The 57671-nt window shown below is 54.2% G+C and carries 50 protein-coding genes, 1 rRNA gene and 1 pseudogene (1 of these 52 only partly in view); 13 read left to right on the top strand and 39 right to left on the bottom strand.

The annotated features are described in order from the left end of the window. Window positions 1-341: the 3' portion of an LTA synthase family protein gene (locus tag HMPREF1207_RS21555; protein ID WP_009677247.1), read on the top strand. 1759 nt of this gene lie to the left of the window's left edge; the window shows 341 of its 2100 coding nt (coding positions 1760-2100); its start codon lies off the left edge, out of view; its stop codon occupies window positions 339-341. 84 nt (window positions 342-425) lie between these two features. Here the strand turns inward: HMPREF1207_RS21555 and HMPREF1207_RS21550 are convergent, their stop codons facing one another. The 4 genes from HMPREF1207_RS21550 to HMPREF1207_RS21535 all read right to left on the bottom strand — a co-directional run bounded on the left by HMPREF1207_RS21550 (window position 426) and on the right by HMPREF1207_RS21535 (window position 3800). Then, entirely contained in the window at window positions 426-1268 is an 843-nt protein-coding gene (locus tag HMPREF1207_RS21550) for an SMP-30/gluconolactonase/LRE family protein (protein ID WP_009677260.1), read from the bottom strand. 102 nt (window positions 1269-1370) lie between these two features. Continuing rightward, window positions 1371-2582: an ROK family transcriptional regulator gene (locus tag HMPREF1207_RS21545; RefSeq protein WP_009677231.1), complete on the bottom strand. Its 1212-nt coding sequence runs from the start codon at window positions 2580-2582 to the stop codon at window positions 1371-1373. Beyond that, window positions 2575-3111 carry a chromate transporter gene (locus HMPREF1207_RS21540; protein WP_009677271.1) on the bottom strand — a complete coding sequence of 179 codons (537 nt, stop codon included), beginning with the start codon at window positions 3109-3111 and terminating at the stop codon, window positions 2575-2577. The genes HMPREF1207_RS21545 and HMPREF1207_RS21540 overlap by 8 nt, the downstream gene beginning before the upstream one ends. 14 nt (window positions 3112-3125) lie before the next feature. Then, entirely contained in the window at window positions 3126-3800 is a 675-nt protein-coding gene (locus HMPREF1207_RS21535; RefSeq protein ID WP_016423975.1) for a chromate transporter, read from the bottom strand. Between the two features lie 381 nt (window positions 3801-4181). Between HMPREF1207_RS21535 and HMPREF1207_RS21530 the strand changes: the two genes are divergently transcribed. Beyond that, window positions 4182-5186: a phosphatidylinositol-specific phospholipase C/glycerophosphodiester phosphodiesterase family protein gene (locus HMPREF1207_RS21530; protein WP_009677241.1), complete on the top strand. Its 1005-nt coding sequence runs from the start codon at window positions 4182-4184 to the stop codon at window positions 5184-5186. Between the two features lie 202 nt (window positions 5187-5388). On the opposite strand, the gene HMPREF1207_RS21525 is transcribed toward HMPREF1207_RS21530, so the two are convergent. The 14 genes from HMPREF1207_RS21525 to HMPREF1207_RS21460 all read right to left on the bottom strand — a co-directional run bounded on the left by HMPREF1207_RS21525 (window position 5389) and on the right by HMPREF1207_RS21460 (window position 18157). Continuing rightward, window positions 5389-5622, bottom strand: coding sequence for a CsbD family protein (locus tag HMPREF1207_RS21525; RefSeq protein WP_009677221.1), 234 nt, complete (start codon window positions 5620-5622; stop codon window positions 5389-5391). A 292-nt stretch (window positions 5623-5914) separates the two neighbouring features. Next, on the bottom strand, window positions 5915-6568 hold the full coding sequence (locus HMPREF1207_RS21520) for an HD domain-containing protein (protein ID WP_009677261.1): 654 nt from the start codon (window positions 6566-6568) through the stop codon (window positions 5915-5917). Window positions 6569-6890: 322 nt separating this feature from the next. Then, window positions 6891-7610, bottom strand: a complete 720-nt coding sequence (locus HMPREF1207_RS21515) for a KDGP aldolase (RefSeq protein ID WP_009677236.1) — start codon at window positions 7608-7610, stop codon at window positions 6891-6893. A 44-nt stretch (window positions 7611-7654) separates the two neighbouring features. Next, complete coding sequence (locus HMPREF1207_RS21510; protein WP_009677262.1) at window positions 7655-8755, bottom strand: DgaE family pyridoxal phosphate-dependent ammonia lyase; 1101 nt, start codon at window positions 8753-8755, stop codon at window positions 7655-7657. Window positions 8756-8833: 78 nt separating this feature from the next. Then, window positions 8834-9484, bottom strand: coding sequence for a DUF4310 family protein (locus HMPREF1207_RS21505; RefSeq protein WP_009677263.1), 651 nt, complete (start codon window positions 9482-9484; stop codon window positions 8834-8836). 1 nt (window position 9485) lies between these two features. Next, window positions 9486-10271: a DUF4311 domain-containing protein gene (locus HMPREF1207_RS21500; protein ID WP_009677250.1), complete on the bottom strand. Its 786-nt coding sequence runs from the start codon at window positions 10269-10271 to the stop codon at window positions 9486-9488. Window positions 10272-10348: 77 nt separating this feature from the next. Next, window positions 10349-10687, bottom strand: a complete 339-nt coding sequence (locus HMPREF1207_RS21495; RefSeq protein ID WP_009677254.1) for a DUF4312 family protein — start codon at window positions 10685-10687, stop codon at window positions 10349-10351. A 3-nt stretch (window positions 10688-10690) separates the two neighbouring features. Next, a complete protein-coding gene (locus HMPREF1207_RS21490; RefSeq protein ID WP_009677219.1) occupies window positions 10691-11053 on the bottom strand; it encodes a glycine-rich SFCGS family protein in 363 nt (120 codons plus the stop codon). 13 nt (window positions 11054-11066) lie between these two features. Further along, window positions 11067-11432 carry a PRD domain-containing protein gene (locus HMPREF1207_RS21485; protein WP_009677274.1) on the bottom strand — a complete coding sequence of 122 codons (366 nt, stop codon included), beginning with the start codon at window positions 11430-11432 and terminating at the stop codon, window positions 11067-11069. After that, window positions 11416-12555 (bottom strand): amidohydrolase/deacetylase family metallohydrolase, encoded by a 1140-nt coding sequence (locus HMPREF1207_RS21480; protein ID WP_009677237.1) that lies wholly within the window; start codon window positions 12553-12555, stop codon window positions 11416-11418. The genes HMPREF1207_RS21485 and HMPREF1207_RS21480 overlap by 17 nt, the downstream gene beginning before the upstream one ends. A gap of 2 nt (window positions 12556-12557) precedes the next feature. Beyond that, window positions 12558-14480: a BglG family transcription antiterminator gene (locus tag HMPREF1207_RS21475; RefSeq protein WP_009677232.1), complete on the bottom strand. Its 1923-nt coding sequence runs from the start codon at window positions 14478-14480 to the stop codon at window positions 12558-12560. Between the two features lie 197 nt (window positions 14481-14677). After that, entirely contained in the window at window positions 14678-16432 is a 1755-nt protein-coding gene (ptsP, locus tag HMPREF1207_RS21470) for a phosphoenolpyruvate--protein phosphotransferase (RefSeq protein ID WP_009677265.1), read from the bottom strand. 8 nt (window positions 16433-16440) lie between these two features. Beyond that, window positions 16441-16698, bottom strand: coding sequence for an HPr family phosphocarrier protein (locus HMPREF1207_RS21465; protein WP_009677256.1), 258 nt, complete (start codon window positions 16696-16698; stop codon window positions 16441-16443). 202 nt (window positions 16699-16900) lie between these two features. Further along, window positions 16901-18157: an MFS transporter gene (locus tag HMPREF1207_RS21460; protein ID WP_442950134.1), complete on the bottom strand. Its 1257-nt coding sequence runs from the start codon at window positions 18155-18157 to the stop codon at window positions 16901-16903. A gap of 207 nt (window positions 18158-18364) precedes the next feature. Between HMPREF1207_RS21460 and HMPREF1207_RS21455 the strand changes: the two genes are divergently transcribed. The 3 genes from HMPREF1207_RS21455 (at window position 18365) to HMPREF1207_RS21445 (ending at window position 23750) form a co-directional block, all read left to right on the top strand. Continuing rightward, window positions 18365-19582 carry a S8 family peptidase gene (locus HMPREF1207_RS21455; RefSeq protein WP_009677245.1) on the top strand — a complete coding sequence of 406 codons (1218 nt, stop codon included), beginning with the start codon at window positions 18365-18367 and terminating at the stop codon, window positions 19580-19582. A gap of 522 nt (window positions 19583-20104) precedes the next feature. Beyond that, a complete protein-coding gene (locus tag HMPREF1207_RS21450) occupies window positions 20105-21850 on the top strand; it encodes an ABC transporter ATP-binding protein (RefSeq protein ID WP_009677248.1) in 1746 nt (581 codons plus the stop codon). Next, window positions 21843-23750 (top strand): ABC transporter ATP-binding protein, encoded by a 1908-nt coding sequence (locus HMPREF1207_RS21445; RefSeq protein ID WP_009677238.1) that lies wholly within the window; start codon window positions 21843-21845, stop codon window positions 23748-23750. The genes HMPREF1207_RS21450 and HMPREF1207_RS21445 overlap by 8 nt, the downstream gene beginning before the upstream one ends. Window positions 23751-24388: 638 nt before the next feature. On the opposite strand, the pseudogene HMPREF1207_RS28525 reads toward HMPREF1207_RS21445, so the two are convergent. The 8 genes and pseudogenes from HMPREF1207_RS28525 to HMPREF1207_RS21405 form a co-directional block, all read right to left on the bottom strand. Beyond that, window positions 24389-24941: pseudogene (locus tag HMPREF1207_RS28525) on the bottom strand (glutathione peroxidase). A 215-nt stretch (window positions 24942-25156) separates the two neighbouring features. Then, window positions 25157-27361, bottom strand: coding sequence for an MMPL family transporter (locus HMPREF1207_RS21435; RefSeq protein WP_009677223.1), 2205 nt, complete (start codon window positions 27359-27361; stop codon window positions 25157-25159). A 108-nt stretch (window positions 27362-27469) separates the two neighbouring features. Next, complete coding sequence (locus tag HMPREF1207_RS21430; protein WP_009677229.1) at window positions 27470-28111, bottom strand: response regulator; 642 nt, start codon at window positions 28109-28111, stop codon at window positions 27470-27472. Then, window positions 28101-29333 carry a sensor histidine kinase gene (locus HMPREF1207_RS21425; protein WP_009677243.1) on the bottom strand — a complete coding sequence of 411 codons (1233 nt, stop codon included), beginning with the start codon at window positions 29331-29333 and terminating at the stop codon, window positions 28101-28103. The genes HMPREF1207_RS21430 and HMPREF1207_RS21425 overlap by 11 nt, the downstream gene beginning before the upstream one ends. 529 nt (window positions 29334-29862) lie before the next feature. After that, window positions 29863-31065 (bottom strand): acyl-CoA dehydrogenase family protein, encoded by a 1203-nt coding sequence (locus HMPREF1207_RS21420; RefSeq protein WP_016423970.1) that lies wholly within the window; start codon window positions 31063-31065, stop codon window positions 29863-29865. After that, window positions 31062-31904 (bottom strand): ATP-binding cassette domain-containing protein, encoded by an 843-nt coding sequence (locus tag HMPREF1207_RS21415; protein ID WP_016423969.1) that lies wholly within the window; start codon window positions 31902-31904, stop codon window positions 31062-31064. The genes HMPREF1207_RS21420 and HMPREF1207_RS21415 overlap by 4 nt, the downstream gene beginning before the upstream one ends. Window positions 31905-31929: 25 nt before the next feature. Continuing rightward, window positions 31930-32733 (bottom strand): ABC transporter permease subunit, encoded by an 804-nt coding sequence (locus HMPREF1207_RS21410; protein ID WP_009677234.1) that lies wholly within the window; start codon window positions 32731-32733, stop codon window positions 31930-31932. A gap of 31 nt (window positions 32734-32764) precedes the next feature. Beyond that, on the bottom strand, window positions 32765-33814 hold the full coding sequence (locus tag HMPREF1207_RS21405; protein WP_009677233.1) for a sulfonate ABC transporter substrate-binding protein: 1050 nt from the start codon (window positions 33812-33814) through the stop codon (window positions 32765-32767). A gap of 282 nt (window positions 33815-34096) precedes the next feature. Here HMPREF1207_RS21405 and HMPREF1207_RS21400 point away from each other — a divergent pair, with 282 nt between their 5' ends. The 3 genes from HMPREF1207_RS21400 (at window position 34097) to HMPREF1207_RS21390 (ending at window position 36463) form a co-directional block, all read left to right on the top strand. After that, on the top strand, window positions 34097-34729 hold the full coding sequence (locus HMPREF1207_RS21400) for a YhbD family protein (protein WP_009677226.1): 633 nt from the start codon (window positions 34097-34099) through the stop codon (window positions 34727-34729). A gap of 2 nt (window positions 34730-34731) precedes the next feature. Then, entirely contained in the window at window positions 34732-35460 is a 729-nt protein-coding gene (locus HMPREF1207_RS21395; RefSeq protein ID WP_009677239.1) for a polymer-forming cytoskeletal protein, read from the top strand. Between the two features lie 73 nt (window positions 35461-35533). Then, on the top strand, window positions 35534-36463 hold the full coding sequence (locus tag HMPREF1207_RS21390) for a helix-turn-helix domain-containing protein (protein WP_009677259.1): 930 nt from the start codon (window positions 35534-35536) through the stop codon (window positions 36461-36463). A 125-nt stretch (window positions 36464-36588) separates the two neighbouring features. On the opposite strand, the gene HMPREF1207_RS21385 is transcribed toward HMPREF1207_RS21390, so the two are convergent. The 5 genes from HMPREF1207_RS21385 to HMPREF1207_RS21365 form a co-directional block, all read right to left on the bottom strand. Further along, the gene (locus tag HMPREF1207_RS21385; RefSeq protein ID WP_009677244.1) at window positions 36589-37275 is read right to left on the bottom strand and encodes a hypothetical protein; all 687 of its coding nucleotides are present in this window, start codon (window positions 37273-37275) and stop codon (window positions 36589-36591) included. An 89-nt stretch (window positions 37276-37364) separates the two neighbouring features. Next, entirely contained in the window at window positions 37365-38357 is a 993-nt protein-coding gene (locus HMPREF1207_RS21380) for an aldose 1-epimerase (RefSeq protein ID WP_009677218.1), read from the bottom strand. 66 nt (window positions 38358-38423) lie between these two features. Beyond that, the gene (locus HMPREF1207_RS21375; RefSeq protein WP_009677227.1) at window positions 38424-39566 is read right to left on the bottom strand and encodes a metallophosphoesterase; all 1143 of its coding nucleotides are present in this window, start codon (window positions 39564-39566) and stop codon (window positions 38424-38426) included. Between the two features lie 362 nt (window positions 39567-39928). Further along, window positions 39929-41452 carry a glycosyl hydrolase family 18 protein gene (locus tag HMPREF1207_RS21370; protein WP_009677228.1) on the bottom strand — a complete coding sequence of 508 codons (1524 nt, stop codon included), beginning with the start codon at window positions 41450-41452 and terminating at the stop codon, window positions 39929-39931. Window positions 41453-41859: 407 nt separating this feature from the next. Further along, window positions 41860-42459 carry an NUDIX hydrolase gene (locus HMPREF1207_RS21365; protein ID WP_016423967.1) on the bottom strand — a complete coding sequence of 200 codons (600 nt, stop codon included), beginning with the start codon at window positions 42457-42459 and terminating at the stop codon, window positions 41860-41862. Window positions 42460-42648: 189 nt separating this feature from the next. Between HMPREF1207_RS21365 and msrA the strand changes: the two genes are divergently transcribed. The 4 genes from msrA (at window position 42649) to HMPREF1207_RS21345 (ending at window position 46753) form a co-directional block, all read left to right on the top strand. Then, on the top strand, window positions 42649-43617 hold the full coding sequence (gene msrA / locus HMPREF1207_RS21360) for a peptide-methionine (S)-S-oxide reductase MsrA (protein WP_009677273.1): 969 nt from the start codon (window positions 42649-42651) through the stop codon (window positions 43615-43617). 183 nt (window positions 43618-43800) lie between these two features. Continuing rightward, on the top strand, window positions 43801-44496 hold the full coding sequence (locus tag HMPREF1207_RS21355; RefSeq protein ID WP_009677275.1) for a response regulator transcription factor: 696 nt from the start codon (window positions 43801-43803) through the stop codon (window positions 44494-44496). Further along, the gene (locus HMPREF1207_RS21350; RefSeq protein WP_009677246.1) at window positions 44486-45622 is read left to right on the top strand and encodes a sensor histidine kinase; all 1137 of its coding nucleotides are present in this window, start codon (window positions 44486-44488) and stop codon (window positions 45620-45622) included. The genes HMPREF1207_RS21355 and HMPREF1207_RS21350 overlap by 11 nt, the downstream gene beginning before the upstream one ends. 192 nt (window positions 45623-45814) lie before the next feature. Continuing rightward, window positions 45815-46753 carry a D-alanyl-D-alanine carboxypeptidase family protein gene (locus HMPREF1207_RS21345; protein ID WP_009677267.1) on the top strand — a complete coding sequence of 313 codons (939 nt, stop codon included), beginning with the start codon at window positions 45815-45817 and terminating at the stop codon, window positions 46751-46753. Window positions 46754-46906: 153 nt separating this feature from the next. Here the strand turns inward: HMPREF1207_RS21345 and HMPREF1207_RS21340 are convergent, their stop codons facing one another. The 7 genes from HMPREF1207_RS21340 to HMPREF1207_RS21305 all read right to left on the bottom strand — a co-directional run bounded on the left by HMPREF1207_RS21340 (window position 46907) and on the right by HMPREF1207_RS21305 (window position 56301). Next, on the bottom strand, window positions 46907-48823 hold the full coding sequence (locus HMPREF1207_RS21340) for an arginine--tRNA ligase (protein ID WP_009677235.1): 1917 nt from the start codon (window positions 48821-48823) through the stop codon (window positions 46907-46909). A 1266-nt stretch (window positions 48824-50089) separates the two neighbouring features. Then, window positions 50090-50434, bottom strand: a complete 345-nt coding sequence (gene cyoD, locus HMPREF1207_RS21330; RefSeq protein WP_009677253.1) for a cytochrome o ubiquinol oxidase subunit IV — start codon at window positions 50432-50434, stop codon at window positions 50090-50092. A 1-nt stretch (window position 50435) separates the two neighbouring features. Next, window positions 50436-51035, bottom strand: a complete 600-nt coding sequence (cyoC, locus tag HMPREF1207_RS21325; RefSeq protein ID WP_170318738.1) for a cytochrome o ubiquinol oxidase subunit III — start codon at window positions 51033-51035, stop codon at window positions 50436-50438. A 30-nt stretch (window positions 51036-51065) separates the two neighbouring features. After that, window positions 51066-53036, bottom strand: a complete 1971-nt coding sequence (locus tag HMPREF1207_RS21320; RefSeq protein ID WP_009677269.1) for a cbb3-type cytochrome c oxidase subunit I — start codon at window positions 53034-53036, stop codon at window positions 51066-51068. 23 nt (window positions 53037-53059) lie between these two features. Next, window positions 53060-54028 carry a ubiquinol oxidase subunit II gene (gene cyoA, locus HMPREF1207_RS21315; RefSeq protein ID WP_170318736.1) on the bottom strand — a complete coding sequence of 323 codons (969 nt, stop codon included), beginning with the start codon at window positions 54026-54028 and terminating at the stop codon, window positions 53060-53062. A gap of 487 nt (window positions 54029-54515) precedes the next feature. Beyond that, window positions 54516-54794, bottom strand: coding sequence for a hypothetical protein (locus tag HMPREF1207_RS21310; RefSeq protein ID WP_009677268.1), 279 nt, complete (start codon window positions 54792-54794; stop codon window positions 54516-54518). A gap of 412 nt (window positions 54795-55206) precedes the next feature. Beyond that, window positions 55207-56301: a glycoside hydrolase family 88 protein gene (locus HMPREF1207_RS21305; protein ID WP_231392123.1), complete on the bottom strand. Its 1095-nt coding sequence runs from the start codon at window positions 56299-56301 to the stop codon at window positions 55207-55209. A 162-nt stretch (window positions 56302-56463) separates the two neighbouring features. Here HMPREF1207_RS21305 and HMPREF1207_RS21300 point away from each other — a divergent pair, with 162 nt between their 5' ends. After that, entirely contained in the window at window positions 56464-57327 is an 864-nt protein-coding gene (locus HMPREF1207_RS21300; RefSeq protein WP_009677270.1) for an AraC family transcriptional regulator, read from the top strand. Between the two features lie 207 nt (window positions 57328-57534). Here HMPREF1207_RS21300 and rrf read toward each other — a convergent pair. Beyond that, window positions 57535-57651, bottom strand: a 5S ribosomal RNA gene (rrf, locus tag HMPREF1207_RS21295). Window positions 57652-57671 lie beyond the last annotated feature (20 nt).

Raw genomic sequence — 57671 nt, 5'->3', positions numbered from 1 at the left:
TTAACGGCTTCCGCGACAAGATCATCAATCCGAAATACACACTCGGCTTCGGTGAGATGACGATCGACAATGTGTCGCCGCTTCACCAAAGCACGGCCGGAGGCAGCAGCGGAGATTCTTCCGTCGAAATCAGCGGCAAGAACTTTGCTCCGGGGTGTGTCGTCTATTTGAACGACAAGGCCCTAAAGACGACTTACGAGAGCCGCCAATCGCTCTCCGCCATCGTCCCGAAAGATGCCGCTGAACCCGGGAAACCGGTGAACTTGCAGGTGAAAGTGATCGATTCCAAAAACCTGCCCATTCAAACGACACCGGTCAAACAAGTGAATGAACTGAAATAACGGCACGATAAAAAAGACTTGGCCGTACGCTTCCCGAAGGAAGCGTACGGAACCAAGTCTTTTTTTGATTCAAATGAAAGGGGTCTAAGAAGTGACGACCCCGCTGAGTACCCGGCATCGGCCGGGGGCGTCCGTGCGGAACTTTTCCACGTTGCCGTTGTCCGCTACGGTGACATAGACCGTTCTGCCGTCCGGACCGCCGAAAGTCAGGTTGGTACAGTTTTTGCCGTGCAGAACGACTTCCTGAAGAATGTTGCCCTGAGGGGAAATCTTCAGGACCGTTCCTTTGCCGAAACGGGTGCTGTACAGATTGCCCTGCGAATCGCAGCGCATGCCGTCCAGTCCGAAGTCGGGGAACTCGATGAACAGACGCTTGTTGGAAATCGCGCCCGCTTCGGTCAGATCGTATACCCAGATCCGGCGCTGAACGGATTCGTTCACATACAGCTTTTTCCCGTCCGGTGAAACTTCGATCCCGTTGGCTGTCCCCATTCCGCTCTCCAGAAGCGTCACATTGCCCGGGGTCACCCGCCAAATACTCCCCGTGTTGTTGCTCCAGTTCGGATCGCTTGCAAAAACAATATCGTTTGCCGAGATCGCAATATCGTTCGGCTGGTTCATTCCGGGTCCGTGCGCCCAGACCGTAACGGCTTTGGTGACCATGTCTACTTTCAGCACGTTATGGTTCTTATAATCGGCGATCAGCATCTCTCCGGCCCGCGTAAAACGGATTCCGTTGCCGATGCTGCCGTTCGGAAGCTCCACGAACACGCTGCTTTGGCCTGCCGGCGTTACTTTGCCGATGGTACCTTCTTTCGCATAATTAACGGCATACAAATTCCCTTGGGCATCGCAGGCGGGCCCTTCGATTCCACCCGTAAATCCGTGCGGAGGTGTAAATACACTGCTAGTGAACAATTTCTCCATGTCTGTTCTCTCCTTTTTTTATCAACTCCACCAATTAAAGGATATGTTATCTAGCCGAATCAGAGCTCGGCTTTTTTTCTGAGATCATGAACCGCCACAACCTTAGATCGCTGACAGCTGGCGGATAACCAGTCCTGCCGCCCCGATGGCGAGGGCTTCCTCTCCGAAACTTCCTTTGCTGAATAGCACCTGGTAGTCGGGGTAATAATAAGTTTTCTTTATCGCGGTCTGTGTGGCGGTATAGAAGAATAAATCATTCGTCGAAATAAGCGGTCCTCCGAGCACGACCTTCTCCGGATGCAGCATATTGAGCAGATTGGCAAGCCCGATGCCGAAATAGACGGCGGCCTGCGTGATGACTTCAACCGCCAGCGGGTCCCGGCTGTGGAGAGCCTGCACAATCTCGCGGAACGTAATCGCATCCGGACTGCCGAGCGCGGATAACACACTGGGCCGTCCCTGCTTGAGCCGCGCACGTATTTCGCGTTCGACGGCATAAATGGATGCATAGGACTCCAGCGCCCCGTAATTCCCCTCCTGGGACCGGGGGGCGACGCCATCCGTCTGGATGATCATCTGCCCGATCGAGCCTTCCATATCGACGGCCCCGTAGATGAGCTTCCCTTCGCTGAGCATGGACGAGCGGAGGCCGACGCCTAAGTGTACATACAGCATATGACGGAAGGAACGTTTCTGTCTGGACCAAGATTCCGCGAGAAGCGCCGTATTTGCTCCGTTATCGAGGAGCACGGGCAGCCCGAGCCGTTCCTCCAGCATATTTCGGACGGGCACGCCGTTCCAGCCGGGCGTCGGGAAATAACGCGGATTCAGGATGACGCCTTCCTCGCGGTTTACCGGGCCTACGGCTCCGACACCCATGCCGAGCACATGTCCGGGGGAAAAATCTCTGCGCTGCAGCATGGCTTCCGCTTCGTCGGCGACGGACGCCAGCAGCACATCCGGCGTCAGCCCCTCCTTCATTTCCCACGTCCTCGATTCAAGGACCTTCATCTGCATGTCGGTCAGGACGAGACGGGAAAGAGTACGGGATATATCTACACCGAATGCGCAGCCGTAATCCGCCTGAATTCGGTAAAGAACCGGTCTGCGGCCGCCCGTGGACGGGCCGTGCCCCGATTCGGCGATCAGGCCCTGTGCGCACAATTCGTCCAGCAGCCGGGTAAGTGTGCTTACGGTCAAGCCGCTTTCTTCCAGCAGCTCGATCTTGGAGACCGTCCCGCCCTGGCGGATCAGCTCGAACAACTCTTTTTGTTTGCGGTTTCCGATGCGCTCGGAAATCGGACTGTTAACCATAAATCGCTACACCCACTAACGCACTAAGCAGAATAACGGACAACGGATGCATCCGGTAACGGGTAAGCCCCAGCAGCGCCAGCAGGAAAATGGCCGCCGAAACGCCGGTCTTCCAGGTCCACCATTCCGCCCGGAAATAGGTAAAGCCAAGGCGCAGAGCCGCCACGACGACCAGCGCGGCCACGACGGGACGCAGCCCGTAAAAGACGGTTTTGACGGTTCGGTGCGTCCGGATGGCATAGAAGAAACGCGCGACGGCCGCGATCAGAACGACCGACGGGAGTACCATGCCCAGCACGGCAGCCGCCGCTCCGGGAAGCCCCATCGTCATTTTGCCGATATAAATCGCGCAGTTCGTCGCCAGCGGCCCCGGCGCCATGCCGGAAATCGCTACGGCTTCCGAAAACTGCTCCGGCGTCAGCCATCCCTGCAGTTCGACTTCATGCTGAATGGCCGGAATCATCGCGAATCCGCCCCCGAAGGAGAGAATTCCGATTTTGAGGAACGTCCAGAAAAGGGTGATCAGCATCTTGACTCTCCCCCTTATATGCCTTCGCCGAAATAACATTCGAGCTCGGGATAACGGGGAACGGCCGGATCAGCGGACCGCTCCCGTCTCCGTTTCTTAGGCTCGAAGCGAACGGCGAAGCCGAAATGTCCTTTTGCCAGCACCAGCACACAGCCGGCGGTGACGCCAAGCAGCATGACGAGCAGAGGGTGGATTCCCGTTAGAAGCAGAGCCGCGATAGAACCTGCGAAGACAAACAGCGAAGCGCCGTCGAATACCGAAGAGCGCAGCAGCTTCAATCCCGCGTAAGCGATCAGAGCCAGAACCGCCATCTGAATGCCTTCCATTGCCGCAATAACTTTAGGATACTGCCTGAACGCGGAAAAGCCAATAGCGAGTATAAGCACCAGCACGAAGGTAGGCAGCATCATGCCGAAAACGGCGGCAAGCATGCCGGGAACGCTTCCGAGCTTGTAGCCGATAAAGGCGGCCGCGTTCACGCCCACTCCGCCGGGAGCGACTCCCGACACCGAAATCACTTCGCCGAATTCGTCCTCGTCCAGCCAACGGCGGCGCAGCACGATCTCCCGTTCGAGAATGGGCAGCATGGCAAAGCCTCCGCCAAAGGAAACGGGGCCGATGCGGGCGAACGAACCGAATAATTGCAGCAGCAGTTTCAAACGGGCAGCGGAAAATTTCAAGAGAGTCATCTTCTTTCGTGTCTGAATATATGGATAACTCCATTCTAAACGACTTTTTATCATTTTGAAATAAACTTATGCGTATTTCTATTCAAATAGACGAATTTATTATTTTATAAGCCGAATTTAGATTCACTTATCATTCATTTTATATAAAAGTTGGGATTTTTAACGCCAATTTCCTCTCTTTATAAACCTAAAATCCGATGCTTATAATAGGACTAAAATTCCAAATTTCGACAAAATATAAGCATACGTGCCTAATTTCTTGTTTCACTCCAATTTTACCGGGTAAATAAAGTTAGTTTCTAACAACCCATACGTCATGCGCTCAATCCCCGCTTTGAGGTGTTGAGACAGAAGATGAATAACATGAAGGAGGTTGTTTTAGTGAACAAACACTTAACGGGAGTTCTCGCTCTTCTGCTTACGCTGGCGCTGCTGCCTTTCCAGCATGCATCGGCCAAAGAAGCGGAGCCTTGGACCGATCAGACCCTGATCGCTCATGCGATGGGCGGAATTTCCGGTGAAACTCTCACAAACTCATATGAAGCTTTTCTGATCAATTACGAAAAAGGTCACCGCCTATTCGAAGTCGATCTTAACTTGACATCGGACGGCCAGCTCGCGGCACGGCACGACTGGCTCCGTTATTTGTCCGATCGTCTGCAGCCGACCCTTCCCGATCATCTTAAAGACGGACCTGTCACCTTGGCGGAATTCAAACGGCACAAAATTTTGAACAAATATACGCCTCTTGATCTCGATCTGCTGCTTCAACTGCTGGAGCAGTACCCCGATGCCTACATCGTAACCGATACGAAAAGCGAAGACCCGGAAGTCGTACAGAAGCAGTTCCAGCTTATCGTTCAACAAGCAAAAGCGGTAAATCCGGCTCTTCTGGAACGCATTGTTCCGGAATTGTACGAAATCGACATGATCAACCAAGTGAAGAAGATCTATGATTTTCCAAACTATTTCTTCTCCATCTACATGACCAGCTACTCCGAAAAAGAAATCATCTCGCTGGTGAAGAAAAATAACATCAAGGCGGTAGCGATGCCGGTCGAACGGGCTACCTCTACGATGATCGGCGGCCTGAGCAGCCTGGGTGTTCCCGTCTATGTCCATACGGTGAATGAGTTGAAGGAAATCAACAAGCTGAAAAAAATCGGCGTGCACGGCTTTTACACCGATTTTCTGAGTTACCGTGAAGTTTCGCCGGATTCGGCGGCCGCCAAAACACAGACCGCGGTCAAAGCGGCATCGGCTGGGCCAGCGGGCGACCAGGCAAACAGCGTGGTACAAGCCGGGGAAAAACCGGCTGCCGGGGCGCCTAAAGAGACGCTTATGCAAAAGCTCGCTTCGCTTGTCATTCAAGTTTTTGAAAAGTAAACGATCAAACGGGTTCGCTCATCCGGCGGCCCGTTTTTTGCGCCTGAAAAACGGGCCTCTTCCCGCCCTGCGCTAAGATGCCTCATTTCCGCTTCTGGCGGCTTCACTTTACCCGGATATGCAAAGAAACCGGATCACGAGGATCCGGTTTCTTCTTATAGGAACGGAGCACGCTCCGTTTCTTTTCTACTAATTGGCCTGCTTAGATACGGCGATCGGCGTCTGCGGGAGCTTCGTCACGGTAGTTGCTGGACCAGCGGTGATATTCGTCCTCCGCGGCATCCTTCGTATGCCCGTAACGCTCTTGAAGCTTTCCTACAAGTTTATCTTTCTCGCCATTAATAACATCCATGTCGTCGTCCGTGAGTTTACCCCACTGTTTTTGCGCTTCCCCTTTGAGCTGTTTCCATTTCCCTTTGAATACGTTGTTGTCCATGGTATCTCATCTCCTTAGAGGGTTATTGGTTATCTCTACAATTCTTACTTACCCTGCAAGGCGTTTGATGAAACCCCGGAGCCCGTACTTCGAGAGGCTGCGCATCAAAAGAGCCGACTCTCTTGGAATCCAAGCAGCTGTCGGCTATCTTTATTACATCACACTTCCTCCCGCCGCGGCAGGGGGAAATTTTTACAGAAAGGGATACAAATATCCACTTAAACAGGACGCTTCGTTGTCACCTTGCGAGAGCGTCTTACCGTTCGACTTCTACCGCTCTCGCCTGCCGGAACTACAGGCCCTTTCCCAGGTTCCATTCGGAATAAAACCGCACCAGATACTGCTCCATAAACTCATGCCGTTCCTCGGCCAGCTGCCTGCCGGTTTCCGTATTCATCAGCTCTTTAAGCTTGAGAAGCTTCTCGTAAAAATGATTGATCGCGGTGCTCTTGCCTTCTCGGTACTGTTCCGCCGTCATTTCAGAGCGCGGTTCGAGATGCGGATCATAAATCAGGCTTCCGCGCGCCCCCGCGTAAACGAATGTCCGCGCTATGCCGATGGCTCCGATCGCATCGAGCCGGTCCGCATCCTGGACGATCCTGCCCTCGAGTGTGCTCATCTTTGTGCCGGTTCCGCCCTGAAAAGACAAGGTTCCGATGATGTCAAGGATATGCCGGACCGCTTCGCCGGGCACCTCGTTGTCCGCCAGCCACGCGGCGAGTTTCTCGGTTTCCTTCTTTTTGTCGTCCACCAGCTTCTCGTCAATGAGATCATGCAGTAAAGCAGCCATTTCGCACACAAACTCGTCCGCGTTCTCCTTCTTCGCGATAAGCTTGGCCAAACGCGTTACACGGTGAATATGCCACCAGTCGTGTCCGGTCGGTTCGTCCTTCAGCTTTTCCCCTGCCAATTGATACGCTTTCTCCAAAACAGTCTGTAGTTCCATAGCATACAATCCTTTTTAAATAATAATTGTGGAAAGAACGCCTCGATTTTGCCACGGTTTGCTTCTGATTTGCAGCGGATCCAATCTCCGGACAAAAAAAAGTGTACTCCCCGGAATTGCGAGAGTACCAGAACGTGTGGAGTGTGAAATTGAAGCTGACCCGTACCCTTATTACACCATAAATAGACAAAGTTCATAAGGGATAAATTCGGCGAATAAAGGGCACAATTATCTACTCTTTACTTGGAATTGCCCTATTCTCAGCAAAAATACCGCATACGGCTCCAGCCTGCATGCGGTATTGGGCTTTTTACAGCATCTATTAAGAAATAGCGCGAAGCAATTCCTTCACATCTTCAATGCGCGTCAAACCGGTTGCGGAATCGATAATCGACGTGTACACGTGAGGAATGATGATTTCCGCCCCGTTCTCCGCACAAACTTCCACGACTTTGCCGATGGTATCGATGTCGATGCCGCCGGTCGGTTCGAAAATTTTGATTCCCTGTGCGACGGAAGCTTTCACCATTGCCGCCAACTCGTCCAAATGCTGCGTTCCGCCGATCGGATAGAACTTAACGGAGTGAACGCCGATTTCAGCGAGCATAGCCGCTGCCGCTTCACAAGAAATCGTGTCGTTTTCAAAAGAAACGCTGGTCGGTCCCGTGGCGATTCTGACTTGACCGGCCGTTCCGCTTGGCGTGATCAAGGCGTTCACGAGCGTATCTTCGCTGCCCACCGCGCGCATAGCTCCGAGCGTGTAGCCCGCAGCCGGGAACACCTGGTTGACGTGAGCCGGTTTCGTGCGGACGGAAACGTCCACAACCTTGCTCCACATCGCCGGATCGCCGGCGCCGAGACCTACCGAAACCGGTACGCCTGCGGCTTGAAATTCCTCTACGGTTTTAACCGCTTCATCCACGGACGGGAAGTTCTTAACCATCAGGCCCACATACACGCGGCCTTCCGCTGCTTCTACGATTTGCTTGGCGTTTTCAGCCGTTTTCGCTAATACGTTTAATTTAATCGTCGGTTGTGCCATTTCGTTCTCTCCATCTCCTTTATCTTTAAGCGGGTTTTTAAAGACTAGGCTTGCAGAATTTCCTTGATTCTCTGGGCGATTACACGCTCCTGGCCTTCCAGCAGAGGACGCGGGTCCACGCTGATGATTCCGAGGTTGGAGTAATGATTGCGAGTGTACACGGCCGGACTGCCGGATTCGAGCTCCTTGATGAGCTCGTAGGCGGTTTTGCCGGCGGCTTTCGCGTCAATGGTGAGCTGCGCGCGGTAGATGGCGCGTCCGGCTTCGTCCTGAGTGATGGCACCCTTCACGCCGGGAACGTCTTTCAGCTCCGCGATGAGCCATTCCATGCGCTCACGCTGCTGCTGGGACTCGTCCGGGCGGTTGTCGTAACGGCGAAGCGCGGTCAGGAGGCCGATGATGCCCTCCTTGCCGATCTTCATCGGACGGCCGACGCCTTTGTACTGCGCCCTGCAGGCGACCATCAGGTCCGCGCGTCCGCAGATGAAGCCGGACGTCGGGCCTTCAAGGGCTTTGCCGCCGCTGTACACGACGATCTCCACGCCCATCGCGACGTACTTGCGGAAATCTTCTTCGGCAGCCGCGTCCACGATAAGCGGAATGCCTTTGTCCTTGGCGATTGCCGCCATCGTTTCGATGGACTGCATGCCCTTCTGCACCGCGTGGTGAGACTTCACATACAGCAGGGCGGCGGTTTTGTCCGTGACCGCTTCCGCGATGTGGTCTTTCTCCACGTGGTTGGCCTGGCCCACCTCGACGACTTTGCCGCCGCCGATCGCGATCATCTGCGGAATGGACGCTCCGAAATGGACGGAGTGGCCTTTCTGGATGACGATCTCGTTGCGGAGGCCGTCGGTGAGCGGAATACGCTCGATCAGCGACAGGCTCGTGCCGGCGATAACGGCCGCGACCGAAATCGCGATGCCTCCGGCCGCGCCTGTGGTCGGACAGCCGTCTTCGGCGCCCGTCACCTCGGCGATGACCTTGCCGGCCTGCACCATCAGCTCGCTGATGTCCACGTAGTCCATTGCCGCCTCGGCAACCGCCGCCGCCACATCTTTGTGGACGGCGCTGGCTCCGAGGGCGGTCATTTTGCCGCTTGCATTGATGACTTGCTTACAACCGTAACGCTCGAAAATACTCATGGTCTCTCTCCTCTATCCTTGATTTGAATCCATGGTATGAACATCTTGTCGTGCAGAGCTAATTTTCGCCAATCTCGCTTATTTCGTTACGATCGGGAAGATCGCGCCGAGGATCATGGCTCCGATAATCGCGCCGCCGGCGATCGGCTTTTTGTAATAGTAGAAAATAGCTGCGCCGATAGTTGCGCCGATCCCGACCGGAATGGAAGCCATAACGGCGGAGATGACAATCAGCGGGCCCAGATAACGCCCGGAGGCGTTCCCCGCACCCATCATGACATCCGCTCCGAACGTCGAATTCGAGGCGTTGATCGTAAATTTACGAATCAGGACGATGACTGCACCGACGGCTACGCCCAGTACGGCGCCTGTCAGAAGTGCCAGCGGGAAGTTCGTGAGCGGTGCCGTCATACCGGCGCCGAGCATAAGAGCCGGCACACCGATGCCGATTCCGGTTTGAAGCGAGCCGCCGATGTCGAGGATACCGACCAGAGGGGCCTCGAGAATACGGGCGAACAGGAAGCTTGCGCCGAATGCCGCTGCGGCCCCGTAGCTGCCGCCCTTCAGACCGGCTTCCAGCATGGCGACGATCGCGATATCGTTAAAAGCGCCTACATGATATACATAGTATAAGTGAGTTCCGGCGAAAATCCCAGAAGAAAGACAAGCGACGAATAAAACAAATGCCCACTCGGAATACCAGAAGCCTTTTTGCAAGTTATTTTCCATGTTATTTCACCACCGATCCGAAGAATGCGTGCAGGTCGATAAGCCACTGCGGCGTTGTCAGGCTCATGCTCTTAAGAAGCGCCACGTCAAACGCGCGGAAGAATCCGCTGAAAATGAACAGCAGGATAACGGCAACGAGCATGGTCTTCGTAATCCGGTTCCAGCCGCTGTCGTCTACACCCTTACCGATCAGAATCCCCAGCACGATACCCGGCACGGCGTTGCCCATGACAAGGTGGGAGAAACCGCCGAGCATGGTCGCCCATACGCCGGTCCGTTTGCCCGCATCCATGGCTGCGGTCCAGAATACGATCGGCATGATCGGATTGATCAGCCAGTTCGCCGCCGGGACCAATACCTTCGTCGCCACGGATTGCAGCGAAGCCGGAATTGCGGCGGCGGTCGAGTTCAGAAGCGCGACCACTACGGCGCCGATAATCGCACCGGCCCAAGCCATTTTACGCGGATCGTGGAGAGTTTCTTCCAGCTTTTTGTTACGGGAAAGCAGCGCAGCGGCAGACCAGTGCGGAATGATCCGATGGTCGACGTCCTGGGTCAGGGCGCCTGCGCCCACGACGGATGCCCAGGCGTTGAACAGGAAGCCGAGGCCGAACGAGAAGTGAGCGACGGCGTCGCCTTCGCAGGCATTCAGCTCGCCGAATGTCCGGAACGCGCCCATCCCTTGGACGTTCGGTGCGTGGAACATCCGCGCTGCGCCGGCTCCGACCCCGAAACCGACCAGGAGTCCGATAATAATGGACTCAAATACGATCATCAATGTGTTCATGTGTATCCCCCAAAACTTCAGTCTACAGGTGGTCTCCAGTTCTCTCTATCCTCACACAAAACAGCTGCCCCGGCAGCTCAGCGCATATGAAGCAGACGCTGATACTTGCTCAGGTTCTCTTTATTTTCTGTAAATTCCACTTCCGAAAGGTTTACATATTTCAGTTTGACCGTTATTCGCAGAGTCACCTCGTAGCGAGTTCTCGTCCGCGGAAATAAGAATCCGAGAAACTTCTCACTGTATTGCGTCAAATGGGCCGAAACGACTTCCACATCCTGAGGCTCGATTTGCAGAAGAACATCTGACGTCTCCTTCGAAATTTGGCTTTTCATGCGGGTCAGAGCCTGTTGAAAAGCTCCCTGCTTGGTTTCCGACATCCCGCTTACGACGAGTGTTAACGGCTTTTCCTGAAACATGGCTTACCTCCCGTTTTTCTTGATATATTCTTCGGTTAAACGGCGGCCGAGTTCTTCGACATCCATGAAACCGAACCCAAGAACTTTTTTACCTTCGCGGATCGCCGTAACGCCCGCATCAATGGAACGCATGCCGAATTCCATCGGATATTTGTATTTGGTATTCGCCGTAACCGCACCCGCTCCGCCGCTTCCGCAGAAGGAGATGCCGAAATCCGCGTTTTCCTTGTTCATCATGTCGCCGAGCTTCATGTCAGCGCCTACGCCCGGAATCACAATCGCGACGCCGCCCGCAGCCTCTACCCCTTTTGCCACGTTCTGGCCTTTACCGAGACGATCACCGATAACTACTTTCACTTTTTCCATGAACTTTCACTCCTCAAAGGTTGGTTTTGGCCGCTTCGAAATGAACAGCCAGGAAGAATACTTCGGCGTCATCCAGTTTCCTTTGCGGCGGCATGTTGTAGTCGGAGAACAAGCGCTTGCTGAGATCTATGGACTCCGCACTGATCTCCTCGAACATCTCCGGCTCGATTTCCGGCAAATATTCGTCCTGATCGACTCTTCTCAGGAAAGCGAGAAGATGAATGCCGATGATGACGGCTTTCGTATGCGGTATACTAAGCCCGATCTCTTGCGACATCGGACGAAGTTTCGTTAACAGGTCTTTTACCACTTCGAGCTTTTCGGGAGAAGTTTCCGTTTTTTGCGGAATTTCTTCCAGGACTTCATTTACGTTGTACATGGTGTATCGCTCCAGCTCTTAAAGTATATTGCGGCAGCAGCTGCTGATCGTATTGAACTGTCTTGCCTTCCGAATCCGTAAGGGAAACGGGCTCCTGCACAAGCCGGAATACGGTGATGTCCGCTTCGGCGCCTTCGCGGAGGGTGCCGATTTCGTTTTCGCGTTGAATGGCTTTGGCCGGGGCCACGGTGGACCAGGCCACAACCTGCTCCAGGGAATAACCCATCGCCAGGAGCTTCGTCATTGTCAGGGCGAGGCTGTAAACCGGTCCGCGCTCCAGATTCTCCAGATACAAGTCCGTGGAAATGGAGTACGGATCAATGCCCAGTTCCTTCGCTTTAACCATCGTATCGAAGCTGAAGCTGGAGCTGCCGTGTCCGACATCGAACAGGACGCCGCGTTCCAGCGCGCGGACCGCCTGCGGAATCGGGCCTCCGTCCGGGCTCAGGATGCCGCCCGCTTTACCGTGGAAGGCATGCGTGACGACATCGCCGGCTTCCAGCAGATCCAGCACGTCTCCGAGTTGAGGCGGGGCGTTGCCGATATGGACCATCACCGGAAGGCCGGCTTCCCTCGCCGTATCCTTGGCGATCTGCAGAGGCCGGATGCCGCTTGTTTTGACAACCGAGCCGCTCATGCGGGCCTTGATCCCGATAATCCGGTCCCGGTTGCGGTCGATAACCGCCAGGACTTCCTTGGGATCGAGCTTGGTCAGATCGGCGAGCTCCGAGCGTCCTTCTACGAGGCCCGGCGCCGAGATATTCAGCCAGGCGTAAACGCGGCTTTTGCTCGGCTCTATGCTTCTGCGGACGAAATCGTCGAAATTGGCGGCTCCCGAGCTGCCGGCGTCGACAACGGTCGTTACCCCTTGGTCGATTCCGACGCGGTCAGGGGCTACGCCCATGGCAGGCACGCCTTCATAAATGTGGGTATGAATATCGATGAAACCCGGCGATACATAACTCCCCGAAGCGTCGAGCGTTTGCCCGGCCTCTATGGCAGCCGTACCCGGCTTGAATACACCTGTGATTTTCCCTCCGCTGACCGCAACGTCAAATGCACCGGATATTCCTGTGGATGGATCGATTACTGTTCCTCCGTGGATCAACAAATCCGCTTTCATGGTTACGCACTCCTCTCAAAGTACCGTAGAATGGCCATTACTTCGCCTTCCGTCGCGTGGATGCGATGTTCGGAAAGCAGCATTTTTAATTCCTCCGCCAGCTCGCCTTCCGCCCCTTCGGCTGAAGGAGCGGAGCCCGTCTGGATATAAGCCGTATCGAATGCGATGCGGTTCATCATAAAAAGCAGATGAAGCGTCAAGCCTTCGAGTCTCTCTTCATTCAGATACGGAGCGAAACGTGTCCGGATTGCCCGGCTCAGTTCGAAGCCTCTCCAGATGATATCCTGGAATTTCTGCTCCAGATAGGAAAGCTCGGGCCGCTGCAGGCTCGATGACCGGCCTGCCGACGCGCCCTCCGCACCCCCATGTTTCTCCAGGGTTTCAAGCCTAAGCCGGATCGATTTGAAATCGTTCTTATCCGGAATCGGATTGACTACCACAACGGGTACGTGCGCTTCAATCGGGAAAATACTGATGACCAGATCGAAATCGCCGACAACCTGCTTGTCGAACTCCATCACGGAACAGAAAGCCGCGACCTGGAGTGTCTTGATTTCGTTTTCGATGACCGTCTTCAAAAGCTTCGATGTCCCCCGGCCGGTTCCGCATACGACCAGTGCCCGGTACCGCTGGACTTCCTGCCTGCGTTCGAAAGCGGCCTGAAAGTGAAGAACAATATAAGCGATATCCGAGTCCGATAATAGAATGCCGTAAGGGGAAAATACTTCTCCGCAGGCGGATCTCACGGTTTCGAACATGGTCCGGTAAGATCTGAGTATTTCTTGAAGCAGCGGATTCGGCTCCGCGACTCCGTAGCTGTACTTGTTCAGTTTGTCTGCGATATGCGCATGCAGATGCTGCATGAGATCCGGATCTTTGCGGAACCGAACATGAACCGACTCGCTGACTTTGTCGATAAGTTTCTTCGTCACGGCAAAAGCGTCGGGCAGCTGCGCCCCTTCTTCATCCCTCGCTTCAAGCAGCGGGGGGATCAGGCCGATTGCCGGAAGGCTGACGTAGCGGATGTTCTCTTCCGAAAGAGGAAGCTCCAGCTCCGCGAACAGCCCCGTCAGCTTCTGCCGGAATAAATCCGAGATGCTGAGGTGATAGCCGGCCAGCGTCCGCTGATCGAAGGCGGCAGGGCGTTCGCCGGAATCGGCGGCCGGTTGTTCCTCCGCCGGGCGCTGCCTCTGAATGACGATGCAGAGCCGGATAAACACCCCGATGATCGCATTGTCCGTCAGCAGCAGCTGGGTTTTCTCCCGGATTTCGCGGACCAGGGAGCCCACATCCTCGAACACGCGGTCCAGATCGCGCACCGGCTGCAGAAACCATTCCAGCAGCTTGCTGAAGTGGAGGTGCGGCCTACGCTCCTGCACGACTCCCTGCACGATCTGGAACATGTCGTTGCCGTCCAGCAGGTCCTGGATCACATGCTCCAGCACGGCCCTCCTTCTCATTTCGGAACCGCTTACCCGGATTCCGTGCCGGGTGCGGTTCAACGTCAGTCCCGAGTCGGCAAGCAGCTGATCGGCCAAAGCCAAATCCGCCTGAACGGTGTTCCGGCTTACATCGTGCTTAACGACGAGTTCGCCGATGGTGAGGTAGCCGTCCAGCAGCAGCAGATCGATCAGCATGTGCCTCATCCGTCCCTGCTGGTTCAGAAAGACGTGCTCGCCGACCGCATCCAGCTTCTCCAGCAGATGAATGCGGTCCGTATCGCTGCAGTCGATCCAGATCCCCCGGCTCGGCTTCGACAGCAGTTCAATCTGCTCCTGCTGCAGCCAAAGCCGGATGGATTCGAGATCGTATTTCACGGTTCGTTCGCTGACTTGAAACTCTTCCGCACATTCCTTGATGCGGAGCGGACTGTGGGAATAGACGATTTTTTTGAGCAGTGCACGAGATCGCGTTGTGAGCGTCATGATATCCCCTCCTGCATATTCATCCTGTTAACGTCTATTGTACCACTACCCCGCCCGCCGGTACGGAAGAAAAACAAGGCCTTTCCCGCCGCGGTACCGCATCCGCAGTTTCCGCTGATTTCACTCGTAAGCGAGCGTTCTTTCATTCGGAGGTATTTATAGACTTACCGGTATATCGGGCCGGCCCGCGCAAAAGTTTACAGCCACTCCGCCACGGCCGGAACCCGGCTTATGATGTGCCGACGAATTTCCTCGGCCGTATCCAGTTCCAGCGCTTCGTCCGCCAGAAGGCTCAGCTCGCTCCGGTTCAGCTTATGCATCAGCGCCCGTGCCGTAGCGACGGAGCCGCTTCCCATGCTGAACTCATCCAGCCCCATGCCCAGCAGCAGCGGAATCGCGATGACGCTGCCGGCCATTTCGCCGCACATGCCGACCCAGCGGCCTTTCTCGTGCGCCGCCCTGATCACGTGGCGGATCAGCCGGAGCACACCGGGATTGAACGGTTCGCTCAAATGCGCGATCGTTTCGTTCATCCGGTCGGCCGCCATCATGTACTGCACGAGATCGTTGGTCCCGATGCTGAAGAAGTCCGCTTCGCGCGCCAGCTGATCGGCCGCCATGCCCGCCGCCGGCACCTCGATCATGATGCCTACCTCGATGTCCTGCGCGTACTTGATGCCTTCCGCGTCCAGCCCGGCTTTGGCATCGGCCAGGACCGCGTTCGCCTGGCGGAGCTCTTCGATGTTCGAGATCATGGGATACATGATCTTCACATTGCCGTAAGCGCTCGCACGGAGTATCGCGCGCAGCTGCGTGAGGAACAGATCCTTCCGGTCGAGGCAGAGGCGGATAGCGCGATAGCCCAGGAACGGGTTCGCTTCCTTCGGCAGGCTCAGGTAAGGAAGTTCTTTATCTCCGCCGATGTCCAGCGTCCGGATGACGACCGGCTGGCCGGCGAACATTTCGGCCACGATCTTGTAGGCCAGAAACTGCTCTTCTTCCGTCGGCATCGTATCGCGCCCCATGTACAGGAACTCCGTCCGGTACAGCCCGATGCCTTCGGCTCCGCCGTCTCTGGCGGCCTGGGCGTCCTGCGGGCTGCCGATGTTCGCGGCGAGCTCGACATGATGCCCGTCCGCGGTTTCGGTCGGGCGTCCGATGTAGGCGCCCAGCCGCGAGCGGCGCTCTTCGTACCGGACCTGCTTGCTCCGGTACAGCTCCAGCAGCCCGGCATCGGGGTTGATGTGCACGGTGCCTTCGCCTCCGTCCACGATCACGTAGTCGCCGGGCTGTACCCGCGCGGCTCCCGCGCCCATGCCGACGACCGCCGGAATTTCCAGCGAGCGGGCCATGATCGCCGAGTGCGAGGTACGGCCGCCCACCGCCGTAACGAAGCCGGCGATGCGGCTGCGGTCGAGCCGCGCCGTATCCGACGGCGTCAAGTCATGGGCGAAGAGGACGACCGCTTCGCCCCCGCCGCCCATATCGCCGGCGGATTCCCCGCGCAGCAGGCGCTGAAGGCGGCCCGCCACATCGCGGATGTCCGAGGCGCGTTCGCGCATGTAGGCGTCGCTCATGTTCTCGAACAGCTCCACGAGCGCCTTCGCCGCGTCTTCCACGGCCGCTTCGGCGTTCAGCCGCTCCGAGCGGACGGCGTCGGCCGCCGCCCCGACGAAATCGTCGTCTTCGAGCAGCAGCATGTGCGTTTCGAAGATTTCGGCGTGAGCCTCGCCCAGTTTGAGAGCGGTTTCTTCTTTGAGGCACTGAAGCTCGTCAAGCGCCTCCCGTGTCTTCTCCTCCAGCCTTGCAACCTCGGCTGCGGTTTCCTCTTCCGCCAGCGTTCTGCGCGGTGCTTTCTCTGCCTGCGGCTGCCATAAATGCGCTTTCCCCATCGCATAGCCGGGAGCGGCCGCGATGCCCTTTACGCTTGCGGTTTCTCTCTCCTCTATCATCCGGTCACCTATTCAAGTACGGATTCGAGCATGGTTCCCAGCTCGTTTACCGCTTCTTCTTCCTGTTCGCCGGAAGCTTTGACCGTTACTTTATCGCCGTAACGCATTTCCAGGGAAAGCAGCCCGACGATGCTTTTCGCATTAACGCTTTTGTCGCCCTTGGCAATCGTGATGTCGCATGTAAACGCTTTTGCTTTTTTCATAAGTGCCCCTGCGGGACGCGAGTGAATACCTAACGGATTCTGTACGGAAAACTCTTTCTCCATTTGGGGTATCTCCTTCCGATTTAAAACGGTTTCTGTATGGCTTAAACATTTTGTAAAGGAAAGGTTCCTGTAAGCCCAAGATAACGCAACCGCTTCCAACTGAAAAGATCAAACCTTTTGCACCATCCTCGGTGCAAAAAGAAAACCGGATCTGGGAAGATAGTCCCAAATCCGGTTATTCCGGCCTAGTTTCACAGGCAATTCAGGCAGAAAAAGTAGGCGGCCGAGGCGGATTTCCTTCCTCCCGGAGAGGTTCCGCGCCCTCTCTTTTTTTCCGGCCGTCGGCCATCAGCCTGACCGCTTTCGCCTGTACGACCGGAATCGAAATCAGACTGACGAGCGTGACGCCGATGATGGAAATGTACAGCCAGCCCTCCAGTTTATCCAAGGACATAATGAATACGAGCAGCACAATCCGCATGCCGACCAGCATGCTTTCCCGCCAGATGAGGAAAGCCGCTTTCCGGCCCGGAGCATAGTCCTCGATACATTGAAACTGCTGGGCGTTCCAGATCATCGCAAAGAAAAACATGCCGAACGCCGTAAGCACATTCGAGAGGATCAGCAGCGGTTTGAGGGGAAACATCGCGATCACAAACCCGGCCGACAGCAGAAGAACGCCGAGCCAGAGACAGAATTGATCGTTCCATTTGAACTTCCGGTACAGAATAAGCCCGAGAAAGGCCGCCCCCGTGTAGAGCAGGTTCAGCAGTGCGATCAGCAGCTTATCTTGGGTAACCGTGAACGTGAAGACGAGCGTAAACAGGTTTTGAAACTGAAGGAATACGCCTCCAGCCAATATCGAAAGGATCAGCCAGACGGAATGGCGGTCGCCGAAAACCCGCTTCCACTGAAGCTGCCGCCAGAAGCCGAGCCCGGGCGTCTCCGTTCTGGGCAGGGCGATACGGGGCATGGTAGCCGAGAAAACCAGCATGACGATCAGAAAGACAAACATCAGAACAAACGAGCTTTCATAACCGAACCAGCCGATAAACTGGGCCGAAATAATAGGAATAACCATGGACAGAATCGAAGCGATGAGATTGTTCGCCGCAAAAAAGGAAGCGATTTCAGTTCCTTTCCCGGAAAAAGAAACGCTTAGATTTTGGGCGACCGTATAGAACCCCCACATGAGACCGACCGGAAATCCGATCAGGGCGATCCACAGAATCCGGTTCTCCAGCGTAAGGAACGTCAGCATAATAAATGCCGCCGCACCTCCGAATGCGGACAAGGCGAGCAGCAGGCGGATCGTGCGGTGGTAGAGCAGCTTCGCCCCGAGAACGAACGAAAATCCCCAGCCGAAAAACATCACCATGTTGAACCAGGAAATTTCAAAAATGCTGGTATTGGCCTGCCAGATATACAGGTTCACAAAAATCCCGATGTAAATAAAAATGATGGACGACACAAAGTTCATGATCAGCATTTTTCGTATGTTCGTCGACAACGGATTCACCCTTCCGGCTTAAGCGTCCAATCGATCGGGAAAATTTTCCGATTCTCAAGCCCTTTCCGCATTATAAGCATAAGTTGTAAGCGCGTCCATCATTAAATTTGTTAAATATATGCGATTATTTTTTATAAAAGGACAACCCCCCAATCCTCTCAATCTTGCGGTTCATAGCATAGAGAGATTTCTAATCGAATCCGGGAGGAATGATCCATGACGACTTTGATCACCGTACTCGCTTTTATTGCCGCCGCAGCCGTCGTTTTTTTCATTTTCCATCAAAAAGAATTGCCGAAAGAACCCCATCAGCCCTGCCAACTGATCGTGAAATTCAAGCCGGACACCCCGGAAGAATTTATTGCAAAACTTCATAAAAAATACAAATGCAAGGTGCTGGAAACATGCAGCACGCTCGGTCACCAGGTTTTGTTCACGAAGCAGCCCCTTCGCAAAACGATCAAGCGTTATGAAAAACACGAAGTGCTGGAGTATGCCGAATTAAACTATAGGTATCAGGCGTTCGAGTCCGCGCCTTCCGGCGGCAAAAAGCAAGGAAAAGGGCAGTCCTCCTCGGATGTGAATGTATTTGCCATCCCTAACGACCCTTATTTCAGCCTCTATCAGTACGGTCCGCAAAAAATTTCGGCGCCCTCGGCATGGGATGTGGCGCAAAGCGCCAGTTCGGTCGTCATCGCCGTCCTGGATACGGGAGTCGAGCTGACTCATCCGGATCTGGCCGCGCATCTGGTTCCCGGTTACGATTACGTGGACAATGATTCGAATCCGAGTGACGGCAACGGACACGGCACCCATGTGGCGGGCATTGCGGCCGCCGTTACGAACAACGGGATCGGAATCGCCGGCGTCGCCCCGCTCGCTTCCATTCAGCCTGTCCGCGTTCTTGACAACTCCGGCAGCGGAACAGTAAGCAATATCTCCAACGCGATCATATACGCCTCCTTCTTCGGCGCCAAGGTCATCAACCTGAGTCTCGGTTCCCCGTACAGTTCGACTACTCTCCAATACGCGCTCGATTACGCCTGGGGCAAAGGCTCGGTCATCGTGGCTTCGGCCGGGAATGACGGAAGCACGACACCCAACTATCCGGCCGCTTATTCGACGGTTATATCCGTAGCTTCCACAGATTCGGCCGACAACATTTCCTCTTTCTCCAACCGCGGAAGCTGGGTACAGGTCGCCGCGCCCGGGACGACGATCCTCTCGACGTTCCCCGGCTCCAGCTACGCCTATCTCAGCGGCACGTCCATGTCCGCTCCCCACGTGTCGGGTGTAGCCGCTCTCCTTGCTGGACAGGGCCGTACGAATGCGCAAATCCGGGACGCGATTCTGTTTAACGCCGATCCGATTTTCGGAACGGGGACGTACTGGGTGTACGGCCGGGTCAACGCAGACCGCGCCGTACGCTCCTGAGCAGGGCGGGTAGGGAGACCGTTCGGAGAGGCTGCAAGTTGATGCCGCATGTGAGGTTATTGGACCGTGAGGGTACAGGACCGTTTATGGTGAAGTTTACGAAGCCGATTGTGCAGACTTTCAGTGAAGCCCGCCTCCGGCGACCGTCTCTGACATTCGGCCGAACGGGACGAACCTCCCCTATTTCCGGATCCGGATATCCATTACAAGGAATATTCAAAAACACGGATATCCGAAGATGGTCGCCTCTTACGGCGTTCCCCGCTTCAGAGATGCACTAGAGCAAAAGCTCCCATGACGGGGGCTTTTTAATTGTCCGGCCTCTTTATTTCAGCCATTCTCAGTCCTTTAATTGGAGACGTTCTCCAAATCTTTCGATTTTCTCGGAAATAAATCGCTTACAGCCCGTTTTGTCCGCCGTACGGTCTCATTTCCGCCTATATGGCGCTGTAGCTGCCTTGCCCGCTTTTTCCATTGGCCTTTACAATAAAGAAATGAGTTTATCCCTGAGGAGGTGGTGGCATGGGCAGTCAGAGGCTGCTTCGGAATTATGTGAAAGCGAACCTGGGACTGTATTCGGTCGGGGTCGCCTTTATTATCCTGTCTAACGTGGTACAATCGTTTTTCCCCCGGGTTCTGGGAGAATTTACGGACGATCTGCAGCTGAAAGTCGCCACATCCCACACGGTTGCCAGCTATGGCATGCAGCTTCTCGGAATCGGTGTGGCCTACGGAGTGCTTTTCGGCATCGGCCAGTATACGAACGCCCGGCTCGGACGCCGGTTCGAATACGCGACGAGGCAAAAGCTGTTCCGTCATTTCTCCACGCTCAGCGAGCATTATTTCTCCAGGCACGGTGTCGGCAAGCTTCTCAGTTACGTCATGAACGACGTGACGGCCGTCCGAGAGTCCATCTCGAACGGAGTCAACCAAACCACCAATGCCATCTTCTTTATTCTCTCCGCTTTTGTCATGATGTCTTTCAGTTCCATTCCTTTCGGCTTGATAGCGCTGAGTCTCGCGCCTATGGCTTTTATTCCGTTCATCGTCGTGTTCCTCGGGCCGCGTATCCGCTCCCGGTCTCTTGAAGTGCAGGAATCGCTCGCCACGATGACCGAATCGGCCGAGGAACAGTTCGGCGGCATCCGCGTGACCAAAACGTTCGCGGCCGAAGAAATCGCCTACGAGCGTTTCGGCCGGAACGTCGACGCGATCCGGGAAAAGCAGCTTCGGCTCGTCCGGATGTCGTCGCTTTTCCAGTCCCTTCTTCCCCTGATGGGTTCTTTTTCGATGATCATTGCCATTCTCGCCGGAGGCTATATGACGCTGCACGGCCAAATTACGCTCGGCAGCTTCGTGTCCCTTACCTTCTACTTACGGATGATGATGACTCCTCTGCAGCAGATCGGCAACGTGATCAATATGATGCAGCGTTCGCGCGCGTCGCTGGAGCGGCTCAATCACCTGCTGGCCGTAAAACCGGATATCCGGGAGGAAGCAAAAGCCGAGCAGTTGGAAAACGGGGCGGGAGAGCTGGACATCCGCGGATTGTCTTTCCGCTATCCCGGTTCGGACCGCCGCGCTCTGGAAGCCATCGACCTGAAAGTGGAGCCGGGCAGGACGCTCGGCATCATCGGACGCACGGGGAGCGGAAAAACAACGCTCGTCAAGCTGCTCCTGCGCATCTACGATCCGCCCGCGGGCACGATATTTATCGCAGGCCACGATATCCGCCGGGTTACGCTGGAAAGCCTGCGCTCGCAGATCGCCTATGTCCCGCAGGACGGCTTTCTGTTCAGCACGACGATCCGGGACAACATCGCCTTCTCGCGGCGGGATGCGGCGGACGACGAAATGCAGCAGGCCGCGCGCGAGGCGCAGATTTACAGCAGCATCACGGAGCTGCCGCGCGGGTTCGAAACGAAGCTCGGTGAACGCGGCATCACCTTGTCCGGCGGCCAGCGCCAGAGAGCGAGCCTGGCACGCGGCTTCATGAAGCAGGCGCCCATCCTCATTCTCGATGACAGCGTAAGCGCCGTGGACGCCGTGACCGAAACGAACATCGTCCGCCAAATCCGTGCCGCCCACCGCGACAAAACAACGCTGATCATCGCGCACCGCATCAGTGCGGTCAAGCATGCGGACGAAATCGTCGTCCTGGATGAAGGCCGCATCGTGCAGCGGGGCACGCACAAGGAGCTGCTCGCCCGTCCGGGCTTGTATGCTTCCCTGTATCAGATTCAGGAGGAGGGGACCCGGCATGCCTAATCCGAAATCACCGGACGCAAAAGCTCCAAGGGGATCGGCTTCCGCCGGTTCGGCCGGGCAGAATTGTGCGGGGGCCGGGCAAACGGCGGATACCGCGAAAAACAACGGAGCCTCCGAACCGAAAGAGGGCCCGCGCCCGGGCAGGCTCGCCGCATTCAAGGCGACGCTGACGTATGCCAAGCCGCACAAGCTGACGTTCATCGGCATTTTTTTCTGCTCACTGATCGCCATCATCGCCGAGCTGTTGCAGCCGTATCTCGTCAAAATCGCCATTGACGACCACCTCTTCGGCGGAAGCGGAGCCATGCGGCCGCTTCTGATCATCGGCCTGTTTTATCTGGGGCTGTCCGTCGTCAACTTTGCTTTTACCTACGTCCAGAACAACCTGCTCCAGTACGCCGGACAAAGCATTGTCGCCAGTATCCGCAAAAATTTGTTCGCTCATATTTCAAAGCTGTCGATGTCTTTCTTCGACCGTTATCCGATCGGAAGCCTGGTCACGCTCGAATCGAGCGATACCGAGACGATCAGCCAATTTTTCACTCAGGTATTCCTCAGTCTCGTCCGGGACGGGATGACCCTGGTGCTTATCATCGTTTTCATGTTTCAGCTGGACGCCACGCTCGCCTGGTACAGCATGCTTCTTCTGCCGGTCATCGCGGTGATCGCCGTCCTTTTCCGTTCCATGCTGCGAAAAGCTTACCAGGAGACGCGGGCACAGCTCTCTCGTCTCATCGCTTACCTGGCTGAAAATCTCGCCGGGATGAGCCTGATTCAGACGTACAACCAGCAGGATGAACAGTTCGGACGTTTCAGCGACCGCAACGGGCAGTACTTGAAAGCCAACTTGAAAGAAATCCGCACGAACGTGCTGTTCAACCGGTCCTTCGATATTTTCGGCAACATATCCGTGGCCCTTCTCGTCTGGCTCGGCGGACTCGCTTTTCTCGGCGGCAGTATCGAATTCGGTGTGCTCTACGCCTTTATTACCTACATCCGCCAGTTTTTTCAGCCAATCAACCAGATTACCCAACAGTGGAATACGCTGCAATCGGCTTCCGTTTCGATGGAGAGGCTGTGGAACATTTTATCCACGGAACCCGATGTAAAAGAACCTGCCGATGAAGATAAAACCGAAGTCGACTGGAAAAAAACAGCCGGAAAAATCGACTACAATCACGTGGATTTTTCTTATGTGGAGGGAAGCAAGGTCCTCCGGAATCTGGACCTGCACATTAAACCGGGGGAAATGATCGGGATTGTCGGAACGACAGGCGCGGGCAAAAGCTCGCTGATTTCCCTGCTTACCCGTTTTTATGATGTGAATGCCGGAAGCGTCACGATCGATGGTACGGATATCCGGCGCATTCCGCAGGATACGCTTCACCGGATGATCGGGCTCGTCCAGCAGGAACCGTACCTGTACTCCGGGACGATCCTCGACAACGTGCGGCTGTTCCGGCAGGAAATCAGCCGCGATGAGGTGACCGCCGCTTGTAAGGCGGTCGGCGCCCATCCGCTCATCACCCGGCTCAAGGACGGGTATGACACGAGGCTCTCGGAACGCGGCAGCGGCCTCTCGGCCGGCGAGAGACAGCTTCTGTCGTTCGCCCGCATTCTCGTGTTCAAACCGAGAATTCTCATACTCGACGAAGCTACGGCCAACCTCGACTCCCATACGGAGCAGCTCGTGCAGAAGGCGCTCTCCGTCGTCTCCGAAGGCAGGACGGCCTTGCTCATCGCCCACCGGCTGTCCACGATTATGCACGCCGACCGGATCATTGTCATGAAGCACGGCGAGATCGTGGAGGAAGGCACCCACCGGCAGCTGCTCGCCAAGAAAGGCTACTACGAGGAGCTGTACCGCCACTCTCAGGGCATGCAGGCGATCGGGTCCTGAATGTCCGGCCCGCTTGTAAAAAAAGACCCGCAGCCTCACGTTCGGTTACGAACATGAGACTGCGGGTCTTTTTGCCGGCGGCTTGCTTACGGCACGGATGCAATGCAAAATACGACTGTTACAGAATCCATATCAGGGCTACAAGGGAGGGAAAGCCAACCTCCTGTTTGAGCACTGCTCTCGTCACCCGACATCGTGAATCGCCTAACCGAGAACGATGTAAGGATCTGATTTGTGACATAATGATGTGACGGAATGGCGGACAATATTTGAACCATCCCAAGCAGTTGAAGCGTGCCGTGACACCTTAAGCCAAAAGAGCCGGATGCAATTCATGCCCCTTTATAGGTTTAAAGGTTCGAATCATCGTATGCATCTCCTTACGGTGTTATTGTTAGGTTTTGATGAATGTAGAAATCAATTCATAGGAGTCCTTCAGAGTATGACCTCTAAGCAACAACTTACAACATTCCAACACAAACCCTCAGCCCAATTTTTCGCCGTCACTTATGATACGGTTCCCCACGTTGTCTGCAACGGCAAGTTTTTAGGCCATACCTTTCGGAATGGCCCTTTCTTTGTAGAGTATGACTAACTGAACTAACGTGTCCGTTAGCATAATGACCGAAAGAATTCATTTACTTTAAAAGCAGTGATTCAATTACTGACTCTATTTCAAATGGTTCCGTCGTTGTTTCGTATCTACCATATACTTGTCCGTTTCGATCGATCAAAAACTTTGTGAAATTCCACTTGATCCCATCTCCAGCGTATATGTCAGGACACTTTTCATGCAAAAAATTCTGCATCCATTCACCGTTCGAAGTCTGGGTATCGAAACCTTGAAATGGTGCTTGCTTCGTTAAAAATCGAAATAACGGATGAGCGGTCTGACCCCTAACCTCCCATTTTTTCAAATAACGGAAACCTCACTCTAAAGTTGCTCTCACAGTATTCCTGCACTTCCGAGTTGTTCCCCGGCTCTTTCTCGTTAAATTGGTTACAAGGAAAACCCAGTATTTCAAACCCCTGCTCAGTATGACTTTCGTAAAGCCTTTGAAGACCTGCGAATTGGCGAGAATAACTACACCTACTGGCAGTGTTGACAATAAGCAGTACTTTTCCACGGTAATTTGACAATGTAATGAGCTTACCGGTAATTGTGTTCACTTGAAGATCAAAAATAGACATCGGATCATTCCACCTCCAAATTCCGTTATAATAATAACAATATAACAACTGACTTTTATTGGTCTAATATATAATGAGAATTATATTTATAGGTAAATACAATAAATGAACTATCTACCAAAAAATATTCTTTAAATTTTGCTACACGATTCTGCCCGTTAGCTCAAAAATGAGCTAACACTTAGACGACCATCTCGATAGCATTATTCCGACTTCTATGAACGCATCATACGATCCTGCAAAATCCCATCAGCCTCTTGCTTGTTCACGATCGATTCGCCTTCCACGTCGATATTCGGCAAGATGCGGTTCAGCCATTTCGGCAAATACCAGGCGGAGCGGCCCATAAGCGTCATGACGGCCGGCACGATTGTCATCCGGACGATGAAGGCGTCGAACAGAATGCCGAAGGCAAGGGCAAGGCCCATCGATTTAATCATCGTGTCTTCCGCAAATATAAAGCTTGCAAATACCGAAATCATGATCAAGCCTGCGGCGGTGACGACGCTTCCGCTGCTTTTCAATCCGAAGAGCACGGCTTTTTTCGCATCGCCCGAATGGATAAATTTCTCGCGCATCCGGCTCACAAGGAATACCTCATAGTCCATCGCTAATCCGAACAAGATCGCTGCCACCAACAGCGGCAGGAAATTCAGTACCGGACCCGGCTCGGGGATTCCAAACAAACCGGCCATATGGCCGTCCTGAACGACGAAAACGACGAATCCGAGCGTTGCCGCAAGCGTAAGCAGATAGCCTAACAGGGCTTTGAGCGGTACAAGTATGGAACGAAAAACCATTACGAGAAGAATTAAGGCAAGGCCAACTACAAGAGAAGCGAATACAGGAAGCGCTTGGTTCAGCTTGTCCGTAATATCGATATTGACGGCCGTGCTTCCGGTCACCATCAGTTCGACATGATTTTGCCGCATGGTCTCGTCCGAAAGCTTACGAACGTCGTACACCAGATCGGCTGTTTTGAGGTCATGCGGGCCGGTTCCCGGCAGCACCGTTATTATTGCGGTATCGCCGTCCGGACTCATAACGGGCTCCGTTGCCATTACAACATTGTCCAGTTTGCCCAGAGCTTCTCTTGCTGACGCAATGTCCGCTTTGGCATGATCGGCAGTCTTCGCTTGCATGACAACCACAAGCTGCGCTTGGTACCCGGGTCCAAAGCCTTCCGCGATCAATTCGTAGCCGCGTCGCCCGGTCGTCTCTTCAGATTTCAAGCTATTGTCAGGAAGACCTGTTTGCAGGTGCAAGGCAGGAAGACTGATGAACGCCAGCACCAAGATTCCCGCAAGCGCCGTCGGCAACGGAAATTTTTGCACAAACCGGCCCCATGCATTCGACTCGGCATTCGCTGTTGGCTTCGGCTTTTTGAGCGGCATATCCGGTGCCGACTTGGGACGAATCCTCTCGCCAAGCATGCCTAGAACCGCAGGAACGATGAAGATCGCAACCAGAACGGCTGTGAAGACGGTTAAAGCTGCCGCGAGACCCATCATGGTAATAAAGGGAATATTGGTTACGGCCAAGCCCACAAGAGCGATAATAACGGTACATCCGGCAAATACGACCGCGCTGCCTGCGGTTCCTGTGGCAATGGCAATCGATTCATGAACGGATCTGCCCTCGGACATATTTTGCCGGTGGCGCGAAATAATGAACAGGCCATAGTCGATCCCGACCGCAAGGCCGAGCATAACGGCAAGCGTCAGGGAGACCGAAGACATATCGACGTAATTCGAAGCAACGATAATCCCCATGATTCCGATACCTAGTCCGATCAACGCGGTAACAATCGTGAACCCTGCCGCCAGGATAGAACGGAACATGAAAATCAGAATAAGGAACGCGATTGCTAGGCCAACGATTTCGGAACCCCCGCCAATTTCAAGCGATTCGAAGCTGACCGAGCCGCCGATTTCCGTTTGCACGCCATGGGCCCGCGCTTGCTCGACGCTTGATAAGACCATCTCTTTGGACGCTTCCGTCACATCCTCCGCCTGAGAACGATAGGTAACATTAGCGTATCCAATTTCTTTCGTTTGACTGATCGTTCCGGCATTGTAGGGACTTGCCACCGAGGCGATCGATTCGTCCTTGGAGATCGCATCCAACGTTTGCTTGACAATCTGACGCATCGACTCCGTTTCAAGCGTTTGTCCGTCGGGCGCTTTAAATATGATTTGTACGGTACCGTTCTCGGCCGCCCCGCTTGTGTGGAATTTTTCACCAATGACGGTAGCCGCCTGTTCGGATTTGGTGCCGGGGATCGACATGTCGCCGGTGAAAACCGCTCCCATCCTTAACCCCATTAGTGCTGTAATCAGCAAGACGGCTAGGCCGCCGATAAAAACGGACTTCGGTTTCCCGGCTGCCCACCGACCGATGCGATACAATAATTTTGCCATACTCCAATCTCCTCCCAATATTTCTTTCTGGTATGGAGATCATTATATCGGGCGGCGGCAGTTTCGAAATCGTCCGTTTGGGCATGCCCGTTATGTACCTTTGGGCAATTAGATATATCCCTGCTCGACCGCGATCGCAACCGCCTGCGACCGCGAATCCACGCCTAATTTATTATAAATGCTGGTCAAATGCGCTTTGACGGTACGTTCCGATATGCCCATGTCTAAAGCGATTTCCTTGCTCCGAAGCCCTTGGACAACAGCTTGCAGCACTATTCTTTCCTTATCCGACAAAATCGCGGTTCCCGCCGACCGGACTGGCGTTTCTTTCGTCTGCTTGATGGCAAACACTCTCGCCGTGATCTCTGGCTGAAGCAGCGTCTCCCCCCGCATAGCGGAGTCGATCGTTCTGAACAAATGGTCTCTACCCGTATCCTTCAGCAAATATCCTTTGGCGCCTAACGCCAAACCGTTGATCATCAACTCGTCTTCATTGTAGGTGGTCAAGATCACGACGGGAATGTCGATCCCCCGCTCTTTCATTTGCTCCATCATCTCGAGTCCGCCCATGACCGGCATATTGAGATCCATCAGAATGACGTCCGGCGACAGTTCTTCCAGCAAGCGGAGAGCGGCCGCTCCGTCCGCGGCTTCTCCAGTCACCTCATAGTCGTCGCACGTTTCCAATATCAGCTTCAATCCCTCTCTGACCACATAATGGTCGTCGACAATCATGATTTTACAACTCACGCTTAACCTCCTCTCTTTTCTCGGGCAGCTCTAATCGAACGATCGTTCCTTGCTGGCTTGCGCTTGAGATATCGAGTACGCCGCCGAGAATGCGAACCCGCTCTTTCATGCCGATCAAACCGTAATGCCCGAGTTGGCGGCCAATCGCAGCCGGATCGAATCCTTTTCCGTTATCGCGAATTTCGATGACGATTCGGTCTTCTGCACGACTGATGGAAATTCCGATACGTGAAGCTTCCGCATGACGGGCTATGTTCATCAGGCATTCCTTGACGATTTGCAGCACATGTTCGGTCATCAGTTTCGAAATATGCGGCAATAGCTCGACATGAAGCTCAACCGGTATCCCCGTAGCCGACGAGAACCCGTCCGCTTCTTCCCGAACCGAATCGGAAAATTCGATTGCGTTCGAGGAGCGAAGTCTTAGACCGTCGATGGCGCTTCGCGCTTCCGCAAGCGTTTTTCTCGCCGTTTCCCTGCATTGGCGCAAAATTTGTTGAGCCCGTTCGACATTGCTTTTTGACAAGTGAGCATCTATCGCTTCAATCTGCATAAGCACTCCTGCAAGCCCCTGTGCCAGCGTATCATGAAGGTCGCGAGCTATTCTTTGCCTCTCGTTGGCGAGCGTAAGCTCTTCCACTTTCTGATGGGCGGACTCTAGGTCCCGTAGGAAGTTTTGGGTATAGACGCGTCCATATACCTCCCTTTGAAACATACGGGTATACGAAGTGACGATCAAATTCAAGAGAAGCAGCAGAGGAGCAAAAACGACAAGTGCAGGAAGCTCGTTGACTTTCACGATGATAAAGAAAGCAAGAATGTGGTAATAAATACATGCGAAAGCGACCTTAGTGTTCTGATGATAAATAACAGCGCTTTGCCCCATAAGAACCGGAAAAAGACCGAGGATCAGAATCGTCCAAGCGATGGGCATAAACCAGACGAACCACAAAACAAGCAGTCCTTGCAGAACGAGATAAACCCAAGGATGCTTCTTGGTGAAGGAATCGGAGTGCCAGTATAGGGAGCCGTGAAAAAGATACAAACCCGTAAAAAATAAACTAGGTATCCACTGAAAGCGGGTTGTCCATTGAATAAGCACAATGGAAAAGTAAACCAAAGCCAGCCAGACGACGGTTCGATTCCGAGCATCGATCCAAGCGTTGGGCATTTCGACGGGCATGGATTTGGAACCATTTTGTGAGGGATGTTTATATTTCATTCTTTCACCCTTTCCGGTTACGCCCCGAATTATACCAGGAATTTGCCTGCATGTCCTATCCGTGCAGGCATCCGCTTCATGGTATGCCTCCATGATGAGGGCCGGTATAGAGTAGGCATCCAGCGAGTCACTATCTAAAGACAGCACTTTTCCAAGTCCCCCTCCCAGAATGGAGCATGCGAGTTTCCAACGCACTCCGCTCGCTAGTAGTTACTTTACGATCATAAAACGGGGATATATAAATTTTAAATGTATCCCCTTAGAAATTAATTAACCAGGCTACCCCACCGAAATGAGCAGTCTAAGTAAAAAAGATCATGGCTGCCTACAGCCATGATCTTTTTTCGCTTAATCATTCAGCCCGTGTATACTGTAAAAACGTTGGTTAAATGCAGGAGCCGCAGTTTCCATATAGACGTTAGTCACGTACAGCATGTATTAGACTTGTGATAAGGCATGGAATTGGAATATGTGCTAGAGGTGCCACGCTTGACCAATTGATTTTCTTCATGGCTTTAACGCCCTTCGCTTACGCCTCCGCCGTTCCCTCTGGCGGTTGCAGCAGTTCGCGCTCCGCCCGGTCGGCCAGCTGCTTCAGCGTGACGTCGTCCATCGGGGGATTGTGCAGTCCGAACCGCACATCCCGGTACAGCCGCTGAAGCGGATGAGTCATCGCCAAGCTGTGCGCCCCCGCGATCCGCATCGACTTGTCGACGACGGTAAGCGCCGTCCGCACGGCGAACGTCTTGACGGCGCTCAAGTCCGCGGCGAATGCCCCCGGATTTGCGGGGGCACTCTCCCAGCGCTGCGCCACCGCGTAGAGGAAATGCCTCGCCGCGGAAAGCTCCAGCTCGATCTCCCCGATCAGCTGCCGGATATGGGGCAGCTCCAGAATCGGGTGGGGAAGCGAGTTCGGCCGGTAAGCCGCCGCGAAAGAGACCGCTTCCCGCCTCGCCGCAAGAGCGATGCCGAGGTAGCAGGCGGGAATGTGCAGCAGATACGGATGAGCCGCCGGCCCGGGTCTGCTCGGTTCGCTGCGGGTGTGCTTGACCCTCGCCTCCGCCGGGACAAGCACATCCTCCAGCACCAGGTCGTGACTGGCCGTTCCGCGCATGCCGACCATATCCCATGTCGGCTCGATGCGAACGCCTTCCGTCGCGACGGGAAAAACAAACTCGCCGTGACTTCCGTCCGGCTCCAGGGAAGCGGTCACAATGACGAGGTCAAGGGCGGGTGCCAGCGTCGTAAACGTCTTGCGTCCGTTGAGGAGGTAGCCGCCCTTTACGTCCGCCGCCGTTGTAGCCGGGCGGCCTCCGCGCGAGGGGCTCCCCGTCCCTTTTTCCGTAGCCGCGCGGTTAATCAGAAGGTTGCGGGAGGCGATGTCTCTACACAGCGCCTCGTATTTGTCCTGCCAGGCAGGCTGATTCGCCAGTTCCAGAACGATGCCCAGATGCCAGCCGATTCCGAGTGCTATCGCCGCATCTCCCTGGGCCAGCCTTTCCTGCAGCAGAACAAACTCGTACAGGGAGGCTCCGGCTCCTCCGTATTCGGCCGGGACGGTCAGCGAAGGATACCGGGCTTCCTTCAACGCGTCGATAGCTCCGTAGGAGAAGCCGTTCTCCTCATCCGCCCTGGCCGCTTCGTCACGCAAAGTGTCGGCCAGCCGGCCGATCCCCTCGAGACGCTCCCGCTCTTCCGCTGTTCGGGCGAAGCTGAACGGAGATGGATTCATCGGCCGTTCCCCCCGTTTGTCTGCATAATCCGCTCCAGAACCCGCTTCTCGAGTCCGGCGAATTCCGGATTCGCCTGATCCCTCGGCCACGGAACCGGGTTATCGGCGTCCAGCGCGATTTTCCCGTCCTCGATCAGAAGAATCCGGTCCGCCAGACGGACCGCTTCGCTTACATCGTGCGTGACGAGCAGCGTCGTGAAGCCGTGCCGCTGCCAGAGCGTGCCGATCAGCTGCTGCATCTCCAGCCGGGTCAGCGCATCCAGGGCGCTCAGCGGCTCATCCAGCAGCAGCAGCTTCGGCTGGCGGACAAGCGCCCGCGCCAAGGCCACCCGCTGCTTCTGGCCTCCGGACAGGACGCCCGGCCAGTCGCCGGCGCGGTCCGTCAGGCCAACCTGCCCGAGTACGTGCAGGGCACGCGGGCGCCAGTTCCCGCTCAAACCGATGCCGACGTTGTCCAGCACGGTTTTCCACGGGAGCAGGCGGGCCTCCTGGAACATGACCGTGATATCCCGGCCAATGCCGGATACGGGCCTGCCGTCGATCTCGATCCGGCCCTCGGCAGGTTTCTCAAGCCCCGCCAGCAGTCTGAGCAGCGTGCTTTTTCCGCTGCCGCTTCTGCCTGCAACGGCAATAAACTGACCCGGACGGATCGTCAGATCCAGCTCGTGAAGCACTTTTTTGCCTCCGAACGATTTATGAACGCCCTGCAGCCGGACAGACGCTCCGAACAGGCGCTCCCCGCTTTGCCCGGCGTCATCGCCCGAAACCGCCCTTCTTTTATCACCTGCCAGGGCTTCCGTATATAAAGCCTCCTCGGCCAACTGACTCCACCCGCTCAATTGCGGCACCTCCGTTTACGTTGTTCTAGGCTTTCCGGTAGCTTACATTCCACTTGAGCACAGTATGCTCCAGCCATTTGGCGATCACATCCGCCAGCTTGCCCAGCAGCGCGTACAGCAGAATACTTAAAATGATGATGTCCGCCTGCATAAACTCACGGGCATTTAAAGCCAAATACCCGATTCCTTTATCCGTTGCGATCGTCTCGGCTACAATCAGCGTCAGCCACATAATTCCGAGCCCGTATCGGATCCCCACAAAAACGGAAGGAAGCGCCCCCGGCAAAATAACATGGCGGAAAAGCTGCCAGGAGGTGAGTCCGTAGACGCCCCCCATTTCTAAATACCCCCGGTCGATGGATCGTATTCCGTGAAATGTATTTACGTAGACCGGGAAAAGCACGCCGAGAGAAACCAGGAACACCTTCGCTCCTTCGTCGATTCCCATCCATAATATCACAAGGGGTACCAGCGCAAGGTGCGGAATATTTCGGATCATCTGGATCGACGTATCGAACATCCGGTAGGACGTCACAAACAATCCGTTGGCGGCCCCCAGCAGCAGCCCGATTCCCCCGCCGATGACAAAACCCGCTGCCGCGCGCCCCAGACTGACGCCCAGATGATACGTAAGCTGGCCCGAGGAAAGAAGCTTCCAACCCGACCTCGCCACCTCAAGAGGAGGCGGGAACAAGCGCTGGGAAACGGGCCCGTAGACGGCGGCCATATGCCAGCCCGCCAGAATAAGCGCCGGAAGCAGCCAGGGAAGCAGCGCGGCCGCCCATGTATCTCTTCGTCTCGTATCCGCTTGTTGAATGCTTACCGACATTTCGTCATCTCCCTCAAGTTATAATCCGCCGTCATTTTCCGATTGCCCACGCCTGCTGGGTCGGCATCAGCGGAGCTACATGGATCTTGTCCCCGATCAGTCCGATCCGGTGGAACGTATCGGCCAGTTTTTGCTGCGGCTCGATGATTTCCGGCGACAAATTTTCGACGCCGTACGTTCGTCGGTTCACGGCCCGTTCGATTGCCTTTTGGTCGATGCCGAGCGCTTCCGTCAACTGCTTGACGACTTCCGGCTTGTTCGTATTGGCCCATTTGTCGGAGACGTCGATTTCTTCCAGAATCGTTTGGATCAGCTCGGCATTTCCTTTCGCGAACGTTTCATTGGCGTAATAAAAGGTCCGGTTCGGTGAATATCCCGTTCCGTCCGTCAGCGTCACCGGCGACAGATCGTTCTCGACCGAGGCAAAAAAAGGGTCCCAGGAGCCGAGCGCGTCCACCTGCTTCGTTTCGAACAGAGCTCTCCCTTCGGATGCGTCTTTGACGAACACGAATTTGACATCGTCCAGTTTGAGACCGGCCTTTTCCAGCGCCAGAACAGCGAGGTAATGATGATTCCCGCCCTTCGCCACCGCGATCTTCTTGCCTTTCAAATCCGCGACGGTTTTTACCGGCGAACCCGCATGAACCACAATTCCCATGCCTTCCGGGTTGGGAAGATCGCTGCCCACGTAGACAAACGGTTTGCCTCCGGCCTGCGCGAATACGCCCGAGCCGTCTGCCGCATGCCCGAAATCGATGCTTCCCGCCGTTAACGCCTCCAGCAGAAAATTTCCGCCCGCAAAAACTTTCCATTCCACGGTGATGTTCTTCTCTTTCAGCCGTTTCTCCAGATTGCCGTGTTCTTTCAAAATATTAAGCGTGTTCCCTTTCTGATAGCCGATTCGGACCACCTTGGAGTCTCCCGATACGGCGGATTTTGCCTCATTCGGCGTTGTTGCCGCGGCCCCTTTGTCCCCGCCCGAAGAACATGCGGACAGAACGACCGCAGCCGTCAGCATAAGGGCCGCCAGCCGTGCCTTTGTACGTGCGGAACGCTTCAGCCACCCGGATATCGTTGTCATTTTCGTCTCTCTCCCCCTTATGTTCTTCCGTTCATCCAAAAAAAAGAAGACGCACTTTCCCCTGAAGGGAAAAAAGCGCGTCTCCGTTCGAACGGTAGACTCTTTCGTTTTAATAATTCCGATTGGATTAGTATGTTATCGGAGTTTCAAGTAGCTTAGCACACGTTTTTTTGAAGTGTCAACGTCTTTTTTATGACTTCATGGATAAGAAAAATCTTATGCATGTAGGGTGATTTACAGTGTAACAGTGTTATGTTACAATCTTTTTCAAGAGGTGTTGAGATGACGCAGGAATTGATTTCGAAAAAAGATCTGCTCGAATTGACCGGCATATCCTACGGCCAGCTTTATCGCTGGAAACGAAAAAACCTTATACCGGAAGCGTGGTTCATCCGAAAATCTACCTTCACGGGGCAGGAAACGTTTTTTCCCAAGAAAGAGATTCTCGTCCGCATCGACAACATTTTGCACCAGAAAGACGATTTGTCGCTGGATGAGCTGGCCGATCGCTTCTCTCCCCGCCCTTCCGATCTGAGCATGACGAAAGAAGAACTTATCCTTCATAACATTGTTTCGAAGGTTGCATTGGACTATTTCGTCCGGCTCAGCAGAGACGCCGAGGTGTGGACATTCGAGCGTATTTTCGCCGTCTATGTTCTTCACACGCTGCTCGAAACCGGGGAAATCAGCTTGGAGGAAGGAAGCGGCCTTATCCAGCTTATGACAGACCAGTACCCGAACATGAGCGACAGCGACGGGGAGCTTCTTTTTATCCGCAAAATGGGTGTGTCCACCTGTTTTCTAAAGCAGGGCACCGGAGAGATTTATCTGGAAAAGGGTGTGAAAGTGGCGGCGCGCCTGCAGCTTTCCTCATCCGTTGAAGCATTAAAAACAAAAATTTGGCGGGAGGCCTGACCATGGAAGCACAGCCTAATATAACGAATGACTTGTCGATCTCCGGATCGGGTTCGGCAGACGGCGGACGTTACCGGAACGCGAGAATTAACGGAAACGGCCGGATAGACGGCGATTTGGAATGCCGAAGCTATAAATCGGCGGGGCACAGCCATGTATACGGGAGCTTGGCCGCCCGGGAAGTGATCATACGCGGAAGCGGCTCCGTATCCGGGAATGTCCGTTCCGAATTGGTGAGTGTCAGCGGAAACGGGGAATTTCGGGGCGACGTGGCAGGACGGCAATTCAAAGTGAACGGATCGGCCGGCATCGGCGGCTCTTTGACCGCAGACACGGCGGTCATTCGCGGTTCCGTACAGATCAACGGAGACTGCGAAGCGGAAAAGTTCGAAGCCTACGGCGGATTCGAAGTCGGCGGCCTGCTTAATGCGGGCATAATCGACATTCGTCTCTTCGGACCGTGCCGGGCCCGAGAAATCGGCGGAGAGTCCATCCAGGTGAAGAAAAACGGTTTCCTCAACTCGCTGGCTTCTCTTTTCGGTTCCAAACTGACCTCCCTGGAAGCCGGAATCATCGAAGGGGATGTCATCTACTTAGAGCATACATCCGCCTCCGTCGTACGAGGAAGAGACGTGAAGATCGGTCCCGGCTGTGAAATCGGCCGTGTGGAGTACACGAACACCCTGTACGTAGATAACCATTCGACCGTTGCCGAACGGCAGCAGTTGTAAAGCGCAAGAACGATCAAGCCCCGTCCGGCTCTCCATGATAAGCTGATAACGGAAAGGCAGGCGATACCCGGCTATGGTGCAAGCAGTCGTATATTCGGAAACGGTCAACCGGACCCTTTCTTACATCGAGGCTCATCTGAAAGAGGAGCTGAATCTGGAAATCCTCGCCGAGCGGGCGGCATTTTCCATGTATCATTTTCACCGGATCTTCCAGGCTCAGGTAGGCATGCCTCCCGCCGACTATATACGCAGGCGCCGACTGTCCAGCGCGGCATGCAGCCTGCTCGGAACCGAGCGGAGGATCCTCGATATCGCGCTTGAATACCGCTTCGATTCCCAGGAATCGTTTACCCGCTCTTTCAAGCGCATGTTCCTCATGACGCCGGGTCAATACCGTTCCTACTACCGAACGCTTACGATGCAGAAGGAGAGTGAAGCCGAAATGGCCGAACAGACGGAACGAATCAACGATTTACAAGGAGAACCCCGGGGATGGATGCTTACCGGCACCCATTCGGGAGATTACGAGATGGGCATAGACCGGCTGGTGGTCCACCACGGCAAATCGTCCGGTTATCTGCGTTCGCTTACGGAACGGGCCTTCGGCTTCGGAACCATGATGCAGATGTTCAAGGCGGACGCTTACTCGGGAACCCGGCTCCGGCTGAGCGGATTCGTCAAAACCGAGCAGGTCAATGACTGGTGCGGCCTGTGGCTGCGTATAGACGGCAAGGATCACGACGTGCTCGGGTTTGACAACATGAGCGGCAGACCCATCCGCGGAACGACGGACTGGAGCCGTTACAGCCTGGTGCTGGATGTGCCCAAAGAGAGTGTGGCCATCGCGTTTGGTGTCCTGTTGAACGGAAGCGGCCGGGTCTGGATCGACAGCCTCCAGTTCGATACCGTCAGTCTCCAGGTGCCTGTGACGAATCTCGAAGAGATTGCCGCGCTCCCCGACGCTCCGGTAAACCTGAACTTCGAAGAAGAGCCCGGTTTGTAGCGCATGGCAACGAAAAAAGACGATTCCCCTTTCGGAGAATCGTCTTTTTTATACCTCGCCAGCCGGTACGGCACGATAAGCGGCACCGCTGCTCGGCAAGCAGGATCGGACAGCCGGAATCGGTGTTACGTGTGCTCCGCCTGCTGCTGATGCTCTTCATGGATTTTATAAAGCGCCTGAACGAGCGGATCGGCCGGATCGCGGTTCAGCAAGTGAAGCGTCATCAGAAACTGGAGCGGAAGGGCAAACGTATTGTTGCCTTCTTTAATGGACGGGAAGCCCACTTCCAGGACAGGACCCGCTTCCGAATGCATCTCCAGATCGACGTAGATCTGTTCTTCCGGAAATTCGCTTCTTACGCTCTCCGCGCAGTGAGGCACGATATATTTGTCCAGCAGCTCTTTCGCTTCTTCTTCGCTTTGAGGAGCGGCCGGAAGCGGACGATTGTCGGAGCTGCGAATCAAGTCCACGAAGAAGGAAGACATCCAGAGACCCGGATTCTCCTTGTTCTGGAACGTATGCACGAGCTCGTTAAGGAAAAATCCGCAGGAATAGCTGTTATCGTTTTGACGGACCGTGTAGGCGAACAATGGACCGAAGACGGGGTGCTGGCCTACCTGTCCTTCCACTTCGTAATCGGAAAACTGCTCTTTCAATACCTGCTCGGCATGCTTGTACCAGGCAAAAATAATTTCGTTCTGCTGCTGTTGCTCCTGCTGTTCTTTGGCTGCCTGTTCTTCGGGAGACAGCTGCTCTTCTTCTGTCGCTTGAGCTTCGATAGGCTGATCGCCGGATTCGTTAGGTGTGGTCATATATACTCCTCCTTGCCTCCCATCTTATCATGTTCTGGAGATGATGGGAAAGCGCCGTCTTCTTTTGCCGCTTCGGTTAAAAGCAGTCGTTATTTCACATAAAGCCTTCCGGTCTCTTCCCAGATTTCTCCGGGATCCAGCCCGAACAAGCCGATTTCCTCTGCCGGCAGCGGACTGTTCGGCGCGTTCACGAGATTCACCTGCGGCTCCGGGCAGAAAAACCCTTCCTCCCCGAAGTGGTTCCAGATCATCCACTGCTTGTAGGACGTACCGACATCGTAAACGAGGGTGACGTTGCGCTTCGTGTCGGTCAGCTCCATGCGGTTGCGCCCGTTCCGGGCCGACACCGTATAATGGTTGTCCAGCGGTTCGTAGAAGGGATAAATCCCTTCGTCCCGAAGCTGTTCCTCTTCGCGCGTCAGGGCTTGCTGCCTGCCCGTAGGAAGCATGCGGTCGTTCATCTCCCAGCGCTTGCCGATCGTCAGCTTCACCCTGTAATCCTTCGCCGAAGCATCCGGTGCGAAAGGGGCGTTAACCGACGTGTGAAAAGCAAGCAGACAAGGCATCCGTTCTCCGCCTTCGTTGCGGATAAACAGATGCTGGGCCAAGCCGTCCGCGCTGAGCGAATAACGCAGGCGGATCGTAAAGCGGAACGGGAGAAACTTGTACACCTCATGGGCTTCATCCACCCGGACGGATACGCTTACGAAGCTTTCGCTTTCCGTCGTCCCGTATTCGTCCACTTGCCAGGGAATCTTATGTAGAAATCCGTGCAAATGGTTGCCCGTCGCCTCTTCGTTAATCGGAAACCGAAGCACTTTGCCGTTCCACGGGAACTTGCCGTCTTCATAACGGTTCGGCGGAAAAAGCACGGGAATGCCGTGGATTCCCGGATTCGCCTTGAAGGATTCCAGCTCTTCCTCAGCCGGTTCGTGCAGAAACCGGTAGCCGTTGTCCGTATCCCGAAAAGCGATAAGGTTGCCTCCGTAATCCGGGAGCATGACGGCTTCATAGGCGCCCCATTCCAGCCGGACGGCTTTCATTCCCTGATAGTTACTCTCATACGCACGGTTGTGTGTCATGCTTCTCTCTCCCCTCGTCAGTTCCAGCGCGGCCTTTTACCAGACTATTATACCATGAAAACTCTTTCATTCCGCTTCCTCAAAATCGAGAATAAGCTCGATAACTTCCGAACGGCTGGCGATCCGTATGGGGGGTCCCCATGTGCCGAAACCGGACGATACGACGACATGCATCTTCTCCTTCAGCATGTAGCCCCAATCCAGCTCGAACAATCTTCCCGTGATCCAGTGATTCGGCGCGAACTGCCCGCGATGCGTGTGGCCGCACAAAAGCACGTCCGCTCCGGCAGCGGCGGCCTTGGCGAAATGATAGGGCTGGTGGTCCATCAGGAGGATCGGCTTCGAATGATCAAGCCCGGATAGCAGCTGGTCCACCGCCATGCGTCCGCCGGTTTCGAACGACTCCGCCGTCTTGTCTTTGCGTCCCGCGATATAGAAAGCGTCCTCTACGGAAACCGTCTCGTCCCGCAGCACGCGGATACCGATCGACTCCATTTGGCGGACGTGCTCTTCGATATGCCCGCCGTAATATTCGTGGTTTCCCAGCACCGCGTACACGCCGTATTTCGCCTGAAGCCGCTTCATGACCTCCGACATTCCGTTGCGGATATACGGTTCGATGCTGTCGTCGATAAGGTCGCCGGGAAGCAGAATAAGATCGGGCTTCATCGCGTCGACCGCCTTAACCAGACGGGCCAAGTGCCGTTTTCCTACAATATTACCCAAGTGAATGTCGGATGCAACGGCTACCCGGAGTTGACGCAAGCGTCCGGCCCGTTTGCCGACCCGCGCCCGGTACGTCCGGACGATGGGCGTCCAGGCATTCCAGTATCCTTTGGCAAGGAGGACAATCAGAATCACGAGCACGACGCTTCCCGTACCTCCGAAATATACGGCGGGAGGAAATCCCGCAAGTTTCAAGAGCCAGGCGGCCAAGTCTCCCAGAGGAAGAAGAATCACGGCAAATTCCAGCACGGCGAAATAATAAGATCCGATGACCTTCAGCAGCCTGCCCGGGGGTCCCGGAACTACGGGAGAGCGGCCCAGCATGTAAGCGAGAGCCAGTATCGCCAGCAAAGTCCAGTATATTCCGGCCGGCACGGAAATTCCCCAGAAGTCGAGAAAGCGTTCGCCATGCCATCCGATGTAAAGATTAAGCCCCACATAAACGAGCAGAGCCAAAACAAGCAGAACAAGACGCGATTTCACTAGAGTCCGACTCCTTTATTTAACAGGTAAACAGATGAGATGTCCGCATTATACCACGGGGAGACCGCACGGAACCAATCCGGCTCCATCTGCTGAACATACCCGTAAAGAAGGAGGTTTTCTCCAGAAAAAGAGGAAGATGAAGGCCGCGGAACGACACAGCATTTCTCTCCATAAAAATACACTCCCTAGAATACACCGGTTGACCCCGAAGGTTCCCATGCGGTTCTAAAGAGTGTATTCAGCTAATACTTAGGTCCCGTTCCGTATACCGGACCGCCCGCCGGCAGCCGAATCCCTCTATTCGCTCAGCAATCCGAGCGTAGTCATAGAACGTGGATTGCCGCCGGCCGACCGCCGTCTTAGCGGTCCAGCGATTCCGCCAGCCGCGGCAGCAGCTTGCCGTCCGGGTCGCCGTTCAGCTCCCAGAACATGGCTCCGCCGAGGCCTTTTTCCTTGATAAATTCGGCTCTGTAACCGATCGATTCCTCGTCCTCGTAGGAGACGAACTGGCCGGTTTGCTTGTTGTAGAGGTAAGGAACCTTGGCGCGGTCGTTCCAGTAGCGCTGGAATCCTTCCGGCTTTTCAGTCCAATCCACGACGTCCCCGCCTTTGCAGGCCTGGTACAGACCGTTGTTTACGGCTTCGCAGCCGCCCCAGGAACGGCCGTAGAACGGAATGCCCAGTACCAGCTTTTTGGCGGGCACACCCGCATTCAGGTGCCCGTTCACAGCCGCTTCCGCATAGAAACGGTGGGCGTTCGGATCCGGATCGGCCGGATCGTAGTACAAGGCGGCGTTGTTATTGCTCGTCGGCTCCCAGCTTCCGTGCAGGTCGTACGTCATGATGTTCACGAAATCAATGGCCTCGGCCACTTTATCGAGCTCCGTATCCCTCACGTAGTTCGGATTCGCGCCCGATGCGATCGTGAGCAAATAATGACGGCCGTCTTCACGTCCGGCGGCTTCCAGCTTTTCACGGATGGTGTGCAGCAGCAGGGTAAAGTTCGTGCGGTCCTCCGGACGGCGCACATTCGTTTCCAGGCCTCCCGTCACCGGATACTCCCAGTCGAGATCGACTCCGTCGAAGCCGTTCTCCCGGATAAAGCGGACGGCGCTGTCGGCGAATTTGGTACGGGAAGCCTCCGTAAGAGCCGCGTCCGAGAACCGGCCCGACCAGGTCCAGCCGCCGACACTGACCAGCGTCTGCAAATGAGGATTCGCCTGCTTTAATTTCGCAAGCTCTTTGAAATCGCTTACAAATTTGGCGCAATCTTCTCCTTTGCACGCTCCAGGGTAGGCTTCTTCCTGATCCTTAGGCGAACTCAGCGCCACCTCCCCGTCCACGATATTGGCGAACGCGTAGTTGATATGCGTCAGCTTGGACGCGTCGATCTCGGAAGCCTTCAATTTTCCCCAAGAGGTGAAATAGCCGACGACTTTATAAGTAGGGCTGACGATCGCCATCCGTCTGGCCTGATCCCACTCCACCAGGCTCCTCGACGCCTCCGAAACGAAACGGAGAGGAACGTACAGCGTGTCTCCTTGTTTAGCGGGAGCGGCTTGAAGGTTAGCGAGCTGGTTGTTCACTCGCGCTTCCTTGGAGCCCAGCTTCATCTCGATAAAGACGCCCGTCTTGGACAGCGTAAAAGTACCGTCCTCTTTCAGGGGACTAAGCTTTAGTTGAAGCTGTTTGGCCAGCTCCTCGGCGGGTACGGTCAGGGCATCCCCCTGCAGAACAGGCTTCTGCTGCTGTACGGCGACACGGCTGCCGTAAGCGATACTGATATCACCGGCAGAGGACGCGCCCATGGCGGGAACGGCTCCCAGCGCAAGCCCCAGCGTTAATGCGGTCAATAAAGAGGGTTTCCATTTTTTCAAGAACATGACCTCCCATACATGATGGCGGAAGATTCGGAGAGCGTTCCGTTAGGCGGAAGTCATTAAGCGGAAAAAGCAAGTCTCGCGGGAAGAGTTTCACAGCAGGAGTCATCTGTCGGAGGACTTAAAAAAGAGGGCTTAACCCGGAGTCGAAAATTATCAATTCCGCCTTTTTAGAAAACGCTTCCAAATCTTTCTATGGCAATAAGATAGCACAGAAAACTTCCATCTGTACAAGGAATTTTTAATACGGTTTCCGGCGCTTTTGGAGAATAATTTTACCAATTGAAATCAAGGACTCGAATGCTGCCCGACCGGCTCTTTTCATGCCGATTTTTCCCCTAAAAAAATGCAGCCTTCGGCAATCGCTGCCTTGGCTGCATGCTTTGTATCCGCTCCACTGTTTAACCGTATTAGACGCGGAAAAGTCCGTACCCATCCAGCGGAACCACCGGATCCGTGTCGATAACCAGCCCTCCGCCCCGCCCGTTCCAGGCCACATCGGCCAGCCAGCGAGTAAAAGGAGCCACGTTCATCGTCTCCATTTCTTCCAGACTGTAAAATCCTGCGGCGTCCACCTCGTGATCGTCCGGTACGGGTTCCCCGCTTACGTAATCCATCGCGAAAGCGATATAAATGTTATGAATGCTTTTCGGCATGTCCCGGAACGCCACTACCTTCTTAACGGAAGCCTCGATGCCCGTCTCCTCCAGCACTTCCCGCGCAATCGTCTCGTGAATCAGCTCAAGCTGTTCGATAAAGCCGCCCGGGTTGGTCCATCTTCCCTTGCCCGGCTCCTGCGCCCTGCGGACGAGCAAAAGCTTATCTTCCCGCATCACGAGAGCTCCTACGCCCGCACTGTAGCTGCCCCAGTGGACAAAGCTGCAGGCCGGACAAGCCCGGCGAAGCGTTCCGTCCATATCCCGCGTTTCAAGCGGAGTTCCGCACGTCATACAATAATTCGCTTCCATCGAGGTCACCTGTTTCGTTTCAGAATGGACTGCATACGTCATGCAAGGGCCATTATACTCCTTTCGCGGCTTTCGTGAAAGAGCGGTCCGGCCGTAAAGCGGACGCGGCAAACGACAGGCTGCCGTGACCCGGCGGCGGGATTTCTTTTTTCGGGCAGAGAGATGGTATAATGGAAAGGTCAGGAATCTAACCGACATTACAGAACTTTCAAATAAAGGAGCTGGGGAACCATGAGTTTGGAAAACAAGTCATCCGAGCTGGCAACATTTGCAGGCGGCTGCTTCTGGTGCATGGTCAAGCCGTTCGACGAGCAGCCTGGAATTCTCAAAGTCGAATCCGGCTATACGGGCGGCCACCTGGAGAATCCGACGTACGAGCAGGTTTGCTCCGATACGACCGGCCATTACGAAGCGGTCCAGATCACGTTCGACCCTGCCGTGTTCTCCTACGAGCGCCTGCTTCAGGTATTCTGGCAGCAGATCGACCCGACGGACGCGGGCGGGCAATTTAACGACCGCGGACAGTCGTATCAAACGGCCATTTTCTACCATAGTGAGGAACAGAAGGCGGCGGCGGAAAAATCCAAGTCGGATCTGGCCCGCAGCGGGCGGTTCGACAAACCGATCGCCACGGAAATTTTACCGGCCAAGCCGTTTTACCCGGCAGAAGAGTATCACCAAGGGTACTATAAAAAAAATCCGCTGCGCTATAAAGCGTACTCGGTAGGATCAGGGAGGGCGGCATTTTTGAAAAACACTTGGAAAGACCACGCGAAAGATCAGGATCTCAAAAAGCGTCTCACGCCCATGCAGTACGAAGTGACGCAGAACAGCGGCACCGAGCCGCCGTTCCGCAATGAATTCTGGGATCACAAAGAAGAAGGGCTGTACGTCGATATCGTATCCGGCGAGCCGCTTTTCAGCTCCCTGGACAAATTCGATTCGTCCTGCGGATGGCCTTCCTTTACGCAGCCGCTGCAGGGCGAGCAAGTAACGGAGCATGTGGATCTGACCCACAATATGGTCCGCACGGAAGTCCGCAGCAAAGAAGCGGATTCCCATCTGGGGCATGTCTTCGAAGACGGCCCGGGCCCGAACGGGCTTCGTTACTGCATCAACTCGGCCGCTCTGCGCTTCATTCCGAAAAACAAACTGGAAGAAGAAGGCTACGGCGATTACCTGAAACTGTTTTCGAAATAAGAACCGGGGCCGGTTTCTCTTTGGGGACCGGCCTTTATTTAAGCCGCGGGGGCATCCCCGCTTTTTTTATTGAAAGAATTTCTTAACCTTTTTGTAAAAAGATCCTAAGCAACAAATGATACAATGGAACCATTATGACTGACGGCCCTCCGCAACCGGGCAAAACAAAGGATGAAAACGGACATGGACAAGCATATTCTGATCGTCGACGACGACGATAAAATCGCGCAGCTCATCGAAATTTATTTACAAAACGAAGGCTATACCGTCTACAAAGCCGACAACGGCCTAACGGCTCTGGAAATTATGGCGGCGCAGACGGTTCACCTCGTCATTCTCGATATTATGATGCCGGGCATGGACGGCCTTCAAGTTTGCATGAAAATACGCGAAAAGCAAATGACCCCCATCTTGATGATCAGCGCGAAGGACGGGGATCTCGATAAAATTACCGGACTGATGACCGGGGCGGACGATTACGTCGTGAAGCCCTTCAATCCGCTGGAGCTGATCGCCCGTGTGAAGTCCTTGTTGAGAAGGGCGTATTTCCAGGCGCAGGCATCCGTTCCCGCCGAAGAGCACACGACCCGGATCGGTTCCCTGTTGATCGACAAGCAGACGCACACCGTTACGGCCAACGGACGCCTCGTCAAGCTGACGCCGATCGAATTCGGCATTCTGTCCCTGCTGGCGACTCATCCGGGACGCGTTTTCAGCTCGGAAGAAATTTTCGAGAAAATCTGGAAAGAAAAATATTTCGAATCCACGAACTCCGTCACGGTTCATATCAGCCGCCTCCGCGATAAACTGGAGAAGGAAATGGAAGGCGAGAAACTCATCCACACGATATGGGGGGTCGGCTACAAGCTTGAAAACTAATTGGAGCAGAGCCCTGCTGTACAGCCTCGGTTCATCCCTGCTCGTGCTGCTTCTTATTTTTCTCCTGGGCCGCACGCTCTTCTATTCCTATCTTTCCGAGCGGATCAGCCTGGAAAATATTTTGATCTGGATCAACTACCGGATCGGTTATCCCGAAGCTTATATCCAGGCCGGACTGATCATCTTCCTTCTCTTTTTTATTTATTTTTACCGGCTGGAGCAGCGTCACCGGGACAAGCGCACGCTCGCGCAGATTATCGAGAATATGCAAAAAATCACCGACGGCGATTTTAATCACCGGGTTCCGGCGGGGGGCTCCGGCGAGCTCGGTCAGCTTGCCGTACACGTTAACCGGCTTGTGGACCGCCTGAAGCTCTCCCTGGAGGAAGAACGCCAGGCCGAACAGGCCAAGAACGACCTGATCACGAACGTATCGCACGATCTCCGGACACCGCTCACTTCCATTACCGGTTATCTGGGCCTGGTGGATCAGGACAGGTACCGGGACGAAGTGGAGCTCCGCCACTATATCGGGATGGCGTACGAGGAATCCCAGCGGCTGAACCAGCTCGTTCAGGATTTGTTCGAGTATACGCGGCTTCGGAACAAAGAAATGAAGCTCCAGCTCGTCAAGATCGATCTGGTCGAAATGCTGCATCAGATTTTCTCCGCTTTTCAGCTGCAGCTCAAGGAGGCGAACATGGACACGCGGATGACGTTCGAGCAGCCCCGCCTCTATGTGCTTGCGGACGGCAACAAACTGCGCCGGGTGTTCGAAAATCTGATCACCAACGCCATCAAGTACGGGCATGACGGAGCTTATCTCGACGTCACGGGACGAATTGAAGGCAGCGAAATTGTCCTGTCCTTAACCAATTACGGAGAATCGATTCCCGCGCCCGATCTTCCGCGGATTTTCGAGCGGTTCTACCGCGTCGAGAAGTCTCGTACGAAGCATCTCGGGGGCTCCGGAATCGGTCTGGCCATCGCCAAGCAGATTATCGATCTCCACGGCGGAACGATCGAGGCTTACAGCGATCCGGAGGAGACCGTATTCACGGTCCGCCTGCGGACGCTGAATCCCGACAGCCCTCCCCCTTCTTCCGTCCGCTCCGGTTCCTTTTAAACGCGATCTCCCTCGGGGGGATCGCTTTTTTTATCGCTGGAATAACGGCTGTTCGCGAGACTCTCAAAATCTGTCTAAAATCACAGAGAATCGTAATTATTTCGTAAGGTTTTCTTATCGGTTTATTAAACGTTAGGGTCCAATATAGAAGGAGAGCAGTTACCGCCTCAAACCGGAAAGGAGCACTACCCTATGAAACTAAAATCAACCCTGCTGGGACTCACGGCTGCCGTCGTCGCCTTGACCCTTGTCTCGGATCCCTTACATGTTATCAAACCTCACGCGGCCGCCGCCATATCGACGCTGCGCTCTGGTCTTCTGGGCGAAAGCGGCAGCCCTTTAACTTCTTCCGTCGAGGGAGAAGCCGCCATACTCATGGACGCGGATACCGGCAAAGTCCTTTTCGAGAAGCAAAAGGACTCGCGCCTTTATCCCGCCAGCACCACCAAAATCGTCAGCGCCATGGTCGCCCTCGAGAAAGGCGGCGCCAAGGACCGCATTACGGTCGGCGACGAAATCCGGCTGAAAACGACGGGTGAAAGCACCGCCGGACTGTGGGAAGGCCAGCGCCTTTCACTGGAAGATCTTATCGCCGCGATGATGCTTCCTTCCGGCAACGACGCGGCCAGAACCGTCGCCCGCTACATAGCCGAGAAGGATAGCGGCCGGAAGCTCTCCGCGGAAGAGGGCATCGCCTATTTCGCCGGTCTGATGAACGAGAAGGCCGCCGCGGTCGGCGCCAAGCGCTCCCACTTCACGAACCCGCACGGGCTACACGATCCCAAGCATTACACGACTGCGGGCGATATGGCCTTGCTTGCCCGTGAAGCCATGAAGAACAAAGTGTTCCGCAGCATTGTCGATCAGCCCCGGCATACGGTCGCTTCGGCCGGACATTCGCAAACTTTCGTCAACCGGAACCAGCTTCTTCAAGAGGGTGGCGCCTACTACTTCAAAGGCGTTAACGGCGTCAAAACAGGCTTCACCGACGAAGCCGGCTATTGTCTCGTCTCATCGGCGGACCTTGACGGGAAGAACCTGATTACCGTCGTACTCCGGTCAAGCTCAGGCGGCGTCTATACCGACACCCATGCGCTGTTAAAGCTTGCCGTGAACAAAGAAGCCGCCTAAGCTAGGCTAAGCTAGGCCAGGACAGACCGGACCGGGCCGGGTTAAACGGCAGCGGACCCTCCAAAACGTGCCGCGCTCTCCTTGCCCGTGCGGCCGGGCCCCCTTTCACGGAGCCTCCCGGTCAAGGTACGGCATACCATGCTCGCCGGAAGATTACATCCGTTCCGGAGCCGGCAGTCCGAGCACATCGAGCGCCTTCCCCAACGTTTCACGGAATTTCCAAGTCAGCCACACCCGCAACTCCACCCGGTCGACCGGACCCTTCAGTATCGGGCAGGCACCGTAGAAATTGTTGAACAGCAGCGACAGCTCGAAAGCATAGCTGCAGATCAGATTCGGAGCCAGCTGCCGGACGGCGGCATCCATGGTCTCGGTCCAGTATGCGATCTGCTTCAGCAGCTGACGCTCCGGGGGCTCCAGCGCCCCGCCGTCAACGGAAGGCACCGGAGGCTCCATGAGCGCTTTGCCGCTTCCCATCTGCCCTGCGGCTGCCTTTTCCAGCACACTTCCGGCACGGGCGTAAGCGTACAGCAGATATACGCCGGAATTTCCGCTTACTTCCGTCGCCTGGCGCAGATCGAAAACGACTTCCGTCTGAAGATGATATTTCAGCAGGTAATACCGAATTGCGGCGGCCGCAATCTCCCGGCTGGAAAGCCCCTCCTGCCGGGAGCGCTTGGATTCGATGCTCTCCTCCATCACATGGAGGAGCTCGGCCACCTTGATGCCTACACCCTGGCGGCCCGACATGGCATACGAGCCTTTGCCTGCGGAAGTGTCGACTCCCAGGCTTTCGGCCGTTTCGGGGCTCAACGACACGACTCCGTAGCTGACATGCAGCAGCCTGGCCGCCTGCTCCTTGTATCCGAGCGCCTCCAGCGCCAGCTTAACCATCGTCTGCGGATATTCCTGCCGGTAATCGATCACATTGATCACCGTCTCTCCGCGGCCGTACGGCATCGCATATCCTTGCGAATCGGTGGACCAGACGCCTTCCGCGAACGGCATATACGTAAAATCTTGGGACAACAAGCCGAACTTCCACAGATGGTACGCGATATCTTTCGCCGTATAAGTCAGTATCCCGTTCGACCGGACGAGCACTTTGTCCGCCTGATGCGCTTCCGGTTCAGGATTTGAGGCCCCCTCCGCTTCACCGCTGCGCTCACCTCCGTGACGCAGCACCCAGCATCCGGCAAGCTTGCCTTCCTCCACTTTATAAAAGGCCTCGGTAGCCTGGAGATGCTCAAAAGCGGCTTCCCACAGCCCCTCGGCTACAATCCGGCTTTCCCATACGAGCACGTCATAGCCGATGCCGAACGCCTTCATCTCGTGAAGTTGTTCGCGCACAATCTTTTCCGCCGTCAAACGCCCGATCCAGGCCGTAGAAGAGGTTCCTTCCTCCAACTCGTGCAAAACCCTCGTTCTCTCTTCCTGAAGGCCAGGCTCCTCTTTATACATTCTGTTCACCTTTGCATACGTATCCCAGCAAAAATCACCGAAACAGACATGCTTTCCCTCCGTCTTCGTATGAAGGATACCCACTACCGTATCAGCCAACTGGTTGCCCAGATCATCAATGTAATTGTGAATTTCGACTTCACGGCCTGCTCTCGATAATAGGCGCGCCAGCGTATCCCCAATGCAGGAATTACGCAAATGTCCGATATGCGCCGATTTGTTCGGATTGATCGACGTATGCTCGATCATCACCTTTCCCTTCCCGCCATCCCCCGCATAAGCCGAGTATTCCCGGTGGCGGTTCATCCAGGCGCTCCAATCGATAGCAAAATTCAAAAAGCCCGGCGGAGCAGCCTCCACTTTCGAAAAAATCCCTTCTGCAATGCCGGAATGCTCCAGCTCCATTTTTAGCTTTTTCGCAATCTCCAGGGGTGATTTTTTTAACGTTTTGGCTAAGAGCATGGCCACATTCGTACTGTACTCCCCGTGCTCGGGATGGGCCGGCTTATCCACCAGCACTTTAATTCCTGCCGGCCACGGCGTACCGGTTTCGTCCAGCAGCTTCCGGACCTGTCTTTCGATTTCATCGCTTAATTGTGTGGAAATCATAGTATCGCCTCCGGTTTTTTGGGTGAAACGCAAAAAGCCCCCGTCTCTATGAAGAGACGAGAGCTCGTAAGATCCCGCGGTACCACTCTAAGTGCCCGGCTACCTCCTGGGCGAAAACCGGACCTCTTTTGACCGATAACGGCGCTCAGCCGGATCTCCCTACTTTCCGTTCAGAAGACCATCTCCCGGGCCCGTGGCCAATCAGACATCCGTACCGGCTCTCACCTTCTCCGGCTCGCTGCGACTATCCGTCTGAATGCCAATCCCGTTCTTAAACGTTCCTGTTTTGCGTTGTTTGAATAATTAGATTTATTTATACAGGATCGTTCGATCCTTGTCAAGGTGTCAGCATTCACGTTCAGTGTTCCCCCTCCGACCGTGCTGCCGCATCTTTCCTATAATTGAACGGCTAATTGACCTTTCTTTTTTTCTTATTGCACGGGTACAACAAAATTCTACCTTTGTGATTACTACCCAAAAGCCAACTCCCACAATTGCTCCATAACAGGGGGGTTGAACTCTTGGGGATACAATAAAATGGAAAGGAATAACGTTATCAGGATGGCGACGGTTACCGAAACAGCCCGATTTACGTATCTGGTTCTTTTTATGAAGCCAATCGCGATCACTGTACTGTTTAAAACATAAATAACGGGAAGAGAAACAATTCTGCCAAGCCCCGTGTAAGGAAAGAATTCGATTAACCCTGTAATCAAAAGCATGGAAGGAGCGAGGGCCAACACACACTGATCCAGAACCGAAAATCTGAATAGAGCAGCCTTGTTCAATCGGGGAAAGTATTTATAGAACAGATGACTACAGTTGAGGCATTTATTATCATAAGGAGCTACGAACGGAATCAAGGAAATCAAGGCCCCATAAGAAACCTCTCCCGTGAAAAATATAAAGGTAAGAAAAAAATAAACAGAGAGCAGCAGTCTCGTTAAAATAGAAGAAGTTTGCTTGATTCGGTCACTGTTACAATTAGGACAATGCTTCACACGAATCTCCATCCTTACCCGCCAACTTAAGTTTCGTTAATGAAACGTACAAACAAGCTCATAGGTGTACTATTCTTTTTTTGTCGATTCGCTTCCTCTTTTATCCGCGAACATAAACCAAGCTAATTAATAGCCGGACAGATGGAACGCTATATATGTTGCCTCCTACTTCCCTCGTGCTCATTTACGAAATAAACATTTTCTTACGGATGCCCATAAAAAAAGAGCTTCCCCGCATGAACGGGAAAGCTCTTTCGGACCTCGCTCAGTGAGCGACGGTATTGTAAGTCATAATCCAGATGGAACCTGCCACGATCGTCGTCAGAATTACGAGACCGAGAATCAAAGTCAGCAGGTTGTATCGAGGCCCCTTCTCGTCCGTCAAATGCATGAAGAACAGAAGCTGCACGGCGAACTGGAGAACGGCGGTAATGAGCAGGACCAGAATGGCCGCCTTGCCCGTTACCATTTTGTTCAGGATCACGACCAGCGGAATAATCGTCAGCACGATCGACAGAAGGAAACCGATGACGTAAGACTTCAGAGAACCATGCGATTCATGGTGTTCATGATCATGCGCTCCGCCCGAATGGGTCGTATGTTGTGCCATCTTACATCACCCCCATCAAGTAAACGAACGTGAAGACGAAGATCCAGACCACGTCCAGAAAGTGCCAGTACAAGCTGATGATGTTCACTTTACGGCGTGTTACGGAGTTGATGCCGTGACGGCTTAGCTGAATCATCAAAGCAATCATCCATACCAGACCGACGGATACGTGGATTCCGTGCGTTCCGACCAGGGTGAAGAACCCGGACAAGAAACCGCTCGTGGAGATCGTCGCGCCTTCATGAACCATTTTTACAAACTCGGTTACTTCCAGCGTGATAAAGGAAGCGCCCAGCAGCGCCGTTACGGCCAGCCAGCCGATCAGGCCTTTACGGTTGCCTTTGTTCATCGCCAACACGGCCAGACCGCTTGTAAAGCTGGACGTGAGGAGGATGAACGTCTCCGCGATAATACCCGGCATTTCGAACAGCTCTGCCGGAGTCGGACCGCCATTAGTGTTGCCGTGAAGAACGATGTACGTAGCGAACAGCGTACCGAATAGGATAACGTCGGTGATCAGGAAGATCCAGAAGCCGAACATCCGCAGCGATTCGAGGTCATGATGGCCATCATCATGGCTGTGATCGTGCTGGTGAGACATTGCTTTTTTAGGACTGCTTGCTTGTGCCAATTAGACCGACCCCCTTGCCGCGGCTTCCGTGCGTTCAATCTCATCCACCGGAATATAGTAATCTGTATCATAGTTGAAAGAATGCGCGAGCATACATACCGCCACTCCGATCATACCCGGGATGGCGAAGAACATCCAGCCGAACACGAACCCGAAGCCCGCGATGAACCAGCAGAGCGATTTGATGAACGGAATCGCCGAGTTTTTCGGCATGTGAATCGGTTCAAGCTTCGCCTTAGGCGCCGGTTTTCCGCCCTGCTCCAGACGCTGCTTCTCTTCCCAGTAAGGATCCTGCACGCTTGCCGTAGGAATCGTCGCAAAGTTATAAAGCGGAGCCGGCGAAGGGATGGACCATTCCAGCGTACGTCCGTCCCACGGATCGCCTGTTGTGTCGCGCTCCATGAATTTGATGCTGTGTGCGATTTGCCACACTTGGAAAATGAAACCGATCCCCATCAGGAAGCCCCCGATAGTGGAAGTCAGATTCAAGCCGTACCAGCCCGAATCCCAACCATACGTGCTGAGACGCCGTGTCATGCCGTCCAGGCCGAGGAAATACTGCGGCATGAAGCAGACATAGAAACCGATATTCCAAAGCCAGAATGCCCATTTACCGAGCTTCTCATTCAGCTTGAAGCCGAAAATCTTCGGCCACCAGTAGTAAAGACCGGCGAAGTATCCGAATGCGACACCGCCGATGAGCACTTGGTGGAAGTGGGCAATCAGGAAGTAACTGTTGTGGAACTGGAAGTCGGCCGGCGCTACGGAGAGCAGCACCCCGGTCATCCCGCCCACGATAAAGCACGGAATAAATCCGATCGTCCACAGCATCGGCGTGTCGAACCTGATTTTACCCCGGTACATGGTGAACAGCCAGTTAAACACCTTCACGCCCGTCGGAATCGCGATAATCATCGTCGTTATGGCAAAGAAGGCATTGACATTGGCCCCCGAACCCATCGTGAAGAAGTGATGCGCCCAGGTAAAGAACGAGAGAACGCTAATAATCATCATGGCGAACACCATGGATTTGTACCCGAACAATTTTTTCTTCGCGAAAGTCGCGACGACTTCGGAGAAAATACCGAATGCAGGCAGGACAACGATGTAAACCTCAGGGTGACCCCACATCCAGATGAGGTTGATGTACATCATCGGGTTGCCCCCGCCGTCGAGCGTGAAGAAGTGCGCGCCCATGAAACGGTCCAGGAACAGCAGGGCCAGCGTTACGGTCAGAATCGGGAAGGCGAAAATGATCGCGATACAGCTGGAAAGCACGGACCAGGAAAACATCGGCATTTTCATGAGCTTCATGCCCGGTGCGCGCATTTTCAGAATGGTCACGATAAAGTTAATACCGGTCATCAAACTGCCGATACCGGAAATTTGAATCCCCCAGATGTAGAAGTTCTGCCCGACCCCCGGACTGTGTGAAAGCTCCGACAGCGGCGGATAGGCCAACCAGCCCGCATCGGGCGAGCCTCCGATAACGAAAGACATATTGAACAGCATCGCGCCGAAGAAGAACAACCAGAAGCTGAGCGCGTTCAGGAACGGGAACGCAACGTCGCGCGCTCCGATTTGAAGCGGTACGGCGATATTGAACAAGCCGAACATAAGCGGCATCGCCATGAACAAAATCATGATTACGCCGTGCGTGGTGAAAATTTGGTTATAGTGCTCCGGCTGCAGGAACTCCATATCCGGCATCGCCAGCTGCGTCCGCATAAGCAGCGCATCGACGCCGCCGCGGAACAGCATCAGAATCGAAGCGATGATATACATGATACCGACACGCTTATGATCGACGGTAGTCAGCCATTCGCGCCACAGCCATGTCCATTTTTTAAAATAAGTAAGTACAAAGATGATGGCGATAGTCGCCAGAGCGATACTCACGTCAGCGCCGTAGATCAGCGGATCGCCGGTTACGAAGAACGTGGACGCGAAATCTTTGATTTTATCCAACATAATGGATGTTCCCCCTTTCCTCTCTATTCATGGCCCGTATGAGCGGCGGAAGCTTCTTGCTTCACTGCGCCCGAGCCTTCCGTTGAACTGTTTCCGGCGGCTTTGTCGGAAGTGCCCGACTCGGTACCGGCGGATGGTTTGGCGGGTACAGGTGCACCGAAGCCTCCATGGTTATGGGATGGGGAGTATCTCGTTACGATCTTCTCAAACAACCCTTCCGGGAATTTGGAGAAGGATTGAACCTCGGATACGCCAGGCTCCGCAAGCTTCTTGTAGCCGTCCAGCGTAAGTTCCGGAGAGCTTCCTTTGATTTCTTTGACCCAGGAATCGAAGTCGGCTTGAGTCGTTGCTTTCGCGACGAATCTCATCTTACCGAAATCTTTACCGCTGAAGTTAGCGCCTGACCCCATGTATTCACCAGGCTCGTCGGCCATCAGGTTCAGCTTCATGGCCATCCCGGACATGGTGTAAATCTGTCCGCCAAGCTGCGGAATCCAGAAGGAGTTCATCGGTGCGTCCGAAGTCAGTTCGAAACGGACCGGCACATCTTCCGGAAACTGAACATAGTTAACTGTCGCGATACCTTGCTCCGGATACTTGAAAAGCCATTTCCAGTCCAACGATGTAACTTGGATCGTGATCGGCTTAACCTCTTTCTCGGCCGCAAGCGGTTTGGAAGGCTCCAACGCATGCGTGTAACGGACCGTTACGATACCCAGTGCCAAAATAATCAGAATCGGGATCCCCCACCAAATGGTTTCGAGCTTGGTGCTGTGCTCCCAGTTTGGCGTATATTTCGCCTTTCTGTCCGGCTTGTCACGGTAGCGCCATACGATTACAAAGGTAATCACGAGCACGGGTACGATGATGACCAGGCAGAGCAGAGTCGAAATCACGATCAAATCCATCTGCTGCTGACCGACGGGACCTTTCGGATCCAATACGATCGGACTTTTACAGCCTGCGGAAACGACCGTCATCAAGACCAGCATGAATACTGCGCTAAAACGCCGGAACAAGTTCCCCTTCTTCAATTCTCCTCATCTCCTGACTAACGCCTCCGCCATCAGAAGATGCGGAGATCGTTCGTTCTTTCATGTATGTGATAAACATAACAGAAACGGAATCGAACATCTGCCCTGTTAACAAAGGTGTCATCGAACCGTTGAAATTCCGTAATAGAAAGTTCAACGTTTCGACGTTTTTTTGTAATGAATAGGCAGAAAACCTTGTCAGACCAACGTTTTCACCAAAACTTGGATGAAACTTCGCACTCATTGGACTCTAATTGTGAACGTAAAATCTGTCCGATTATGTCGATTTCCAGACACACCTTAAGCTTCATTACCCCAAACGGCCGTCTTCTAACAATCTGTCCCGGTTAAATATGCGCTCTTACTCCCACACGTTCCTACTTGAAGACAATAAAAAAAGCCCTCCACCCTTTCGGGTCCGGAGGACTTCTCATTCATTCCTGCGTCATTCGGTTACTTCGCCGTTCTCCTGCTGTTCAAATTTACGCTCGTGCACCAGATGAATCGCTGTGCCGATTGTATAAATGAACACGCTGCCGACCATAAAGCCGATGCCGACCATCAACGTCAGGTTTTTGTCGCTAAAGTGGAAAACGTTCCACAAACTCATAATAATTCCGATTACAAGCGAGCTCCATGCCATCATGTTCATAAAAGTAAATAAGCGACCAACTTCGCGTTCGTTTTTTTGTCTTTGCGGTACCGTTAATGTTTTAGTTGTCATTGATATCACTTCCCTTTCGTGCAGTAAGGGTCTATTTGTGTCTATTATAGCACAATCTTTAAAATTTGTTCAAACAATTTTCAAATTTTGATCAATAATTGGACACTTTTTATTACCCGAAATGAGAAGGAGGTAAACATTAGGTAAATAGCCTCCATTATCTTAGCTGCACAGCTGCCTGCAAAGACTCCTTTCCCCGTTAATCCGCGAATTTCCGCAAATGGGCTCTTATGAACTTACGGCAGCCCCTACTTTCGATGGTCGTATGACTGTGCCAGAGAGGATACTCCCTAACCACCCTTGTATGATTCCATTTATGAAAAAACGTTATCCCTTCTTCTAAAGACTGACCGTCTGAGACTGTATGTGTTTTTCTCTGTTTTTCCGGATGTCCTTCGCTTTCTTTGCTTCTTTAAAAAATGCTTCCCTGCCAGCCGTTCAGCTTTGCGGCCGCCTCGACAAAGAAGTAATCGCCGTAGATCAACCCCACGTCGACGTTCTGGCCGGCAGGCTTATTTCCTGTGCCTTCCCGAAGGATCGCTTCGGTCTCGTCATCAAAAGACGCGTACGATCCTGCCAAAGCTGCCATGATCCTCACCGCGGCCCGCTCATACAGCTCTCTTTCAGGGGAAGCCACATGCTTTGCGATTTCAAGCAGACCGGACGCCGCGCAAGCTGCCGCCGACGTATCTCTGGGCTCCCCTTCCGCATTCCCGGTACGGAAATCCCAGTGGGGCACGGCATCCTCCGGCAGAGAAGCCAGAAAATAGTGGGCGACTCTTTTCGCCGCATGCAGGTAACGCATATCGCCGGTGTACCGATAGACGTTCGCCATCCCGTAAAGAGCCCACGCCTGACCACGGCTCCATCCCGATTCCGGCGAATGTCCCTGGCCTCCCAGCGCTTCCAGAAAAGCCCCCGTCTCCGGATCAAAGCTGACAATGTGCCTGACCGATCCGTCTTCCCGGATAAAATGCTCCAGCACGGTATCCGCATGAGCCGCCGCTAGATGGCGAAAGCGGGGATCCTGGATTTCTTCCGCCGCCCAGAAAAGCAGGGATAGATTCATGCAGGAGTCAATGATGGCCCAGCCGGTTTTGTCCTGATTCCAGGCACGCAGATAGCGCCCGGCCAGATTAAACCGCCCTGCCAGAAAATTCGCCGCCTGAATCCCCCTTCGACGTGCATCCGCGTCTCCCGTAAGCTTGTATTTGATCACGGCAGTCGGAAGAAATTGAAACCCCACATCATGATGAAGGTTCGAGTTGCTTACCATACACTGTTCCAGATTCGCATCCCAGTCCCAGGCTCTCTCCCGGAATGAAGGATCGCCTGTCATTTCATGCATAATCCACAACATACCCGGCCAGAACCCGGATGTCCACCAATCGATCCTCATATCATCGTATACTCCGTCAAAAGCAACATGAGGCGATTTATTCCCCATTTTTTGTGCCATAGCGTTTACTTTCTTATACAAACTGCCCCATAATTCTTCCTTATTCATCTTTTGTCCCTGCCTTCCCGGCAATCCTCCGGCATTCCACTTCACCGCTGCAGACTCCGTTTATGTCGTTATTCCTCTATCGTAGCAAACACCGTCCGGACTTGTTTTGGGGATATTATGATATAATGTTGTCATATTACGAATTCATTGAGGTCGCTCACCATGAGACTTGATAATTATGCCGATCTTGGACGGCATCCCGTGCAGCTTTCCCTCTATCTGAATCGTTCGGAAAGCTTTCGCGATATTTTCCATGCCCATCAGGGAATCGAAATTTTATATGTCCACCGCGGCAACGGGAGGGTCATGATCGGGCAGGAACTGTTCGAGATGAAACCCGGCACACTTCTGTATTTCAAACCCTTCCAGCTTCATACGATTCGGATGACCATTACCGAACAACAACCTTACATCCGTTCCATGCTTCTGTTCGATCCGGCCGTGTTGCTCCGGTATACCGAGCCTTACCCGTCGCTAAACAGTTTCTTGCTGCATATCTGGAAACATCCTTTCGGTGATCAGTGGGTGGACGTGACGGATACGGATGCCATGGATAAACTCTTTCATTTTTATAAGGGTGAACCCCAAGCAAACCGGAACACTCCGGCCCAGTCCGAAAAAGTTCTGCTGGATACGCTCTCCCTCCTCCACCGGATTCAAGCCATTTTTGATAAACAGTCAGCCGTAGGCAGAGCAGGCTCCGCACTCCGCTTTTCTCCGTCTGTGGTTGCCATCCTCGCATGGATCGAAGCCAACTATGCCTCGGAATTCCGTTTAACCGATTTGGCCAGGCATGTGCACCTCACTCCCAACCATGTTTCCTACCTGTTCCACAGGGAGACCGGGAGTACCTTGACTAACTATTTGACTGCTAAACGGCTGCAACAGGCCTCTTTTCTTCTCAAAACGACGAATTTATCTGTCCGCGAAATCGGCCACCGAATCGGATTTTCTAACTTCTCTTACTTCTGTCAACTGTTCAAAAAGCACAACGGTCTTACGCCCGCAAAATATCGCATGAGCTAGGCACAAAAAAAGGCAGAACGTCTTCAGACGTCCTGCCTTTTTTGTGCTTAGGCTGCTGTTACAGTTTCAAACCATCGAAACTTATAGAACAGAAGCAGTGTTCCGATGTCATTAGTATAGCTCCCAATAAAATACAAATTTTCGGTAAAATCGCCTGCATACAAAAAGAGCCCTCTTGAACGGTTATGTTCAAAAGGACTCTCATTTGCTTGGCAACGTCCTACTCTCCCAGGACCCTTCGGTCCAAGTACCATCGGCGCTGGAAGGCTTAACGGTCGTGTTCGGGATGGGTACGCGTGGTTCCCTTCCGCCATCGTCACCAAACAGGTGTCTATTCAGACACA

Origin of the sequence: Paenibacillus sp. HGH0039 (genome assembly GCF_000411255.1) — a bacterium.
Lineage (GTDB): Bacteria > Bacillota > Bacilli > Paenibacillales > NBRC-103111 > Paenibacillus_F.
Note: the sequence above shows the minus strand (reverse complement) of the source record. Positions and strands in the feature narration are given on the sequence as shown.

What these genes read in the sequence shown, in the direction of transcription:
- HMPREF1207_RS21550 (WP_009677260.1), bottom strand. Translation starts at nt 1,268, where the DNA reads ATGGAGAAATTGTTCACTAGCAGTGTATTTACACCTCCGCACGGATTT.
- HMPREF1207_RS21545 (WP_009677231.1), bottom strand. Translation starts at nt 2,582, where the DNA reads ATGGTTAACAGTCCGATTTCCGAGCGCATCGGAAACCGCAAACAAAAA.
- HMPREF1207_RS21540 (WP_009677271.1), bottom strand. Translation starts at nt 3,111, where the DNA reads ATGCTGATCACCCTTTTCTGGACGTTCCTCAAAATCGGAATTCTCTCC.
- HMPREF1207_RS21535 (WP_016423975.1), bottom strand. Translation starts at nt 3,800, where the DNA reads ATGACTCTCTTGAAATTTTCCGCTGCCCGTTTGAAACTGCTGCTGCAA.
- HMPREF1207_RS21525 (WP_009677221.1), bottom strand. Translation starts at nt 5,622, where the DNA reads ATGGACAACAACGTATTCAAAGGGAAATGGAAACAGCTCAAAGGGGAA.
- HMPREF1207_RS21520 (WP_009677261.1), bottom strand. Translation starts at nt 6,568, where the DNA reads ATGGAACTACAGACTGTTTTGGAGAAAGCGTATCAATTGGCAGGGGAA.
- HMPREF1207_RS21515 (WP_009677236.1), bottom strand. Translation starts at nt 7,610, where the DNA reads ATGGCACAACCGACGATTAAATTAAACGTATTAGCGAAAACGGCTGAA.
- HMPREF1207_RS21510 (WP_009677262.1), bottom strand. Translation starts at nt 8,755, where the DNA reads ATGAGTATTTTCGAGCGTTACGGTTGTAAGCAAGTCATCAATGCAAGC.
- HMPREF1207_RS21505 (WP_009677263.1), bottom strand. Translation starts at nt 9,484, where the DNA reads ATGGAAAATAACTTGCAAAAAGGCTTCTGGTATTCCGAGTGGGCATTT.
- HMPREF1207_RS21500 (WP_009677250.1), bottom strand. Translation starts at nt 10,271, where the DNA reads ATGAACACATTGATGATCGTATTTGAGTCCATTATTATCGGACTCCTG.
- HMPREF1207_RS21495 (WP_009677254.1), bottom strand. Translation starts at nt 10,687, where the DNA reads ATGTTTCAGGAAAAGCCGTTAACACTCGTCGTAAGCGGGATGTCGGAA.
- HMPREF1207_RS21490 (WP_009677219.1), bottom strand. Translation starts at nt 11,053, where the DNA reads ATGGAAAAAGTGAAAGTAGTTATCGGTGATCGTCTCGGTAAAGGCCAG.
- HMPREF1207_RS21485 (WP_009677274.1), bottom strand. Translation starts at nt 11,432, where the DNA reads ATGTACAACGTAAATGAAGTCCTGGAAGAAATTCCGCAAAAAACGGAA.
- HMPREF1207_RS21480 (WP_009677237.1), bottom strand. Translation starts at nt 12,555, where the DNA reads ATGAAAGCGGATTTGTTGATCCACGGAGGAACAGTAATCGATCCATCC.
- HMPREF1207_RS21475 (WP_009677232.1), bottom strand. Translation starts at nt 14,480, where the DNA reads ATGACGCTCACAACGCGATCTCGTGCACTGCTCAAAAAAATCGTCTAT.
- ptsP (WP_009677265.1), bottom strand. Translation starts at nt 16,432, where the DNA reads ATGATAGAGGAGAGAGAAACCGCAAGCGTAAAGGGCATCGCGGCCGCT.
- HMPREF1207_RS21465 (WP_009677256.1), bottom strand. Translation starts at nt 16,698, where the DNA reads ATGGAGAAAGAGTTTTCCGTACAGAATCCGTTAGGTATTCACTCGCGT.
- HMPREF1207_RS21455 (WP_009677245.1), top strand. Translation starts at nt 18,365, where the DNA reads ATGACGACTTTGATCACCGTACTCGCTTTTATTGCCGCCGCAGCCGTC.
- HMPREF1207_RS21450 (WP_009677248.1), top strand. Translation starts at nt 20,105, where the DNA reads ATGGGCAGTCAGAGGCTGCTTCGGAATTATGTGAAAGCGAACCTGGGA.
- HMPREF1207_RS21445 (WP_009677238.1), top strand. Translation starts at nt 21,843, where the DNA reads ATGCCTAATCCGAAATCACCGGACGCAAAAGCTCCAAGGGGATCGGCT.
- HMPREF1207_RS21435 (WP_009677223.1), bottom strand. Translation starts at nt 27,361, where the DNA reads ATGGCAAAATTATTGTATCGCATCGGTCGGTGGGCAGCCGGGAAACCG.
- HMPREF1207_RS21425 (WP_009677243.1), bottom strand. Translation starts at nt 29,333, where the DNA reads ATGAAATATAAACATCCCTCACAAAATGGTTCCAAATCCATGCCCGTC.
- HMPREF1207_RS21420 (WP_016423970.1), bottom strand. Translation starts at nt 31,065, where the DNA reads ATGAATCCATCTCCGTTCAGCTTCGCCCGAACAGCGGAAGAGCGGGAG.
- HMPREF1207_RS21410 (WP_009677234.1), bottom strand. Translation starts at nt 32,733, where the DNA reads ATGTCGGTAAGCATTCAACAAGCGGATACGAGACGAAGAGATACATGG.
- HMPREF1207_RS21405 (WP_009677233.1), bottom strand. Translation starts at nt 33,814, where the DNA reads ATGACAACGATATCCGGGTGGCTGAAGCGTTCCGCACGTACAAAGGCA.
- HMPREF1207_RS21400 (WP_009677226.1), top strand. Translation starts at nt 34,097, where the DNA reads ATGACGCAGGAATTGATTTCGAAAAAAGATCTGCTCGAATTGACCGGC.
- HMPREF1207_RS21395 (WP_009677239.1), top strand. Translation starts at nt 34,732, where the DNA reads ATGGAAGCACAGCCTAATATAACGAATGACTTGTCGATCTCCGGATCG.
- HMPREF1207_RS21390 (WP_009677259.1), top strand. Translation starts at nt 35,534, where the DNA reads ATGGTGCAAGCAGTCGTATATTCGGAAACGGTCAACCGGACCCTTTCT.
- HMPREF1207_RS21385 (WP_009677244.1), bottom strand. Translation starts at nt 37,275, where the DNA reads ATGACCACACCTAACGAATCCGGCGATCAGCCTATCGAAGCTCAAGCG.
- HMPREF1207_RS21380 (WP_009677218.1), bottom strand. Translation starts at nt 38,357, where the DNA reads ATGACACACAACCGTGCGTATGAGAGTAACTATCAGGGAATGAAAGCC.
- HMPREF1207_RS21370 (WP_009677228.1), bottom strand. Translation starts at nt 41,452, where the DNA reads ATGTTCTTGAAAAAATGGAAACCCTCTTTATTGACCGCATTAACGCTG.
- HMPREF1207_RS21365 (WP_016423967.1), bottom strand. Translation starts at nt 42,459, where the DNA reads ATGACGTATGCAGTCCATTCTGAAACGAAACAGGTGACCTCGATGGAA.
- msrA (WP_009677273.1), top strand. Translation starts at nt 42,649, where the DNA reads ATGAGTTTGGAAAACAAGTCATCCGAGCTGGCAACATTTGCAGGCGGC.
- HMPREF1207_RS21355 (WP_009677275.1), top strand. Translation starts at nt 43,801, where the DNA reads ATGGACAAGCATATTCTGATCGTCGACGACGACGATAAAATCGCGCAG.
- HMPREF1207_RS21345 (WP_009677267.1), top strand. Translation starts at nt 45,815, where the DNA reads ATGAAACTAAAATCAACCCTGCTGGGACTCACGGCTGCCGTCGTCGCC.
- HMPREF1207_RS21340 (WP_009677235.1), bottom strand. Translation starts at nt 48,823, where the DNA reads ATGATTTCCACACAATTAAGCGATGAAATCGAAAGACAGGTCCGGAAG.
- cyoD (WP_009677253.1), bottom strand. Translation starts at nt 50,434, where the DNA reads ATGGCACAACATACGACCCATTCGGGCGGAGCGCATGATCATGAACAC.
- cyoC (WP_170318738.1), bottom strand. Translation starts at nt 51,035, where the DNA reads ATGTCTCACCAGCACGATCACAGCCATGATGATGGCCATCATGACCTC.
- HMPREF1207_RS21320 (WP_009677269.1), bottom strand. Translation starts at nt 53,036, where the DNA reads ATGTTGGATAAAATCAAAGATTTCGCGTCCACGTTCTTCGTAACCGGC.
- cyoA (WP_170318736.1), bottom strand. Translation starts at nt 54,028, where the DNA reads ATGCTGGTCTTGATGACGGTCGTTTCCGCAGGCTGTAAAAGTCCGATC.
- HMPREF1207_RS21310 (WP_009677268.1), bottom strand. Translation starts at nt 54,794, where the DNA reads ATGACAACTAAAACATTAACGGTACCGCAAAGACAAAAAAACGAACGC.
- HMPREF1207_RS21305 (WP_231392123.1), bottom strand. Translation starts at nt 56,301, where the DNA reads ATGAATAAGGAAGAATTATGGGGCAGTTTGTATAAGAAAGTAAACGCT.
- HMPREF1207_RS21300 (WP_009677270.1), top strand. Translation starts at nt 56,464, where the DNA reads ATGAGACTTGATAATTATGCCGATCTTGGACGGCATCCCGTGCAGCTT.